The 57,408-nt window shown below is 72.6% G+C and carries 45 protein-coding genes, 1 tRNA gene and 4 pseudogenes (1 of these 50 running past the window's edge); 23 read left to right on the forward strand and 27 right to left on the reverse strand.

All coding sequences use genetic code 11. The features are described from left to right. The 3 genes from ABZ312_RS13185 to ABZ312_RS13195 form a co-directional block, all read right to left on the reverse strand. Positions 1–127 carry the 5' portion of a glycoside hydrolase family 3 protein gene (locus ABZ312_RS13185; protein WP_500437630.1) on the reverse strand. 1,667 nt of this gene lie to the left of the window's left edge, so only the first 127 of its 1,794 coding nucleotides appear in the window; it begins with the start codon at positions 125–127; the stop codon falls past the left edge of the window. 79 nt (positions 128–206) lie between these two features. Continuing rightward, positions 207–1,199, reverse strand: a complete 993-nt coding sequence (locus ABZ312_RS13190; protein WP_500322812.1) for a hypothetical protein — start codon at positions 1,197–1,199, stop codon at positions 207–209. Positions 1,200–1,260: 61 nt separating this feature from the next. Continuing rightward, on the reverse strand, positions 1,261–2,166 hold the full coding sequence (locus ABZ312_RS13195; RefSeq protein ID WP_500437632.1) for a LysR family transcriptional regulator: 906 nt from the start codon (positions 2,164–2,166) through the stop codon (positions 1,261–1,263). Positions 2,167–2,277: 111 nt separating this feature from the next. Between ABZ312_RS13195 and ABZ312_RS13200 the strand changes: the two genes are divergently transcribed. Further along, positions 2,278–3,279: an EamA family transporter gene (locus ABZ312_RS13200; protein ID WP_500322814.1), complete on the forward strand. Its 1,002-nt coding sequence runs from the start codon at positions 2,278–2,280 to the stop codon at positions 3,277–3,279. Between the two features lie 10 nt (positions 3,280–3,289). Here ABZ312_RS13200 and ABZ312_RS13205 read toward each other — a convergent pair. The 3 genes and pseudogenes from ABZ312_RS13205 to ABZ312_RS13215 form a co-directional block, all read right to left on the reverse strand. Further along, positions 3,290–3,943: pseudogene (locus tag ABZ312_RS13205) on the reverse strand (sugar phosphate isomerase/epimerase family protein); the annotation flags it as partial. A 10-nt stretch (positions 3,944–3,953) separates the two neighbouring features. Beyond that, positions 3,954–4,865, reverse strand: coding sequence for a bifunctional helix-turn-helix transcriptional regulator/GNAT family N-acetyltransferase (locus tag ABZ312_RS13210; RefSeq protein ID WP_500437634.1), 912 nt, complete (start codon positions 4,863–4,865; stop codon positions 3,954–3,956). 105 nt (positions 4,866–4,970) lie between these two features. Continuing rightward, positions 4,971–6,077, reverse strand: a complete 1,107-nt coding sequence (locus tag ABZ312_RS13215) for a LacI family DNA-binding transcriptional regulator (protein ID WP_500322816.1) — start codon at positions 6,075–6,077, stop codon at positions 4,971–4,973. A gap of 535 nt (positions 6,078–6,612) precedes the next feature. Between ABZ312_RS13215 and ABZ312_RS13220 the strand changes: the two genes are divergently transcribed. Genes ABZ312_RS13220 through ABZ312_RS13230 form a run of 3 tightly spaced genes read left to right on the forward strand, consistent with a single transcriptional unit; the run spans position 6,613 to position 9,838 of the window. After that, positions 6,613–7,770, forward strand: coding sequence for a Gfo/Idh/MocA family protein (locus ABZ312_RS13220; protein ID WP_500437635.1), 1,158 nt, complete (start codon positions 6,613–6,615; stop codon positions 7,768–7,770). A gap of 2 nt (positions 7,771–7,772) precedes the next feature. Further along, positions 7,773–8,984: a dihydrodipicolinate synthase family protein gene (locus tag ABZ312_RS13225; RefSeq protein ID WP_500437637.1), complete on the forward strand. Its 1,212-nt coding sequence runs from the start codon at positions 7,773–7,775 to the stop codon at positions 8,982–8,984. Positions 8,985–8,986: 2 nt separating this feature from the next. Next, positions 8,987–9,838, forward strand: coding sequence for a sugar phosphate isomerase/epimerase family protein (locus ABZ312_RS13230; RefSeq protein ID WP_500356914.1), 852 nt, complete (start codon positions 8,987–8,989; stop codon positions 9,836–9,838). A 243-nt stretch (positions 9,839–10,081) separates the two neighbouring features. Here ABZ312_RS13230 and ABZ312_RS13235 read toward each other — a convergent pair whose 3' ends face one another. From ABZ312_RS13235 to ABZ312_RS13265, 7 genes and pseudogenes are all read right to left on the reverse strand, one after another. Next, a complete protein-coding gene (locus ABZ312_RS13235; protein ID WP_500322823.1) occupies positions 10,082–10,525 on the reverse strand; it encodes a DUF937 domain-containing protein in 444 nt (147 codons plus the stop codon). A 64-nt stretch (positions 10,526–10,589) separates the two neighbouring features. Further along, a complete protein-coding gene (rbsD, locus tag ABZ312_RS13240) occupies positions 10,590–10,979 on the reverse strand; it encodes a D-ribose pyranase (protein ID WP_499511972.1) in 390 nt (129 codons plus the stop codon). Continuing rightward, the gene (rbsK, locus tag ABZ312_RS13245) at positions 10,976–11,878 is read right to left on the reverse strand and encodes a ribokinase (RefSeq protein WP_500356916.1); all 903 of its coding nucleotides are present in this window, start codon (positions 11,876–11,878) and stop codon (positions 10,976–10,978) included. Before rbsK ends, rbsD begins: the two co-directional genes overlap by 4 nt. A gap of 43 nt (positions 11,879–11,921) precedes the next feature. Next, positions 11,922–12,788: pseudogene (locus ABZ312_RS13250) on the reverse strand (D-ribose ABC transporter substrate-binding protein); the annotation flags it as partial. A gap of 131 nt (positions 12,789–12,919) precedes the next feature. Beyond that, positions 12,920–13,891 (reverse strand): annotated as a pseudogene (locus tag ABZ312_RS13255) (ABC transporter permease); the annotation flags it as partial. Next, positions 13,881–15,401 (reverse strand): sugar ABC transporter ATP-binding protein, encoded by a 1,521-nt coding sequence (locus ABZ312_RS13260; RefSeq protein ID WP_499516839.1) that lies wholly within the window; start codon positions 15,399–15,401, stop codon positions 13,881–13,883. The pseudogene ABZ312_RS13255 and the gene ABZ312_RS13260, both read right to left, overlap by 11 nt. Positions 15,402–15,427: 26 nt before the next feature. Beyond that, positions 15,428–16,441 (reverse strand): LacI family DNA-binding transcriptional regulator, encoded by a 1,014-nt coding sequence (locus tag ABZ312_RS13265; RefSeq protein WP_500322826.1) that lies wholly within the window; start codon positions 16,439–16,441, stop codon positions 15,428–15,430. Between the two features lie 51 nt (positions 16,442–16,492). Here ABZ312_RS13265 and recD2 point away from each other — a divergent pair, with 51 nt between their 5' ends. The 4 genes from recD2 (at position 16,493) to ABZ312_RS13285 (ending at position 22,403) form a co-directional block, all read left to right on the forward strand. After that, positions 16,493–18,853, forward strand: a complete 2,361-nt coding sequence (gene recD2 / locus ABZ312_RS13270; RefSeq protein ID WP_500322827.1) for an SF1B family DNA helicase RecD2 — start codon at positions 16,493–16,495, stop codon at positions 18,851–18,853. A gap of 131 nt (positions 18,854–18,984) precedes the next feature. Next, positions 18,985–20,274 (forward strand): citrate synthase, encoded by a 1,290-nt coding sequence (locus ABZ312_RS13275; RefSeq protein ID WP_500322828.1) that lies wholly within the window; start codon positions 18,985–18,987, stop codon positions 20,272–20,274. Between the two features lie 424 nt (positions 20,275–20,698). Next, complete coding sequence (locus ABZ312_RS13280; RefSeq protein WP_500322829.1) at positions 20,699–21,445, forward strand: SDR family NAD(P)-dependent oxidoreductase; 747 nt, start codon at positions 20,699–20,701, stop codon at positions 21,443–21,445. A 220-nt stretch (positions 21,446–21,665) separates the two neighbouring features. Next, on the forward strand, positions 21,666–22,403 hold the full coding sequence (locus ABZ312_RS13285) for a DedA family protein (RefSeq protein WP_500322830.1): 738 nt from the start codon (positions 21,666–21,668) through the stop codon (positions 22,401–22,403). Between the two features lie 40 nt (positions 22,404–22,443). Here the strand turns inward: ABZ312_RS13285 and ABZ312_RS13290 are convergent, their stop codons facing one another. Continuing rightward, on the reverse strand, positions 22,444–23,106 hold the full coding sequence (locus ABZ312_RS13290) for a TetR/AcrR family transcriptional regulator (protein ID WP_500322831.1): 663 nt from the start codon (positions 23,104–23,106) through the stop codon (positions 22,444–22,446). Between the two features lie 119 nt (positions 23,107–23,225). Here ABZ312_RS13290 and ABZ312_RS13295 point away from each other — a divergent pair, with 119 nt between their 5' ends. Next, positions 23,226–25,505: an MMPL family transporter gene (locus tag ABZ312_RS13295; RefSeq protein WP_500437639.1), complete on the forward strand. Its 2,280-nt coding sequence runs from the start codon at positions 23,226–23,228 to the stop codon at positions 25,503–25,505. Positions 25,506–25,523: 18 nt separating this feature from the next. Here ABZ312_RS13295 and ABZ312_RS13300 read toward each other — a convergent pair whose 3' ends face one another. Continuing rightward, complete coding sequence (locus ABZ312_RS13300) at positions 25,524–25,727, reverse strand: MarR family transcriptional regulator (RefSeq protein ID WP_499511963.1); 204 nt, start codon at positions 25,725–25,727, stop codon at positions 25,524–25,526. A gap of 194 nt (positions 25,728–25,921) precedes the next feature. Continuing rightward, complete coding sequence (locus ABZ312_RS13305; RefSeq protein ID WP_500437641.1) at positions 25,922–26,590, reverse strand: TetR/AcrR family transcriptional regulator; 669 nt, start codon at positions 26,588–26,590, stop codon at positions 25,922–25,924. A gap of 59 nt (positions 26,591–26,649) precedes the next feature. On the opposite strand from ABZ312_RS13305, the gene ABZ312_RS13310 reads away from it, so the two are divergent. The 5 genes and pseudogenes from ABZ312_RS13310 to ABZ312_RS13330 all read left to right on the forward strand — a co-directional run bounded on the left by ABZ312_RS13310 (position 26,650) and on the right by ABZ312_RS13330 (position 33,777). Beyond that, positions 26,650–28,671 carry a M3 family metallopeptidase gene (locus tag ABZ312_RS13310; protein WP_500322836.1) on the forward strand — a complete coding sequence of 674 codons (2,022 nt, stop codon included), beginning with the start codon at positions 26,650–26,652 and terminating at the stop codon, positions 28,669–28,671. A 314-nt stretch (positions 28,672–28,985) separates the two neighbouring features. After that, on the forward strand, positions 28,986–29,504 hold the full coding sequence (locus ABZ312_RS13315; RefSeq protein ID WP_500322837.1) for an FxLYD domain-containing protein: 519 nt from the start codon (positions 28,986–28,988) through the stop codon (positions 29,502–29,504). Positions 29,505–30,309: 805 nt separating this feature from the next. Next, positions 30,310–30,972 carry a site-specific integrase gene (locus ABZ312_RS13320; protein ID WP_500437643.1) on the forward strand — a complete coding sequence of 221 codons (663 nt, stop codon included), beginning with the start codon at positions 30,310–30,312 and terminating at the stop codon, positions 30,970–30,972. 90 nt (positions 30,973–31,062) lie between these two features. Further along, positions 31,063–31,349: pseudogene (locus ABZ312_RS13325) on the forward strand (DUF2238 domain-containing protein); the annotation flags it as partial. Positions 31,350–31,578: 229 nt separating this feature from the next. Further along, on the forward strand, positions 31,579–33,777 hold the full coding sequence (locus tag ABZ312_RS13330; protein ID WP_500437644.1) for an outer membrane protein assembly factor BamB family protein: 2,199 nt from the start codon (positions 31,579–31,581) through the stop codon (positions 33,775–33,777). 308 nt (positions 33,778–34,085) lie between these two features. Here ABZ312_RS13330 and ABZ312_RS13335 read toward each other — a convergent pair. After that, positions 34,086–34,158: transfer RNA gene (locus tag ABZ312_RS13335), tRNA-Arg, on the reverse strand. 304 nt (positions 34,159–34,462) lie between these two features. On the opposite strand from ABZ312_RS13335, the gene ABZ312_RS13340 reads away from it, so the two are divergent. The 4 genes from ABZ312_RS13340 (at position 34,463) to ABZ312_RS13355 (ending at position 39,940) form a co-directional block, all read left to right on the forward strand. Next, positions 34,463–36,130, forward strand: coding sequence for a dynamin family protein (locus tag ABZ312_RS13340; RefSeq protein ID WP_500437646.1), 1,668 nt, complete (start codon positions 34,463–34,465; stop codon positions 36,128–36,130). A 4-nt stretch (positions 36,131–36,134) separates the two neighbouring features. Further along, entirely contained in the window at positions 36,135–37,733 is a 1,599-nt protein-coding gene (locus ABZ312_RS13345; RefSeq protein ID WP_500437648.1) for a GTPase, read from the forward strand. A gap of 114 nt (positions 37,734–37,847) precedes the next feature. Beyond that, on the forward strand, positions 37,848–38,291 hold the full coding sequence (ssb, locus tag ABZ312_RS13350; RefSeq protein ID WP_500322844.1) for a single-stranded DNA-binding protein: 444 nt from the start codon (positions 37,848–37,850) through the stop codon (positions 38,289–38,291). Between the two features lie 233 nt (positions 38,292–38,524). Continuing rightward, positions 38,525–39,940 (forward strand): LAETG motif-containing sortase-dependent surface protein, encoded by a 1,416-nt coding sequence (locus tag ABZ312_RS13355; RefSeq protein ID WP_500322846.1) that lies wholly within the window; start codon positions 38,525–38,527, stop codon positions 39,938–39,940. 191 nt (positions 39,941–40,131) lie between these two features. Here ABZ312_RS13355 and ABZ312_RS13360 read toward each other — a convergent pair whose 3' ends face one another. Further along, complete coding sequence (locus tag ABZ312_RS13360; protein ID WP_499511943.1) at positions 40,132–41,148, reverse strand: DNA-directed RNA polymerase subunit alpha; 1,017 nt, start codon at positions 41,146–41,148, stop codon at positions 40,132–40,134. A 206-nt stretch (positions 41,149–41,354) separates the two neighbouring features. Between ABZ312_RS13360 and ABZ312_RS13365 the strand changes: the two genes are divergently transcribed. Then, positions 41,355–41,576 (forward strand): hypothetical protein, encoded by a 222-nt coding sequence (locus ABZ312_RS13365; protein ID WP_499511942.1) that lies wholly within the window; start codon positions 41,355–41,357, stop codon positions 41,574–41,576. Positions 41,577–41,890: 314 nt separating this feature from the next. On the opposite strand, the gene ABZ312_RS13370 is transcribed toward ABZ312_RS13365, so the two are convergent. Then, positions 41,891–42,691: an SDR family NAD(P)-dependent oxidoreductase gene (locus tag ABZ312_RS13370; RefSeq protein WP_500356927.1), complete on the reverse strand. Its 801-nt coding sequence runs from the start codon at positions 42,689–42,691 to the stop codon at positions 41,891–41,893. A gap of 210 nt (positions 42,692–42,901) precedes the next feature. Here ABZ312_RS13370 and ettA point away from each other — a divergent pair, with 210 nt between their 5' ends. The 3 genes from ettA to ABZ312_RS13385 are packed head-to-tail and all read left to right on the forward strand — an operon-like array spanning position 42,902 to position 45,715. Further along, positions 42,902–44,566 (forward strand): energy-dependent translational throttle protein EttA, encoded by a 1,665-nt coding sequence (gene ettA, locus ABZ312_RS13375; protein WP_500322862.1) that lies wholly within the window; start codon positions 42,902–42,904, stop codon positions 44,564–44,566. Between the two features lie 7 nt (positions 44,567–44,573). Beyond that, a complete protein-coding gene (locus ABZ312_RS13380; protein WP_499511938.1) occupies positions 44,574–45,026 on the forward strand; it encodes an acyl-CoA thioesterase in 453 nt (150 codons plus the stop codon). After that, positions 45,023–45,715, forward strand: a complete 693-nt coding sequence (locus ABZ312_RS13385; RefSeq protein WP_500322863.1) for a DUF8010 domain-containing protein — start codon at positions 45,023–45,025, stop codon at positions 45,713–45,715. Before ABZ312_RS13380 ends, ABZ312_RS13385 begins: the two co-directional genes overlap by 4 nt. On the opposite strand, the gene ABZ312_RS13390 is transcribed toward ABZ312_RS13385, so the two are convergent. Beyond that, on the reverse strand, positions 45,716–46,120 hold the full coding sequence (locus tag ABZ312_RS13390; RefSeq protein WP_500359270.1) for a globin: 405 nt from the start codon (positions 46,118–46,120) through the stop codon (positions 45,716–45,718). 62 nt (positions 46,121–46,182) lie between these two features. On the opposite strand from ABZ312_RS13390, the gene ABZ312_RS13395 reads away from it, so the two are divergent. After that, complete coding sequence (locus ABZ312_RS13395; RefSeq protein ID WP_500322866.1) at positions 46,183–47,334, forward strand: methyltransferase domain-containing protein; 1,152 nt, start codon at positions 46,183–46,185, stop codon at positions 47,332–47,334. Here the strand turns inward: ABZ312_RS13395 and ABZ312_RS13400 are convergent. The 7 genes from ABZ312_RS13400 to ABZ312_RS13430 all read right to left on the reverse strand — a co-directional run bounded on the left by ABZ312_RS13400 (position 47,315) and on the right by ABZ312_RS13430 (position 57,294). Continuing rightward, positions 47,315–48,223, reverse strand: a complete 909-nt coding sequence (locus ABZ312_RS13400; protein WP_500323051.1) for an FHA domain-containing protein — start codon at positions 48,221–48,223, stop codon at positions 47,315–47,317. The two genes, ABZ312_RS13395 and ABZ312_RS13400, sit on opposite strands and share 20 nt — an antisense overlap. A gap of 99 nt (positions 48,224–48,322) precedes the next feature. After that, positions 48,323–49,672: a vWA domain-containing protein gene (locus tag ABZ312_RS13405; RefSeq protein ID WP_500322868.1), complete on the reverse strand. Its 1,350-nt coding sequence runs from the start codon at positions 49,670–49,672 to the stop codon at positions 48,323–48,325. A gap of 53 nt (positions 49,673–49,725) precedes the next feature. After that, complete coding sequence (locus ABZ312_RS13410) at positions 49,726–50,913, reverse strand: protein phosphatase 2C domain-containing protein (protein ID WP_500437650.1); 1,188 nt, start codon at positions 50,911–50,913, stop codon at positions 49,726–49,728. Between the two features lie 5 nt (positions 50,914–50,918). Beyond that, a complete protein-coding gene (locus ABZ312_RS13415; protein ID WP_500437652.1) occupies positions 50,919–53,546 on the reverse strand; it encodes a serine/threonine-protein kinase in 2,628 nt (875 codons plus the stop codon). Beyond that, positions 53,543–54,829 carry a hypothetical protein gene (locus ABZ312_RS13420; protein ID WP_500322872.1) on the reverse strand — a complete coding sequence of 429 codons (1,287 nt, stop codon included), beginning with the start codon at positions 54,827–54,829 and terminating at the stop codon, positions 53,543–53,545. Before ABZ312_RS13420 ends, ABZ312_RS13415 begins: the two co-directional genes overlap by 4 nt. A gap of 39 nt (positions 54,830–54,868) precedes the next feature. Next, positions 54,869–55,888, reverse strand: a complete 1,020-nt coding sequence (locus ABZ312_RS13425) for a glutamate ABC transporter substrate-binding protein (protein ID WP_500359268.1) — start codon at positions 55,886–55,888, stop codon at positions 54,869–54,871. 17 nt (positions 55,889–55,905) lie between these two features. After that, the gene (locus ABZ312_RS13430) at positions 55,906–57,294 is read right to left on the reverse strand and encodes a GlnX family signal transduction membrane protein (protein WP_500323052.1); all 1,389 of its coding nucleotides are present in this window, start codon (positions 57,292–57,294) and stop codon (positions 55,906–55,908) included. Between the last annotated feature and the right edge of the window lie 114 nt (positions 57,295–57,408).

Genomic DNA, 57,408 nt, shown 5'->3' on the forward strand with positions numbered 1-57,408 from the left:
CACGGACGCGTCTGCGGTCCGTCGCGGCCGCGTTCGCGGTGCCCGGGACGCCGAGGGCGAGGGCGGTGGAGGCGGCCGCGGCGGCACCGAGCACCGTACGGCGGGACGGATGGGGACTGCTGTGCATGACGGACTCCTTCCGGCAGGAGGTGGGGGGCGTGCTGAAAGAAACCTTCAAGCAGACACGCTTAGCCGGAAAGTTATTGTCAGTCAATGAGTTGGGCACGCGCCGGGACGAGCCGGGACGGCACCGCGAGCACCGCCGCGTAGCGCTGGGTCTGGATGCAGCGGATGGTCTCGTCCCCGGTGGGGGACGCCGACAGCTCCCGCCGGCCGATGGTCAGGACGGCTCCGGTGGGCCGGCAGCCCGTCAGCAGGAAACCGAAGCGCCGCTCGTCACCGCGCCGCGGATGCCGTGCCAGTTGCTCGCGCAGAGCGGCGGCCCCCTTGCGGGGCAGACCGGCGAGGAAGGCCTCGAGCTGCCGGGACGAGGTGACCTCGGTGCTGCGGCGGCCGCCGGGCTCCCGGGTGTCCTCGAGACCGCCGAACGCCAGCGTGCTCCCCGGGGCGGGCGGATCGGCCCGCGGGTCCGTCTCCTGCGCGAAGCGCGGCCGCTTCGGCATCCGGTCGCGCGGTACCTCGAACACGGCCACCACCTGGTTGGCGACCAGGCACTGGCCCATCGGGGTCTGCGCGAGACCGAGCACCAGCCGGTCGCCGCTGCGGAAGAGGATCGCGTCCTTCGTGCTGTTGCAGCCGGTGGTGCGGCTCCAGGCGACCAGGACCGAGCGCGAGAAGTCGGTCCGTGCGGCGCGCTGGGCGATGGCGTCGGCGATCTGCGGCGCCGACTTCATGAAGTAGCCGGGAAACCGGCTCAGGTCGCGCTCGCCGTCGAGGACCGTGTGCACCGCGGGCACCCCGCGCGTGGTCTCGGTGAAGTACACGCGCCGGGTGGAGACCGCCCCGTTCCCAGGCGGGGACGCCGCGGTGGACGGTGCCGGGTCCGCGGGTGCGGAGGCCGCCGTGCCCGGGCCGGCGGGCACGGTGGTGATCGCGGAGGGGGCGGGGCCGCCACCGGCGCTGTCGGAGGGGGGCAGACCGGTGGCGGGCTGCTGCCGGCCGCATGCGGCCGAGAGCGTCGTCAGTGACGCAGCCAGCAGCGCGACCGACACCGCTTTGCGGAAGCTTCCCAGCAGCACGCCGGTTGGACGGGATCGGTACGGAAACGGTTCCCTGCGGGTGGATGACATCCGCCCATGGTCAGGCAACGACCCGGGGGTAGTGGACGCGCAACGCCCGAACCGTCTCCGTGATGGCCGGACGTCGCGACGCCCCGGTCCGCCACAAGGCGTACAGGCGCCGCACGGGCGCCGGCTCCAGCGGCACCACGACCACCCCGTCCGGTACCGGCCCGCGCCCCAGCCGCGGCACCAGCGCGATCCCCAGCCCGGCCGCCACCAGCGCCAGTTGCGTCTGGTACTCGGCGACCTGGAACGCCAGGTCCGGCTCGGTGCCCGCCTCCCGCAGGGTCCGCACCAGCCAGTCGTGGCACACGTGTCCGGGCGGCTGGCAGATCCACCGCTGGTCGACGACGTCCTCGCGGACCAGTGCCGCGCGGGCCGCCAGCGGATGCCCGGCGGGGACGAGCACGTCGCAGCGGTCCTCGCCGATCACCACCCGCTCCAGGCCCTCGGGCGCGGGCAGCGGGGCGATGTCCCAGTCGTGCACCACGGCCAGGTCGACGACGCCGCGGGAGACCAGGTCGACCGACAGGTGCGCACCCTCCTCCACCAGCCGCAGCTCCAGCGACGGGTGGGCGGCCGTCAGCCCGGCCAGCACGTGCGGGAGCAGACCGCGCGCGGCGGTCGGGAAGGCGGCCATGGTCAGCCGCCCGGTGGGGCGGCCGCGCCGTTCCTCCAGCGCCACCTCGGCCCGCTCCACGATCGCCATCAGCTCCTGTGCGGTCTCCGCCAGCAACTGGGCGGCCTCGGTGAGCGCCACGCCGCGGCCCTGCCGCTCCAGGAGCGTCGTGCGGGTCTCCCGCTCCAGCTTCGCGATCTGCTGGGACACCGCGGACGCGGTGTAGCCGAGGGCCGTGGCCGCCGCCCCCACCGATCCGTGCACATGCACGGCGTGCAGCGCCCGCAGCCGGGCCAGGTCCAGCATCCGTTCACCTCGTCATCCCGTGCGCCGGAGGCGCACCATTCAGCAACGCTGAAGCCGACAGTGCAGTAATGCTCGCTGGTGCTTAAGGGTACGGTGCCCGATGCTGGAGCGATGCGACCGGTACACCTCGCCCTCGCGGTCCTCGTCGCCGCGGTCTGGGGCGTCAACTTCGTGGTCATCGAGGTCGGGCTGGGCCACTTCCCGCCGCTGCTCTTCTGCGCCCTGCGCTTCCTCGTCGCCGCCGTGCCCGCGGTCTTCTTCGTCCGCCGGCCCGGCGTCGCGCTGCGCTGGATCGTGGCCGTCGGGCTCGTCCTCGGCGTCGCCAAGTTCGGCCTGCTCTTCATCGGCATGGACCAGGGCATGCCCGCCGGGCTGTCCTCCCTGGTGCTGCAGGTCCAGGCGGTCTTCACCGCCCTCCTCGCGGTCGCCCTGCTGGGCGAGCGGCCCGGCCGGCTGCGGATCGCGGGCATGGGCGTCGCGTTCGCGGGGATCGGCGTCGCCGCGTACGACGAGGGCACCTCGGGGCCGCTCGGCGCGTTCGTGCTGGTCGTCGCGGCCGCCGCCTTCTGGGGGCTGTCCAACGTCCTCACCCGGCGCGCCGCCCCGCCGGACGCGCTGAGCTGGATGGTCTGGGTCAGCCTCGTCCCGCCGCTGCCGCTGCTCGCCCTCTCCCTGGTCTTCGAGGGCCCCGCCGCGGACGCCGCCGCGCTGCGCGGCCTCGACTGGAGCGGCGCCGGCGCGATCGTCTACGTCGCCTGGGTCACCACCGTCTTCGGCTTCGGCGCCTGGGGTTTCCTGCTGCGGACGTACGACGCCTCCGCGGTGGCCCCGTTCTCCCTGCTCGTCCCGGTCTTCGGCATGACCTCGGCGGCCCTGCTGCTGGACGAGGGCGTCGGCCCGCTGCGCTGGGCGGCCGCCGTGCTGCTGGTGGGCGGCGTCGCCGTGACGTCGCTGGGCTCGCTCCGGGCGGGCGCCGGGCTCAGGCCGACTCGCCGAGCAGCTGCAGCAGGTGCGAACGCCCCCGCGACAGCAGCTCCGGCAGCGCCCGGACCTGCGGGTACCAGAGCTTCTCGTACTCCCAGCACAGCCAGCCGTCCCAGCCCGCGCGGCTGAGCACCTCCACCGTGCCGGCCAGCGGCAGCGCCCCGTGGCCGAGCGGCAGCGGGGTGGTGTCCTGCGCCGAGGAGACGTCCTTGACCTGCACGTAGCCCAGGTAGGGGGCGAGCACCGGGTAGGTGTGCTCGGGCTGTTCGCCACCCAGCCAGGGGTGCATCACGTCCCACAGCGCACCCGCGTGGTGATGACCCACCAGGCCCAGGATCCGCGCGACGTCCGCGCCGGTCCGGTGCGAGTCGTGGGTCTCCAGCAGCACCCGCACGCCCGCGTCCGCCGCCTCCGCGGCCACCGCCGCCAGCCGGCGGGCCGCCCGGGTGTCGGCGGCGTCCCCGTCGTCGTCACCGGCGCCGGGGAACACCCGTACGTAGGGGGCGCCGAGGTCGGCGGCGAGGCGTACGTGGTCGCGCAGGCCACGCAGCGCCGGAGCGTCCTCACCCGGCGCTGCCACCTGCACGTAGGAGGCGACCGCCAGCACCGCGACACCGGAGCCCCGGAACTCCCCGGCCACGTCCGCGCGCTGCCGCTCCGTCAGGCCGCTGTGCACCGGCTCCTCGTGGCCCGCCCGCAGCTCCACGCCGTGGTAACCGTGCTCCGCGGCGAGCCGGACCACATCCGGCACGGGGAGCCCCGGCACGCCGAGGGTCGAGAACGCGAGCTTCACTTTTCGGACGTTACAGCACCAGCCGCCAGTCCTGCCCGACGAGATCGCGGCCGAAACTGCGGTGCGGCTCCTCCCCGACGAGCTCGAAACCGGCCGCCTCGTAGATCCGCCGGGCGGAGACCAGCACGTCGTTCGTCCACAGCACCAGCTCGCGGCGGCCGGTCGCGCGGGCGTGCCCGACGCAGGCGTCGACCAGCCGCCGGCCGATGCCGTGGCCCCGGGCGGCCGGGTCCACCAGCAGCAGGCGCAGCCGTGCCGTGCCGGGCTCGTCGGTGCGTACGCAGAAGACGCAGCCGGCGCGCTCGCCGTCCAGTTCGGCGATCCACGCCCGCTCGTGGCCGTCCGCGACGATCCGGGCGACGAGTGTCTCGTACTCGGCGTTCCAGCCGTACTCCTCGGCGTAGACCTCGGCATTGCGCTGGACCACCCAGCCGAGGTCACCGGGCCGCGGCTCGCGCAGCCGGACCCGCGGCCCGGGAGGTGTCCCTGTCGCGGCGGTACCGCCGAGGACGTCGCGGACGGTGCGCATGGCCTCCGTCAGGCGTTCGCGGTCGCCCGGGGCGAGCCCGCCGACCATGGTCGCGACGGCTTCCCGCGACCGGTCCTCCAGGAGCCGGGCGGCCTCGCGGCCGTCGGGGGTCAGCTCCACGCGCTGCCGCCGGGCGTCCCGTGGTGACGGCGCGCGGGTCACCAGTCCCCGCTCCCCGAAGGCCGCCAGCATCCGGCTGAGCTGCCCGGCGTCCACGGACAGGGCCGTGCGCAGGTCGGCGGCGTCCAGCCCGCCGCCGGCGGCGTGGGCGAGCTCGTACAGGACGCGGGCCTCGGTGAGGGTGTACGGGGTGTGCAGATGGCGGCTGTAGTCGAGCGCGCCGATGAGGTTGGTGTAGAAGCGGTTGAACGCCCGGATCTCCTGGACGGCCACGGCGGTTCCCCTCGCGGAAATTCTTTGACTGCGTCAAAGGTATCCGTGGAGGGTGGTTCTGGACAGGCGCCGGCGCGCCGGGTGTCCCGCCCGGCCCGGGATCTTTTATGTGCCGCTTCGCGGTGCCGCGGTCGAGGCCCGCACCATCAGCTCCGTCCGTACGGTCGCGAGGCCGCCCGGAGGCGGTGCCTGGCGGCCCATGACCAGGCGGCCGGCGCGGGCGCCCGCCTCCTGCAGCGGTATGCGCACCGTCGTGAGCGCGGGCGCGGCGTCCACGCTGAAGGGCAGGTCGTCGAAGCCGGCGACCGAGACGTCCTCGGGGATGCGCAGCCCGCGCTCGCGCAGCGCCGCGCAGACGCCGAGCGCCACCGTGTCGTTGGCGGCGACGACCGCGGTCAGCCCCGGCTCGCGGCGCAGCAGTTCCAGCGCCGCGTCGTACCCGGAGGAGCGGTCGTAGTAGCCGTGCACGGTGAGGCGGTCGAGCTCGGCGGGGGAGCCCGCGAGCCCGGCCTCGGCCAGGGCGGCACGGTGGCCCTCCAGGCGGTGCCGGGTGGTGCTGCGCTCCGCGGGGCCCGCGACGTAGCCGATGGTGCGGTGGCCGAGGGCCAGCAAGTGCTCGGTGAGGCGCTGCGCGCCGCCGCGGTTGTCGAAGGCGACGGTCATCACGGCGTCCGCGGCGGGGCCGGCCAGTTCGGCGAGTTCCGGCAGGGGCGGGCGCCCGCACAGGACGATCCGGGTGCCGGAGGCGGCGAGCCGGGCGAGGCGGGCGGCGACGGCGGCGCTGTGCCCGGTGCCTTCCACGGCGCCCCCGGTGAGCACCACGCCCGCGGCACGCTGCCGCTCCAGCAGGGTCAGGTAGTTGAGCTCGGCCTCGGGGGAGCCCCCGGTGTTGCAGACCACGGCGAGTTTCCCGGCGCCCGCGGGCAGCCCGGGCGGATGCTCGGTGCCGCCGCTGATCTCGCTCTGCACGGCGCTGGCGATGAGCCCGAAGAAGGGGTCGGCGACGTCGTTGACGAGTACCCCGACCAGGTCGGAGGTGGCGGCGGCCAGTGCGCGGGCGTGCCCGTTCACGACGTAGTCGAGGTCGTCGACGGCCCGCAGGACCCGCTCGCGCGTACTGCCCGCGACCGGGTAGTTGCCGTTCAGGACACGCGACACGGTTGCGGCGGACACTCCGGCGCGCGCCGCCACGTCGGCCAGGGTCACTGCCATCTTGTCTGTTTCCTCCGGGTCGGTCCTCCCCGGGCCGTCCGCCCGTAGCCGCACATGCTCTCACCTCGGGGGCCGGTGGGGGAGCGGAGTCGCACAGCACCTTGCGCAGGGCGTTCCACCGCCCTGGGGTCACTCTAGGTGAAAGCGCTTTCTGTCGTCATTCGGGAGCCAAGAGGTGCGACCGGGGCCGGGGGCCTGCCCCGCTCGCGATCGCGGTCCCGGCTCCCCCGTCGCGCGCGATCCGGTAGCGCCGAGGGTCCCGGCCTGGGAGGCGTGCTGGCGCTCGGGAGCGGTGGCCGCGGCAGGGCGCCCGTGCGGCGCCCTGCCGGCGACCCTCGCCGAGGGCCTCCCGGGGCGAGGGTGCCCCGGACGCGGCGGCGTCCCCGCAACCGGGACGATGTCTCCACGTCAGGCGAGGGGCAAGCGCTTTCTTCCCGAAGTCCTTCCCCTTGTCGAAGGTGTTCGGCGGCGGTTAGTGTAGAGCGAGGAAAGCGCTTGCTGCCGCTCGGCGCCCCGCCGGAGAGAGGAACCTCACGTGACACGCAGGACCGTGCGGATCGCCATGAACGGCGTCACCGGCCGTATGGGCTACCGCCAGCACCTCGTCCGCTCGATCCTCGCCCTGCGCGAACAGGGCGGGCTCGACCTCGGCGACGGCACCGTGCTGTGGCCCGAGCCCGTCCTCGTCGGCCGCCGCGAGCACGCGCTGCGCGCCCTCGCCGACCGCCACGGCCTGGACCCCGCCCTGGTCTCCACCGACCTGGACGCCGTGCTCGCCGACCCCGCCACCGAGATCTACTTCGATGCCCAGGTCACCGGTGCCCGCGAGGAGGCGATCACCAAGGCGATCGCCGCCGGCAAGCACATCTACACCGAGAAGCCCACCGCGACCGGTCTGGACGGAGCGCTGCGGCTGGCCCGCCTGGCCACCGCCGCCGGCGTCCGCCACGGCGTCGTCCAGGACAAGCTCTTCCTCCCCGGCCTGCTCAAGCTCCGGCGGCTGGTCGACGGCGGCTTCTTCGGGCGGATCCTCTCCGTCCGCGGCGAGTTCGGCTACTGGGTCTTCGAGGGCGACTGGCAGTCCGCCCAGCGCCCCTCCTGGAACTACCGCGCCGAGGACGGTGGCGGCATCGTCGTCGACATGTTCCCGCACTGGGAGTACGTCCTGCACGAGCTGTTCGGCCGCGTGCTGTCCGTGCAGGCGCTCGCCACCACGCACGTGCCGCAGCGCTGGGACGAGCAGCACAAGCCCTACGACGCCACGGCCGACGACGCCGCATACGGGATCTTCGAGCTCGAGGGCGGCGTGGTCGCCCAGGTCAACTCCTCCTGGGCTGTGCGCGTCCACCGGGACGAGCTGGTGGAGTTCCAGGTTGACGGCACCGAGGGCTCGGCCGTCGCGGGGCTGCTCACCTGCCGTGCCCAGCACCGCTCCGCCACCCCCAAGCCGGTCTGGAACCCCGATCTGCCCGCCACCGAGGTCTTCCGCGACCAGTGGCAGGAGGTCCCGGACAACGGCGAGTTCGCCAACGGCTTCAAGGCCCAGTGGGAGCTGTTCCTGCGCCACGTCCACCTCGACGAGCCCTACACCTGGGACCTGCTGGCCGGTGCCCGCGGCGTACAGCTCGCGGAACTGGGCCTGAGGTCCTCCGCCGAGGGCCGCCGTCTCGACGTACCGGAGCTGACCCTGTGACCGTGACGCTCCTTCACCTCCCCACCGAGACGGGCGAGCTGTACGCCTACCGGCCGCGCACCGAGCCCGCGGCCCACGCCGGGGCCCCCGCGACGGCGGACGAGCCGGGCAGCCGCGTCGTCTATGCGGCGGCCCACGTCGTCGCCGACCCCTTCCGCACCGCGGCCGACCGGCCCGCCGCGCTGGACTGGGAGGCCACGCTGGCCTTCCGCCGTCACCTGTGGTCGCACGGACTCGGCGTCGCCGAGGCCATGGACACCGCCCAGCGCGGCATGGGCCTGGACTGGGCCGGGGCCGCCGAACTGATCCGCCGCTCCTCGGCCGAGGCCCGTGCCGAGGGCGGCCGTATCGCCTGCGGCGTGGGCACCGACCAACTGGCGTCCACCGAGTTCGGCCACCCCTACGGCCTCACGGAGATCCGGGCCGCCTACGAGGAGCAGCTCGCCGTCGTCGAGGACGCCGGCTCGCGGGCCGTCCTCATGGCCTCCCGTGCGCTGGCCGCCGTCGCCAAGGGGCCCGACGACTACCTGGAGGTCTACGGCCACCTCCTGCGCCAGGCCGCCGGGCCCGTCGTGCTGCACTGGCTGGGCCCGATGTTCGACCCCGCACTGGAGGGTTACTGGGGCGGCACGGACCTGGACGCGGCCACGAGCACCTTCCTCGAGGTGGTCGCCGCCCACCCGGGCAAGGTCGACGGCGTCAAGATCTCCCTGCTCGACGCCGGGCGCGAGGTCGAGCTACGCCGCCGCCTCCCCGACGGCGTGCGCTGCTACACCGGCGACGACTTCCACTATCCCGAGCTGATCGCCGGCGACGACCGGGGCTTCAGCCACGCCCTGCTCGGCGTCTTCGATCCGCTCGCGCCGCTCGCCGCACGGGCCGTGCGCCTGCTGGACGACGGCGACCCCGGTGGCACCGGCGACCCCGGTGGCACCGGTGGCACGGCGGGCTTCCGGGCGCTGCTCGACCCCACCGTCGAGCTGTCCCGCCACCTCTTCGGCGCCCCGACCCGCCACTACAAGACGGGTGTCGTCCTCCTCGCCTGGCTGGCCGGCCACCAGTCGCACTTCACGATGGTCGGTGGTCTCCACTCGGCACGCTCCCTCCCCCATCTGGCCCGCGCCTACGAACTGGCCGACCGGATCGGACTGTTCCCCGACCCGGCGCTCGCCGCGTCCCGTATGAGCCGGCTCCTCTCCGTGTACGGAGTGTGACATTGCGCACTGACAACCGGACCTCCGGCGACCTCGCCCGGCTCAGCATCAACCAGGAGACCGTGCGGCAACTGCCCCTCCCCGAGCTGGTCGAGGGGCTGGTGACGCTCGGTGTCCCCGGCGTCGGACTGTGGCGCGGGCCGGTGCGGGAGTACGGCGTCGAGGCGACCGCGAAGCTGGTGCGCGGAGCCGGGCTCACGGTCACCACGCTCTGCCGTGGCGGCTTCTTCACCGCCTCCGACCCGGACGAGCGCGCCGCTGCGCTCGCCGACAACCGGGCGGCCCTGGACGAGGCGGCGGCCCTGGGCACCGGCACCCTCGTCCTGGTCTCCGGCGGCCTCCCGGCCGGGGACCGCGACATCGCCGGCGCCCGTGAACGCGTCGCCGACGCGGTCGCCGAGCTCGCTCCGTACGCGCGGGAACGCGGAGTGCGCCTGGCGATCGAGCCGCTGCACCCGATGTACGCCTCCGACCGCTGTGTCGTGTCGACCCTCGGCCAGGCACTGGACATCGCCGAGCGCTTCCCCGCGGAGCAGGTCGGGGTGGTCGTGGACACCTATCACCTGTGGTGGGACGACCGGGCGGCCGGCGGCATCGCCCGGGCCGGCGCCGGCGGCCGGATCGCCTCGTTCCAGCTCGCCGACTGGGTCACCCCGCTCCCCGAGGGGGTGCTCCTGGGCCGCGGCCAGCTCGGTGACGGCTGCGTCGACCTGCGCGGGTTCCGCGAGCGGGTGGACGCCGCCGGCTACGCGGGAGCCGTCGAGGTGGAGATCTTCAACCCCGCGCTGTGGGCGCGCGACGGCGCCGAGGTGCTGGCCGAGACGGCCGACAGGTACCGCCGGCACGTGCTCTGAGAAATCCCTGGAAATTTCTTCCGGAAGCCGTGCAACCATCCCCCGGGCCGGTGTGTCTATGTAGCGTCAAGACCCAGAGGGGGGCCTCGCAAGGGTCTTGAGTGGGGGAGAGCGCGGCACCCGGAGGGGGCTCGGGGTCTCGCGCAGAGGGAGGGAACGCCAAAGGGGTCCGGCTCAGCCGGACCCCTTTCGCCATGTCCGACCACTTGCCGCCGCTCGCCCGGTCCGCCGCTCCGCCGCGGTTCAGCGTTTCTCGCGGGCCCGCCGGGCCAGCACGGACGCCATCACGGGGATCAGCGTCTCCAGCGCCGCCGTGACCGCCTCGACCGGGAGGCCGGTCCGCTTGGCCACCGCCCGCGCCGCCGGGGCGGCCACCTTGGCCAGGACGGCCGCCAGCACCCCACGGCCCGGTTCCGGTGCCGTACCGCCCTGCACCCCGGCGAAGCCGACGGCGGCCGCGGGCAGCGGCTCGGGCTCGTTCGCGGCCTGCTCCATGGCCTGGCACAGCTCCGCGGTGCCGCCGGGCGTCACCGCGTCGTCGGTCAGTACCCCCGTGATCGAGGCCACCGCGCTCCCCACGACCCGCTGCGCCTGTCCGGCGTCGGTCCCGAGCAGCTCGGTGATCTCCCGGAGCCGGTCGTCCCCCAGCTCCTCCAGCACCTCGTCCTTCAGCGGTCGGTCGCTCATGGTCGGGACGCTACGCGCGAATCGCCCGCCCGGCCCGCCGACCGCAGCCGGACGGATGTACGCGCTAGAAGGGCACGCCGCAGCGCAGGATGACGTTGGCGTACGGCCGGGACTCGCCGGTGCGGACGACCAGGCGGGCCTGCCGGGTGCGGGCCTTGAACTCCTCGTGCGGCACCAGTTCCAGGTCCGGGAAGGCACCGTCGAGCTGGGCGGTCACCTCGGGATTGTGCTCGCGGACCTCCTTGGCCGCGATCGCCCCCTCCACCACGAGCTCCTCCAGCAGGCCGTCGAGGACCTCGGAGAAGGACGGCGTGCCGGCCCGGAAGGCGAGGTCGACGACGATCGGCCCGGGAGGGATCGGGAGCCCCGCGTCGCAGACCACGACCAGGTCGGTGTGGCCCAGCACGGCGAGGGCGCCCGCGAGATGGCGGTTGAGGATTCCGGACTTCTTCACAGCTGACCCACTTCTTCGAGGGTGGGGAAGGATTCCTGCGCACCCGGCTTCGTGACGGCGGCGGCGCCCACCCGCACCGCGAACCGCACGGCGGTCACCAGGTCGTCGCCCGCGCCGAGCCGCCAGGCCAGCGCCCCCGTGAAGGAGTCGCCGGCGCCGGTGGTGTCGACGGCCACCACTCGCGGGCTCGGTATGCGCACGGTGCCGTCGGGCGTCGCGGCGAGCGCGCCCGCTCCACCGAGCGTGACGACCACCGAGCGCGGGCCGAGGGCGAGCAGCCCCGCCGCCCACGCCTCAGGGGTGTCCCCGGCGTCCGCGCCCAGCAGGACGCGGGCCTCGTGCTCGTTGACCACGAGCGGGTCGCAGCCGGCGAGCACCTCCCGGGGCAGTGCCGCGGGCGGCGAGGGGTTCAGTACGACCCGCGTCCCGGCCTCCGTGGCCGTCGCCACCGCGGCGGCCACGGACTCCAGGGGGATCTCCAGTTGCAGCGAGATCACCCGGGCGGCGGCCAGCAGCTCGCGCGCCCCGGTCACGTCCGCCGCGGTGAGCCGGGCGTTGGCGCCCGGCGACACCACGATGCTGTTGTCACCCGAGGGGTCCACGGTGATCAGCGCGACCCCCGTGGGGGTGTCGCCGCCGAGGACGCCGGTGGTGTCGACGCCGGCCGATCTCAGCGAGCCGGTGAGCAGCCGCCCGTGGGCGTCGTCGCCGACCCGCGCGAGGAGCGCCGTGCGCGCGCCCAGGCGGGCCGCGGCGACGGCCTGGTTGGCCCCCTTGCCACCGGGGTGGGTGGCGAGGTCCGAGCCGAGGACCGTCTCGCCGGCCGCCGGGCGGCGGTCGACATGGATCACCAGGTCGGCGTTGGCCGACCCTACGACCAGCAGGTCGTAGCCGTGCATCTGCGTGTTCCCTTCGGGGGTCCTGCCGTACCGGTGCGGTCTGTCAGGAGGAGAAGTCGGCGACGTTCTTCTCGGTGACGACCTTGACCGGAACCTTCACCAGGCTGCCGAGCTTCTCGCCCTTGGCGGCCTTCACCGCGTTCTGCACGGCCAGCTTGCCGAGCTCCTTCGGCTGCTGTGCCACGGAGGCGGTCAGGGTGCCGGCCTTGACCGCGGTGAGGCCGTCGGGGGTGCCGTCGAAGCCGACGACCTTGACCGACTTGCCGGCCTTGTCGCCGAGCGCCTTGATCGCGCCGAGGGCCATCTCGTCGTTCTGGGCGAAGACGCCGGTGACGTCGGAGTGGGCCTGCAGCAGGTTGGTCATGACGTCCAGGCCCTTGGTGCGGTCGAAGTCGGCGGCCTGCTGGGCCACGACCTTGATGCCCGGGTAGGCCTTGATGCCCTCGTTGAAGCCCTGGCCGCGCTCGTTGGCCGCGGAGGTGCCGGCGGTGCCCTGGAGGACCACGACGGTGCCCTTGCCGCCCAGCGAATCGGCCAGGGTCTTGGCGGCGAGCCGGCCGCCCTCGACGTTGTCGGAGGCGACGGTGGTGGCGAGCTCGGCCTTGTTGACGCCGCGGTCGGCCGCGACGACGGGGATGCCGGCCTTGTTGGCGGCCTTCACCGAGGGACCGGCCGCGTCGGAGTCCACCGGGTTGACGATGATCGACTTCACGTTCTGGCTGGTGAAGTTCTGCAGCTGGTTGGCCTGCTGCGACGCGTCGTTCTGCGCGTCGGTGACGGTCAGGTCGACGCCCTCCTTCTTCGCCTCGGCCTGCGCGCCCTCCTTCAGCTGCACGAAGAACGGGTTGTTGAGGGTGGAGACCGACAGGCCCACCTTCACGTCGGAGGACGAGCCGGAGCCGGAGTTGCAGGCGGTCGCGGTGAGCGCCAGGGCGGCGACGGCGACGGTGGTGGCGGAGATGAGCTTGGTGCGCATGGTGGTTCCTTGCTGGTGCGGTGCGGAGAAGAGGAGGGGGGTCTGTGGTGCGCGCGGCACGGTCAGGCGCGGCGGCGCAGGGTGTCGAGCAGGACGGCCAGCGCGATGACCGCGCCGATGACGACCTGCTGCCAGAAGGCGGAGACCGACAGCAGGTTGAGGCCGTTGCGGAGGACGGCGAGGATCAGCGCGCCGATCAGGGTGCCGGACGCCTTGCCGACGCCGCCGGAGAGGCTGGCGCCGCCGATGACGACCGCCGCGATGGCGTCCAGCTCGTAGCCGTAGGCGGCCTGCGGCTGCGCCGAGGCGAGACGGGAGGCGAGCACGATGCCCGCGACCGCCGCGAAGAGGCCGGACAGCGCGTAGATGATGATCTTCTGGCGCTTGACGCGGATGCCGGAGAGGCGGGCCGCCTCCTCGTTGCCGCCGATCGCGTACATGGCGCGGCCTATGTAGGTGCGGCCGAGGATGATCGCCGTGGCGGCGCCCGCGACGATCATCACCAGGACCGGGACGGGCAGCCAGCCGCCGATGGTGTCGCCCAGGTGGGAGACGGAGTCGGGGAAGGCGATGGGGCTGCCCTGGGAGATGACCAGGGTGAGGCCGCGGCCGATCGACAGCATGGCGAGGGTCGCGATGAACGGCGGCAGCTTGCCGAAGGAGATCAGCAGGCCGCTCAGCAGACCGCTGGCCACACCCGTGGCGACGGACAGCACGACCGCCAGCCACACCGGCAGGCCCGCCGAACTCGCGCTCCAGGCCAGCACCGTCGCGGAGAGCGCCGCGACCGAGCCCACCGACAGGTCGATGCCGGCCGCCACGATCACGAAGGTGGAGCCGAAGGCGAGGATGGCGACGACGGCCGCCTGGACGCCGACGTTGAGCAGGTTCTGCGTGGACAGGAAGTCGCCCGACAGGAACGACAGTGCCACCAGCAGGACCACCAAGGCGCTGAGCGCGCCGTTGTTGAGGAGCACACGGCGCGCCGCGGCGACGCCGCCCGTGTCCGTACTGCTTTTGATCGTGTCAGTGGCCACGGGAGCCCTCCACATCCTTCGTTGCTGTTGTGTTGCCGCCCTCGGCGGGCGCTGTGCCGACGGCCAGGGCCATGACGGAGTCCTGGGTGGCCTCGTGCGCGGGGAGTTCACCGGCGATCCGGCCCTGGGACATCACCAGGACGCGGTCGCTCATGCCCAGCACCTCGGGGAGGTCGCTGGAGATCATCAGCACCGCGTGGCCGGAGGCCGTGAGCTGGTTGACGAGTTGGTAGATCTCGACCTTGGCGCCGACGTCGATGCCCCGGGTCGGCTCGTCGAGGATGAGCACCTTGGTGTCGGCCAGCAGCCATTTGCCGATGACGATCTTCTGCTGGTTGCCGCCCGACAGGGTGCGCACGTGCTGGTGGAGCCCGGCCATGCGGACCTTGAGCTGCCCCGAGATCCGGTCGGCCGCCTTGCGCTGCCCGGCCCGGTCGACGAACCCGGCGCGGGTGGACCGGCCGAGCGTGACCAGACCCAGGTTCTCCTGGATGGTGGCGTCCAGCACCAGGCCCTGGCCCTTGCGGTCCTCCGGCACCAGGCCGATGCCCGCGTCCATGGCGGCGTTGACGTCGTGGCGGCGCAGCCGCTTGCCCAGCACCTCGACCGTCCCGGAGTCGTACGGGTCGGCACCGAAGACCGCGCGGACGACCTCGGTGCGCCCGGCGCCGACGAGCCCGGCCAGGCCGACGACCTCGCCGGCCCGCACCTCGAAGCTCACGTCGTGGAAGACGCCGCCCCGGGTGAGGCCCTCGACCCGCAGCAGGGGCGCGCCCGCTTCGGCGCGCTCGCGCGGGTACTGCTGCTCGATACTGCGGCCTACCATCAGCCGGACCAGCTCGTCCTCGGGGGTGCTCGCGGGCACCTGGGAGACGCTGCGGCCGTCGCGCAGGACGGTCACGCGGTCGCCGAGCGCGGCGATCTCCTCCAGGTGGTGGGTGATGAAGACGATGCCGACGCCGTCCTCGCGCAGCTTGCGCACGATCCGGAAGAGCTTGTCGACCTCCTCGCTGGTGAGCACCGCGGTCGGCTCGTCCATGATCAGGACGCGCGTCTCCAGGCTGAGCGCCTTGGCGATCTCCACCATCTGCAGGCGGGCGATGCCCAGTTCGGAGACCGGGGTGCGCGGGTCGACGTCGACGCCGACCCGGGCCAGCAGGGCGGCGGCGTCCGCGTTCATCTGCTTGCGGTTCACCAGGCCGAGTCGGCGCGGCTGGCGGCCCAGGAAGATGTTCTCGGCGACGCTCAGCGCCGGGACGAGGTTGAACTCCTGGTAGATGGTCGCGATGCCCAGCTTCTCGGCGTCCTGCGCACCATGGATGCGCACCTCCGCGCCGTCGACGAGGATCCGGCCCCCGTCGGGGCGGTTGGCGCCGGAGAGCATCTTGATCAGGGTGCTCTTGCCCGCGCCGTTCTCGCCGAGCAGGACGTGCACCTCGCCTCCGCGCAGGTCGAAGTCGACGCCGTCGAGGGCCACCACACCGGGGAAGACCTTACGGACGCCCTCCATGCGGAGGAGCTCGGGGCTGCTCGTGCTCAACGGGAACTCCCTTCGGACGCGCCGCAGGAGCGGCGGACAACGAGACGGGCGGACACGGTGACCGACGGCGCCGGCCTGCCCTCCACCCGGTCGATCAGCGAGCGCACGGCCGCCCGGCCGAGCTCGCCGGTGGGCTGGGCGATGGCGGTGATCGGCGGATCGGTGTGGAGGAACCACGGGATGTCGTCGAAGGCGGCGAGCGCGATGTCGTCGGGCACGCGCAGGCCGCGGGCGCGGATCTCGTCCATGGCGCCGAGCGCCATCAGGTTGTCCGCGGCGAAGACCACGTCGGGCGGGACCGGCAGGTCCAGGAAGCGGGCGGTGGCCCTGCGGCCGCTGTCCGCCTGGAAGTCGCCCTGGCCTATGTACTCGTCGGGCAGCTCCAGACCGAAGGCGGCAAGCGCCTCACGGAAGGCCCGCACCCGCTCGCGGCCCGTGGTGGTCGCGGCGGGGCCCGCGATGATCGCCAGCCGGCGGTGGCCCAGGCCGTGGAGGTGGGCCACCAGGTCGCGCACCGCGTCGCAGCCGTCGGTGCGGATCACCGGGACGTCGTTGCCGACGCCGGGGATCCAGCGGTCGACGAAGACCATCGGGGTGCCGGAGAGCACCGCGTCCAGGATCAGCGGGGAACCGCCGTCGGTGGGGCTGACCAGCAGCCCGTCGATGCGGCGGTCCAGCAGCGTGCGGATGTGGTGGTCCTGCTGCTCCGGCCGCTCGTCGGCGTTGCCGATGATCACGCTGTAGCCCAGTGCCCTGGCCTCGTCCTCCACCGAGCGGGCGAGCTCGGTGAAGAAGGGGTTCAGCACGTCGCTGATGACCAGGCCGAGGGTCCGGGTCTGGTCGGTGCGCAGCGAGCGCGCCACCGCGTTGGGCCGGTAGCCGAGCTCGGCCACGGCCTCCAGCACCCGGCTGCGGGTGCCCGGGCGGACCGCCGGGTGGTCGTTGAGCACGCGGGAGACCGTCGCGACGGAGACACCCGCGCGTGATGCCACGTCCTTGATGCTCGCCACCCGTCCCACCTCCTCGTGGAATCGATTACAAAGAGGATTGGAATCGATTACATGCTCCAGGGCAAGAGCACGAAACCGGATCGTTACATTCCGGGACCCCGTCGGGCGGAGTTGTCCACAGCCCTCGGCGGCCTGTCGGGGCCGGGCGGTACCGTCGGATCACATCGCAGATCCGGGGAGGTGGCCCGCGCCGTGGGGGAGTTGAGACTGGCCGTCGTCGAGGGCGTCCTCGAACGGATCACGTACGCCAACGAGGAGAACGGGTACACGGTCGCCCGGGTCGACACCGGCCGCGGTGCCGGCGATCTGCTGACCGTGGTCGGCTCGCTGCTCGGCGCCCAGCCGGGCGAGTCGCTGCGCATGGAGGGCCGTTGGGGCTCCCATCCGCAGTACGGCAAGCAGTTCACCGTGGAGAACTACACCACCGTCCTCCCGGCCACGATCCAGGGCATACGGCGCTACCTCGGCTCCGGGCTGATCAAGGGCATCGGCCCGCGGATCGCCGAGCGGATCGTCGAGCACTTCGGCACCGACACCCTGGAGGTCATCGAGCGGGAGCCCGCGCGGCTGGTGGAGGTCCCGGGCCTGGGCCCCAAGCGCACCAAGCTGATCGGCGCCGCCTGGGAGGAGCAGAAGGCGATCAAGGAGGTCATGGTCTTCCTCCAGGGCGTCGGCGTGTCCACCTCGATCGCGGTGCGGATCTACAAGGAGTACGGGGACTCCTCGATCTCCGTGGTGAAGAACCAGCCCTACCGGCTGGCGGCCGACGTCTGGGGCATCGGCTTCCTCACCGCCGACCGCATCGCGCGGGCCGTCGGCATCCCGCACGACAGCCCCGAGCGCGTCAAGGCCGGTCTCCAGTACGCCCTGTCGCAGGCGACCGACAGCGGCAACTGCTTCCTGCCCGAGGAGCAACTGCTGTCGGACGCCGTGAAGCTGCTCCAGGTGGACACCGGTCTGGTCATCGACTGCCTCGCGGAGCTGGCCGGCGAGGAGGGCGTGGTCATCGAGCCCGTGCCCGCCCCCGACGGCGGTGGCGACCCCGTGCGCGCGGTCTACCTGGTGCCCTTCCACCGGGCGGAGATCTCCCTGGCCGGCTCGCTGCTGCGGCTGCTGCGCGGCACGGAGGACCGGATGCCCGGCTTCCGTGACGTGGACTGGGACAAGGCGCTGACCTGGCTCGCCGAGCGGACGGGCGCGGACCTCGCCCCCGAGCAGCAGCTGGCGGTGCGGCTGGCGCTCACCGAGAAGGTCGCCGTGCTGACCGGCGGCCCGGGCTGCGGCAAGTCCTTCACCGTCAAGTCCGTGGTTGCCCTGGCGCGGGCGAAGAAGGCCAAGGTCGTACTGGCCGCGCCCACCGGCAGGGCGGCCAAGCGGCTGGCCGAGCTCACCGGGGCCGAGGCCTCGACGGTCCACCGGCTGCTGGAGCTCAAGCCGGGCGGAGACGCCGCGTACGACCGGGAGCGGCCCCTGGACGCCGACCTGGTCGTCGTCGACGAGGCCTCGATGCTCGACCTGCTGCTGGCGAACAAGCTGGTCAAGGCCGTGCCTCCGGGGGCCCACCTGCTCTTCGTCGGTGACGTCGACCAGCTGCCCAGCGTCGGTGCCGGCGAGGTGCTGCGCGATCTGCTGGCCGAGGGCGGCCCGGTCCCGTCGGTCCGGCTGACCCGCATCTTCCGGCAGGCCCAGGAGTCCGGCGTGGTGACCAACGCGCACCGGATCAACTCCGGAGCGCACCCGGTCACCCAGGGGCTGGACGACTTCTTCCTCTTCGTGGAGGAGGACGGCGAGGAGACGGCCCGGCTCACGGTGGACGTGGCGGCCCGCCGCATCCCGCGCCGGTTCGGCCTCGACCCGCGCCGTGACGTCCAGGTGCTCGCCCCCATGCACCGCGGTCCCGCGGGCGCCGGCGTGCTGAACGGCCTGCTGCAGCAGGCCGTCACCCCGGCCCGCCCCGACCTGCCGGAGCGGCGCTTCGGTGGCCGCACCTTCCGTGTGGGCGACAAGGTGACGCAGATCAGGAACAACTATGAAAAAGGCGCCAACGGAGTCTTCAATGGAACGGTGGGGGTCGTCACCTCCCTGGACGCCGTGGAGCAGCGGCTCACCGTACTGACCGACGAGGACGAGGAGATTCCTTACGACTTCGACGAGCTGGACGAGCTGGCGCACGCCTACGCGGTGACGATCCACCGGTCACAGGGCAGCGAGTATCCCGCCGTGGTGATCCCTGTCACCACCGGGGCGTGGATGATGCTCCAGCGGAACCTGCTGTATACCGCCGTTACCCGGGCAAAGCGATTGGTCGTGCTCGTGGGTTCGCGCAAGGCGATCGGCCAGGCGGTGCGCACCGTCTCCGCAGGCAGACGCTTCACGGCACTCGACCACCGGCTGGCGCGGGCGGCAAAATAGGCACTGGGTGCCATCATTCGGCTCCCCGACCGACCCCGAGTGCACGTGGCCACGCCAAATGGGGGACAGTAGGGGTAGTCAGGGCACCTACCAACCTCGAAGAAGAGGCACGACGTCGGTGAGGGAATGACGTGAGCGACAACTCTGTAGTACTGCGGTACGGGGACAGCGAGTACAGCTACCCGGTGATCGAGGGCACCGTTGGGGACAACGGCTTCGACATCGGCAAGCTGCGCGCCAACACCGGCCTGGTCACCCTGGACAGCGGCTACGGCAACACCGCGGCCTACAAGTCCGCGATCACCTACCTCGACGGCGAGCAGGGAATCCTCCGCTACCGCGGCTACCCCATCGAGCAGATCGCCGAGCGCGGCACCTTCCTGGAGACCGCGTACCTTCTCATCAACGGTGAGCTCCCCACCGTCGACGAGCTCGCCGCCTTCCGCGGCGACATCACGCAGCACACGCTCCTCCACGAGGACGTCAAACGGTTCTTCCAGGGCTTCCCGCGGGACGCCCACCCGATGGCGATGCTGTCCTCCGTGGTCAGCGCGCTGTCGACCTTCTACCAGGACAGCCACAACCCGTTCGACGAGAAGCAGCGCTACCTCTCGACGATCCGGCTCATCGCCAAGCTGCCGACGATCGCCGCGTACGCCTTCAAGAAGTCGGTCGGCCACCCCTTCGTCTACCCGCGCAACGACCTCGGCTACGTCGAGAACTTCCTGCGGATGACCTTCGCCGTGCCCGCCGAGGAGTACGAGCTCAACCCGGTCGTCGTCGACGCCCTGGACAAGCTCCTCATCCTCCACGCGGACCACGAGCAGAACTGCTCCACCTCCACCGTCCGCCTGGTCGGCTCCTCGCAGGCCAACCTGTTCGCGTCGATCTCCGCGGGCATCAACGCCCTGTGGGGCCCGCTGCACGGCGGCGCCAACCAGAGCGTGCTGGAGATGCTGGAGGCCATCCAGGCCGACGGCGGCGACGTGGACGCCTTCATCCGCAAGGTGAAGAACAAGGAGGACGGCGTCCGCCTGATGGGCTTCGGCCATCGGGTCTACAAGAGCTTCGATCCCCGGGCGAAGATCATCAAGGCCGCCGCCCACGACGTGCTCTCCGCCCTCGGCAAGTCCGACGAGCTGCTGGACATCGCGCTGAAGCTCGAGGAGCACGCCCTCAGCGACGACTACTTCGTCTCGCGCAACCTGTACCCGAACGTCGACTTCTACACCGGCCTGATCTACCGGGCCATGGGCTTCCCGACCACGATGTTCACGGTGCTCTTCGCGCTCGGCCGGCTCCCCGGCTGGATCGCCCAGTGGCACGAGATGATCACCGAGCCGGGTTCCCGGATCGGCCGTCCGCGCCAGGTCTACACGGGCATCGTCGAGCGGGACTACGTCCCGGTCGAGGCCCGCTGACGCGAGCGCCCCGCACACAGAGAAACGCCCCGCGCCGAATCCCCCCACGGGTTCGGCACGGGGCGCTCCTGTTTCCCGGAGCGGATCCCCCCACGGGTCCGTACCGGGCGTTCTTTGGGTGCGCTCGCCCAGCCGGGACCAAGCACCCGGGAGGGCCGCTCAAAGCTCTCCGGGCAGTTCGCCCCGGCATGGCGACCGGGCTGTCCCCCAAAGACAACCCGCTCATCATCTCACCGAGTCCGCCGGGAGCCCGGTGTCTTCGCCGGGTTAGACCCCCTCGTAAACCAAAAGGTTACGTTCCAGCCAGTGTGATCTCGGTCTCGGCTACGCATCTCCTACGCCATCCGCATCATGGCAGACCCCCGTGCCGGTCGCGAAGCCCCCGTCCCGTAACGTGCTGTTCCTCCTCGAGGAGCGGAGCGTGATGTCGCAGAACGCAAGTGTGGGCCGGCACGTCGTGGTGACCGGCGGGGGAACGGGAATCGGCCGGTCGGTGGCCACCCTCTTCGCCGAGGCCGGCGACCATGTGACCATCGTCGGCCGGCGCCGCGAGGTGCTGCGCGCCACCGCCGACGAGCTGCGCTCCCAGCACGGTTACGACGTCACCCCGGTCGTCTGCGACCTCGCCGACCCCGACGACGTGGAGGCGACCCTCGACCGGCTGCCCCGGCGCATCGACGTCCTGGTCAACAACGCGGGCAGCCGGGAACTCGCGATCGGGGCGGGCCCGCACGGGGTGCTGGCCCGCTGGCGCGGCGACTTCGAACGCAACGTCCTCACCGCCGTCCTGGTGACCGAATCCGTACGTGACCGGCTCCCCGAGGGCGGCCGGGTCATCACCGTCACCTCGGTGGCCGCGCTGCGCGGCGGGGGCTCCTACGGGGCCTCCAAGGCCGCCCTGCACGCCTGGAACCACTCCCTGGCGGCCCAGCTCGGCCCGCGCGGCGTGACCTGCAACATCGTCGCCCCGGGCACCGTGGCGGGCACCGAGTTCTTCGGCGCCCGGCTGGACGCCGCCGAGCTGACCCGCAGGGCCGGCCGGACCCTGGTCGGCCGGGTCGGGACGCCCGAGGACGTCGCCTCCGCGGTGGTCTTCCTCGCCTCCCCCGAGGCGGGTTTCATCACCGGGGAGATCCTGCAGTGCAACGGCGGCGAACTGCTCGGCCGCTGAGCTGGCGCACGTGCGTCCCGCGGGGAGTACGCCGGGCGTACTCCCCGCGCCACAGCCGGTCGCTGCGGCCCCGTACCTGAGGATGAGGCGCCCCCGGGAAAACCCTGGGAATGCCCCGATCCCGGCGAAATCGCCTTGCCCCCTCCATCGCGGCCCTGCCAGCGTTGAGGCCTGGGACGGGAGACGGGGGACGGGCCGGGGCGGGAAGAGAGGCGGCCGGATGGACGTTGCACGGATCGTGTCGGCCCTGGACTTCACCGCGGGCCTCGAGGGGTACCTGCGGGACGGCCACGTCATCTGGGCGTACGCGGTGCTCGCTGCCACCACCGCGCCGCCGCTGGTGCCCAACGCGGCGCTCCTGGTCACCGGGGGCGTGCTGGCCGCCCAGGGACGGCTGGACATCGCCCTGGTCCTGCTGGTCGTCGCCGGCAGCGCCCTCCTGGGCGACCTGCTGATCCACCGCACCGGCCGCGCCGTCAGCGGCCGGGTCCTGACCCGGCTCTACCGGCGGCCGCGGCGCCGTGCGCTGCTGGAGTGGGCCAGCGTCCGGATACAGCGGCACGGGATCCCGTTCGTCATCGGCGTCCGGTTCCTGCCCAGCGGGCGGGTCGTCGGCGGCCTCTCGGCGGGCATCGTGCGCTACCCGGCCCGCCGTTACCTGATCGGCGCGGGCGTGGCGGAGGCGGTCTGGGCGACGTACTCGGTGGGCCTGGGTTACTTCGGCGGCCTCGCCATGTCCAACTCGCTGTACGCCGTCGCGCTGGGCCTCGGGGTCTCCCTGGCCGTGGCCGGAATCGGCAGCGTGGCGCAGATGCTCTCCGGGCGCCGTTCGGCCCCGGCGGGTGCGACGTCCCCCGGACGCGTGGTGGCCTCGGGCGGCGCCGCGTCCCCCGGGACGGAAGAGCCGGAGGGGGACGCCCCGCAGGGGAAGCCGGCGGACCGGGCGCTGCGGGGCTGAGGCGCGCCGCCGGGGGAGCGGGGCCGTGCCGGTCCCGGTCTCAGGGGGTCGCGGCGGGGGTGCCGACGGCTTCCGTGATGGCGACGGCACCGGTGCCGACGTGCGGGGCGAGGTAGCCGTACAGCGCGGCCTTGACCTCGCCGATGTACGCGTCCCGCTCGGCGCCCTCGTGCGCCAGGACCAGGGCCAGGCCCGCCTTGAACAGGCCGAAGGCCATCGCGGCCACCCGCGCCCGCTCGGCGGCCGAAAGGGTGGGCGCGCGCAGGCCGAGCAGGGTCTCCACGCGCTCCAGCAGGGAGGTGTGCAGGGTGTCGTGCTCCATGACGACCGTGCCGGGGATGTCGCTGTCGTGGACCAGGGCGAGGAAGGCGGGGTTCTGGCAGTTGAACTCGATCATGGGGGCGACGATGACCTCGAGCATCTCGCGCAGCGGCAGCGAGGCGTTCTCGGGGGTGAACAGCTCCCCGTGCCCCTCGCGCATCCGCTGGTTGAGGATGCCGCCCAGCTCGATGGCGATGGCCTCCTTGTTCGGGAAGAACTGGTACAGCGTGCCAGGGGACACGCCCGCCTCGCGGGCGATCGCGTTCGTGGTGGCCGCGGTGTAGCCCACCTTGCAGAACACGTCGGCCGCGGCCTCCAGCAGCTGCGCCACGCGCCGTTCGCCGCGGGCCTGCCGGCGTCGAGGCTTCTGCTCCTCAGGCACGTGTAATCCCCAATCATGTTTGACAAACGCGAGTGGTCGCTCACATTCTGAAGAAACGCGAGTGATCGCTCGTGTTCGCCATTTTACGGCGGTTCCTCAGGGGAGGGGACACCTCTGTCATGTCGGATGTCAACCGTGAGCGCCCGCCGGGGGGCTGGACCCGGGCGATGACCGCCCGTCCTCGCCTCACCCTGCTGCTGGCGCTGCTGTTCACCGCCCTCGCCGTGGTCGCGGGCAGCGGCGTCGCGGACCGGCTGCGCAGCGGCGGATGGGAAGCCCCCGGCTCGGAGTCGGCCTACGCGGCGGACGCGCTGGAGAGGTACTTCCCGGACTCGCAGCCCAATCTGATCCTCCTCGTCGACGGCCGTGGCGCCGGTGTGGACTCCCCGGAGGTGGCGGCCGAGGGACGGGAGCTCGGTCGCCGGCTCGCGGCGGACGAGGACATCGCCGGCGTCACCTCGTACTGGACGACCCGGGCCTCCGCGCTGCGCGCCGAGGACAGCCGCGAGGCCATGATCGTCGCGCGGATCGGCGGCGACGACGACGCCGTCGCCGCGGCCGTCGAGCGCATCGCCCCCGAATACCGGGGACGGCACGGCGCGGTGGAGGTCAAGGTCGGCGGCATGGCCGCGTTCCGGCACGACCTGCAGACCACGATCCAGGAGGACCTGGCCCGCGCCGAGCTCATCGCGCTGCCGATCACCCTCCTGCTGCTCATCATGGTGTTCGGCAGCGCCGTCGCGGCGGTACTGCCGCTGGGCGTCGGCGTCGTGGCGATCCTGGGCACCAACGCCGTGCTGCGGGGCATCACGACGTTCACGGACGTCTCGATCTTCGCGCAGAACCTCACGACGGCCCTCGGTCTCGGACTCGCCATCGACTACGCCCTGTTCATCGTGCGGCGCTTCCGGGAGGAGCTGGACACCGGGGCCGACCCGCTGACCGCCGTGGGCGCCACGCTGCGCACGGCCGGGCGCACGGTGCTCTTCTCGGCCCTCACCGTGGCCGCCGCGCTCTCCGCGATGTTCCTGTTCCCGCAGTACTTCCTGCGCTCGTTCGCGTACGCGGGCATCGCCGTGGTGCTGCTGGCGGCCGCCGCCGCGCTGGTGATCCTGCCCGCCGCGCTGGTGGTGCTCGGCCACCGGGTCAACTCCCTCGACCTGCGCCGTCTCCTGTCGCGCCGGCGGAGCGGGAAGGCCGGACGGGAGCCGGGCGCGGGCTACGCGCGGCTCGCCCGCCTGGTGATGCGCCGTGCCCCGCTGTTCGCGATCGGCACGGTCGCCGGGCTGGTCCTGCTCGGGCTGCCCTTCCTGCAGGTGCAGTTCGGCACCGCCGACGACCGCCAGCTGCCCGCGACGGCCGAGGCGCACGTCGTGCAGCAGCACATACGCGACGGGTTCCCCGGCAACCCCGGCGGAGAGATCACCGTGCTCGCCGAGGGCCGTCCCACCGAGGCCCAGCTCGGCGACTACAGCGGCAGGCTCTCCGCGTTGCCCGGAGTGGTGGTCGTCGACGGCCCGGCCGGCCAGTACGCGCAGGGCCGGCGGACCGCCGAGCCCGGCCCGGCCGAGGCGGCCAGGGCCACCGACGGCGCGGCGTACCTCACCGTGCTGCCCGAGGCGGAGTCGGTGGACGAGGCGAGCCAGGACCTCGTCGGCAGGATCCGGGCGGTCGACGCCCCCTTCAAGGTCTCCGCCACCGGCACCGCGGCCCAGCTGGTCGACACCAAGGACGTCATAGCCGACCGCCTGCCGTGGGCGGCCGCCCTGATCGCCGCGGTGACCTTGGTGCTGGTCTTCCTCCTCACCGGCAGCGCGGTCATCCCGCTGCAGGCCGTGCTGCTCAACGCGCTGAGCCTCACCGCCATGTTCGGGGCGGTGGTGTGGGTGTTCCAGGACGGTCACCTGTCCGGTCTGCTCGACTTCACCGCGACGGGCAGCATCGAGACCACACTGCCGGTGCTGATGTTCTGCGTCGCCTTCGGACTCTCGATGGACTACGGCGTCTTCCTCCTGTCGCGCATCAAGGAGGAGCACGACCGGACCGGTGACCACCGTGCGGCGGTCGTCTTCGGGGTGCGCCGCACCGGCGGGCTCATCACGGCGGCCGCGGTCATCCTGGCGGTGGTGATGGTGGCCATCGGCACCTCGCGGATCGCCAACACCAAGATGCTGGGCCTCGGGATCGCACTCGCCGTCCTCATGGACGCGATGGTGGTGCGCACCCTGCTCGTGCCCGCCGTGATGCGGCTGAGCGGACGGGCCACCTGGTGGGCGCCGCGGCCGCTGAGGGCGCTGCACGACCGGTTCGGGCTGAGCGAGGGCGAGGGCCCCGGCCGGGCCCCTGTACGGGAGGAGCCCGTACCGGACCCGGAGCCGGAGCCGGCCCGCTCGGGCTGAGCGGCGGCCGGGCCGACGTCAGCCGAACTCCTGGCGTCCGCGGTTCCCGGGGCGCCGGGAGCTCCACAGGCGGATGGTGTCCGCGTACCAGAACGGCTTGCCGCCCTCCACGATGTCGGGGGGCGGCAAGTGCCCGTGCTTGCGGTACGAGCGCACGGTGTCGACCTGCACCCGGATGTGAGCGGCGATCTCGGCGTACGACCAGAGGGTCCGGTCCGTCATCTCCCACGCACCTCCCATGCGCCGGCCTCGGGGGGGTGGCCGGCCTCGCCGGGACAACGACATGCGATCAAGGGCGGAAGGGGCTGTTGATCATCTGTGACGCGAAGCCCGCGTAACGGTGACAAACGTGGCGGATGCATGACCGGCCTCCCCGATTGTCGGAGGAACCGTCCGGGTGCGGGAAGCCGCGCCCCTCAGCCCTCGAACCGGGCAGGCAGCGGGGGGACTTCCCCCTCGGCCGCGTCCGCGTCGGCCACCGCCCTCAGACGGTTGAGGATGGCGGTGCCCGCCCGGGTGTAGGCCGCGACGTCGTCGAAGAGCACCGACTGCAGGTTGCCGGTGTCCAGCAGCGCGATCAGCTCGAAGGACAGCAACGGGATGTCGGCGTCGGCGCACAGCTGTCCCGTCCGCCGGGCCTTCTCGAGGGTGATCTCGACGTAGGTCGTCCACTCCAGCCGGGCCTGGGCGACCACGTCGTGCACCGGCCCGCTGCGCGCGTCGTACTCCGCCGACACCGCCAGCAGGAAGCAGCCGCCCGGGAACACCCGCCGCCGCGAGTAGTCCAGCCACGACTCGCACAGCCGCCACACCCGGGCCAGCCCCGCCGGCAGCTCCCGCGACGGCTCCACCACCTGCCGGATGTACACCTCGCGGGCCGCCCGCACGGTGGCGAGCTGCAGCTCCTCCTTCGACCCGAACAGGGCGAACACCCCGCTCTTGCTGAGCCCGAGTTCGGTCGCCAGCCGGCCCAGCGACAGACCTTCCAGACCCTCGACCGAGGCGATCGCCATGGTGCGGTCCAGCACCAGCCGGCGGGTCTGGTTGCCGCGCTCCACCCGGCCGTCCGTACGCGTAGCTGCCATCCGGGCATCCTAGGGAAGGCCACGTCCGGGCGGCAGGCACCGGGCGTAAGGTCGGTGGCGTGACCTCGACGAATCCCTTCCTCAGCCCGAGCACCCTCCCGTACGAGCTGCCGCCCTTCGCCGACATCCGCGAGGAGCACTACCTCCCCGCCTTCGAGCAGGGGATGGCCGAGCAGCTCGCCGAGACCGAGGCCGTCGCCGCGAACCCCGAACCACCGGGCTTCGAGAACACGATCGTCGCCCTGGAGCGCTCCGGAGACCTGCTGGACCGCGTGTCGAAGGTCTTCTTCAACCGCGCGAGCGCCGACACCGGTCCTGGCATCCAGGAGATCGAGGCGAGGATCAACCCCGCCCTCGCCGCCCACGCCGACGCCATCCACCTCGACCCCGTCCTCTACGGCCGCGTCAAGGCGCTGTACGAGAGCCGCCGAGAACTCGGCCTGGACGCCGAGGCGCTGCGGCTGCTGGAGCGCTACCACACCCGTTTCGTCCGCGCGGGCGCCGAACTCACCGAGGAGGGCCGCGAGCGCCTGAGGGCGCTCAACGCGGAGATCGCGGAAGCCTCCACCGCGTTCGAGCAGAACCTGTTCGCCGACACCAAGGCCGCCGCCCTCGTCCTCGACGGCGCCGACGAACTGGCCGGGCTCTCCGCCGACGCCGTCGCCGCCGCGGCCGCCAACGCCACGGCCCTCGGCCACGACGGCCGGTACGTCCTCAGCCTGAAGAACTTCTCCAACCAGTCCGAACTGGCCTCGCTCGACGACCGTGCCCTGCGCCGCCGTCTGCTGGAGGCCTCGCTCGGCCGCGGCCTGACCTCCAACCGCGAACTCACCGCCCGCATCGCCCGGCTGCGCGCCGAGCGCGCCGCCCTGCTCGGCTACGAGAACCACGCCGCGTACGTCGTCGCCGACCAGACCGCCGGCACCCCCGAGGCCGTGACCTCGCTGCTCGCCCGTCTGGTCCCGCCCGCCGTCGCCAACGCCGAGCGCGAGGCCGCCGCCCTGACCGCCGCCTCCGGGCTGGAGGACTTCTCCGCCTGGGACTGGACGTACTGGTCGGAGAAGGTCCGCAAGGCGGAGTACGACATCGACACCGCCGCCATGCGCCCCTACTTCGAGCTGGACCGGGTCCTCAAGGACGGCGTCTTCTTCGCCGCCGGCCAGGTCTACGGTCTGAGCTTCACCGAGCGCGCCGACCTCGCCGGCTACCACCCCGACGTCCGGGTCTTCGAGGTCTTCAACGCCGACGGCTCGCCCCTCGGCCTCTACCTGGGCGACTACTTCGCCCGCGCCTCCAAGCGCGGCGGCGCCTGGATGAACAGCCTGGTCGACCAGTCCGCGCTCTACGGCCGCAAGCCCGTCGTGGTCAACAACCTCAACGTCGCCAAGCCCGCCGCCGGCGAGCCCGCGCTGCTCACCTACGACGAGGTCAACACCCTCTTCCACGAGTTCGGCCACGCCCTGCACGGCCTGTTCTCCGACGTCCGGCACCCCTTCTTCTCCGGCACGGCCGTCCCGCGCGACTTCGTCGAGTACCCCTCCCAGGTCAACGAGATGTGGGTGACCTGGCCGCAGGTGCTGGCCCACTACGCCCGCCACCACGAGACCGGCGAGCCCATGCCCGCCGAACTCGTGGCCCGGATGGAGGCCGCGGAGCGGTTCGGGCAGGGCTTCCGCACGGTGGAGTACCTGGCGGCCGCCGTCCTCGACTGGGCCTGGCACACCATCCCGGCCGGCCACGACCCCGGCGACGCTGAGGAGTTCGAGGCCGCCGCCCTGAAGGAGGCCGGGCTCGCGCTGCCCGCGATCCCGCCGCGCTACCGCAGCACCTACTTCGCGCACATCTTCGCCCACGGCTACAGCGCCGGGTACTACTCGTACATCTGGAGCGAGGTGCTCGACGCGGACACCGTGGAGTGGTTCAAGGAGAACGGCGGCCTGCGGCGCGAGAACGGCGACACCTTCCGCCGCGAGCTGCTCTCCCGCGGGGGCAGCGTCGACCCGATGGCCGCGTTCGAGGGCTTCCGGGGCCGTGCGCCGCGCATCGAGCCGCTGTTGACGCGCCGCGGTCTGACCGGCTGACCGGCTGACCTCTCCGGGGTCCTTCCCCGGCCGAAGGACGGCGACGGCGTCCGTTCCGTCGTCCCGCCGCTTCCCACCGAGCCGGTGGCCGGCGAGGCCCAACGCCTCGTCGGCCAACCGGCGGTGGGGCCCGGCCGGGCGGGACCGCGGACCCCCGAGGTGCTCCGGGCCGCCCGATCGGACCCTTGGCGCAGACCTATCAGGAATGATCTATACCGGATGGGTCACGGCAACATTACAGACAGCTTTTGTCTCTGCGCGCATGGTGAAGCTCTGTCACGGTGTCTTCACAACCGAGCCTCAGGGGGTTCACCATGTCTCAGTCGTCGCACGCATCGCCACCGGGCCACTACCCGCCGCCCCAGGAGCCGGACTGGAGCCGGCCGCCGAAGAAGACGGGGGCGGGGAAGATTATCGGTTTCGGGATCGTCGCCATCGTCATCGTCGTGGGGGGCAGCGTCGCCTTCGCCCTCAAGACCGGGGACGACAAGGGCGGTTCGGGGGGTGACTCCTCCGCGGTCAGCGCGTCCCCGGTCGAGGGCGGCGGCGGGAAGCCGGCCCCGGGTGACGCGAAGGTCACCTCGTGCGGCCTCGCCGACTTCAGCAAGTTGCCCACTGCCGAGGTGACCCTCACCAACCACAGCTCGCAGACCTCCGACTACGAGGTGCGCATCGAGTTCGTGGACGGCGGCGGACGGCGCATCGCCCAGGCCGTCGCGACCGCGACCGGCCTGACCGCGGGGGACGAGGCGCAGACGAGCGCGCAGGGGAGCGATCCGGCCTCCGGTGAGATCGACTGCAAGGTCACCGAGGTCCTGCGCAAGGCGAGTTGACCGCTGGCCCGCCCTGCCGCCGAGGGTGAGCGCGTGGCACGCTCCGCCTTCCCCTCCGGCGACCGTGACTCCGTTTCGCCTTCCGGACCCCGCGGCATGTGACCGCGGGGTCCGTCCGGCGGGACGGCGCGCAGTGCACGCGGGCGCCCGGCCGGGACCGGTGGTGGCAGGGACGGGTCTGCCCGCCAACCCGGCGAACGACGGTGCACCCGGGAGCGCTTCGCGCCGAGGCCGTCGCCGTGCGGGCAGGAGTCGGATTCCGTGAGGTTCCGCATACACCCCCGACACCCGCCAGGTAGCGGCGAAATGGCGGAAAAGCGTCACGTACGTGCGGTGACCCCGGGTGGGTCCCTTCATCTGACGGACCGTCCCGGTCGCCCTGGGCGGTTGCGCGGGGGCGTTCCGTGTCGGACCGCCCGCCTGGCGCCCTCTTTCCGGTGCGGAGCGTCACCGATGCCCTGATCCCGATTACCTCGCGTGGACCTGCACGTTTCGTTCATCTTCTCTCCGTTCGGCCTTCACTCTTCCGTGAGCGCAGCCCCCTCATGGGCCGCGACTGTCAGTGCCGCCTGAGGACGTCTTTCGGCCTGGGGCACAACAGCGCGAAGGGGAGGGAGGTCGGCCGCCATGGTCCGGCCACGCGTTCTGTACATGTCGGCTCATGTTGGTGGCAGGTACCTGCCACAGGCCTCATCGCCTGCGGGACCGGGGAGCCCGGAGGACCCCGGGCCCTCCTCGGAGGGCTCGTCGCGTACGGCGAGACCCGACAGGGGAGCCGGACCCGACGGCCAGGACCGCCGCGGTCGTGACGACCGCGGTGACCGGCACGACCGGCACGACCGGGCCGGGGCGCCGGTCGCCGCGGTCGGCTGGCGGCTGGTCGGCGCCAACAACCGCGAACTGGCTGGTGGCGATGCATGTCGGGGATGCGATCCTGCCGGTCGAGGACGCCGCAGATCAGTGGGGAGAACTGGTCTTCCACACCGCGACCCCAGAGGTAGGGAGGCACTGGACCGACTCGGGGAAGATCCACGACGAACGACATCTCAAGGGCCGGGCGCAGGGAGACACCCGCAACGTTCCTTGCCACCCTGCGCTCACTGCGATCCTGCGTGAACACATCGCGGTCAAGGGGCTGAAGCCCAGTGACCTGCTGTTCCAGGGACAGTACGGCGGCAAGCTGGCGGGGTGGGTCTTCCGGCGCGCGTGGGGCAAAGCCCGCATGGCGGTCCTGACCAAGTACGAGCAGACGTCCCCGCTTGGCAAACGCGTCTATGACCTGCGGCATACCTGCCTCACCACCTGGCTGAACAACGGCGTGCCACCCGCACAGGTCGCCGAATGGGCAGGCAACAGCGTGCCGGTCCTCCTGGCCATCTACGCCCGGTGCATCACCGGACAGCTCAAGGACCTCCAAATGCGACTGGAAGGCGCGCAGGACCTCACAGGGCAGGACGACCAAGTGTGATCTGGCGGCGCTGTCGGCCACCCGCGCTGCCCCGACTGTCCGGCTCCGGGGCGGCGCGGGTCGACCGTGAGTGGCCGGGGTGCCCGCCGTGTGGTCCGGGAGCTGCTGATCCGCACGTCTTCGCTGCGCGGCAGCCAGTGGCTCGCGCCGCTCACCGTCTGCGCTTGCCTGGCGTTCAGCGCGTTCTTCGAACGGCTGGGGTGGTGGGCCGCACTGATCGGTGGGCACTCCGCGGACGCGTTCCTCGCCACGCGGGGGACGTCTGGGACAGCCAGTGAGACATGTTCTGCGCCCTGATCGGGGCCATGCTCTCCCCGCTGCTCAGCCGGGTGCACGACCGGCAGCTGGCGGCGCTCACACAGCGCACCGGGCGGTAGCGGGGCGCCCGGGCCGGCGCCTTGCCGAGCGGACGAGCCTAGCGTCGCGTCGCGTCGCGTCGCGTCGTCCCGCGCAAAGCGCTCAAATCGACCACTCGTGCTCCGAAACTCCTTTCTGTGCAACAGAGTTGCTACAAAGCGATGCCGCCCCGCCCGTTTCTGACGACGTGTCGCGGGCCGTCGGGGATCATGATGCGTTCACAAAGGCGTGGCACCGCGGAGGTTGTTGATGCTGGCGCTAACGGCAGCAGACCCGCAGTGGGTGGGTCCGTACCGGGTCGTGGCACGACTCGGCGCAGGCGGGATGGGGATCGTCTACCTGGGGGTCTCCCGTGGCGGACGGCAGGTCGCTGTGAAGGTCCTCCGTCCCGAGTCGGCCGAGGACTGGGAATTCAGGCGTCGCTTCGCCCGCGAGGTGACCTCGGCCCGTGCGGTGAGCGGAGCCTTCACCGCTGCCGTGGTCGACGCCGACCCGGAGGGGTCTCCGCCCTGGCTCGCCACCGCCTACGTGCAGGGCGTCTCGTTGCGGGACGCCCTCGCCGAGCACGGCCCGCTGCCCGAGGCATCGGCCTATCCCATGGCCGCCGGTCTTGCGGAGGCGCTGGAATCGATACACACGGCCGGTGTGATCCATCGCGACCTCAAGCCGTCGAATGTGCTCCTTGCCGAGGACGGGCCACGGCTGATCGACTTCGGGATCTCCACGGTCAGCGGATCGAGCGTGCTGACTCAGGACGGTCAGGTCTTCGGGACGCCGGGGTTCATGTCGCCGGAGCAACTGAAGGGCGATCCGGTGGGCACACCGAGCGACGTGTTCTCCCTCGGCGCCGTGCTGGTGTTCGCGGTGACCGGCGATGGGCCGTTCGGGACGGGGTCGATGCCCCAAGTCGGCTACCGCGCCGTGTACGAGGAACCGGACCTGGATGCCGTGCCGTCCCGGCTTCGCCCCGTACTGGCCTGGTGCCTGGCGAAAGAACCCGGTGAACGCCCCTCGGTGTCGTCGCTGTTGCGCGAACTGACTGAACTCAACGGAAGCGGCCCTGAGGCCACCGAAGTGTTCACCGACATCGGCTGGCTGCCCATGGCGATCGCCCACACCGTGCAGTCCCGCGCGGCCGCCCAGTCGGTGAGCGGTGCACCGGACGGCCACGGCGCCGCTGGCCCGGACGCGCGCGAGCGAGCGCTGCCCCGAAGTGCCCCCTCGGGCATGTCCCGGCGGCGGGTCATTCTCGGGCTCGCGGGCGCCGCGGTGGCGAGCGCGGCTGTTGCCGGCTGGTCCGTGTTCAGGGAGGACAGCGGACAAGGCCACGAGCGTTGGAGGTTCGCGACCGGCGGTGCCGTGATCGGGACGCCGGCCGCGGCCAAGGGGCTGGTGTACGCCGTCAGCAAGGACAACCACCTGTACGCGGTGGACGCCGGCACCGGTCAACAGCGATGGAAGGTCACCACACGCGCGGACACGTACCCGGCCCCGACCGTGGCCGATGGAATCTTGTACCTGAGCGAGGAGGACTCGCAGGGCAGCACCAAAGCCCTGGACGCGGCCACGGGGGAGCCACTCTGGGAATCTCCCAGTATCTGGCCGCGGCCGATCGTCAGGAACGGCGTCGCGTATCTCGTCACCAGGAGCACGATCGCGGGCGGAAGGTCGCACATCACCCTGGAGGCCAAGGACGCGGCCGACGGCCGTCGGCTTTGGACATTCGAGACCGACACGCCCCGTCCTGCGGTAGCGGTCGGCCACGGCGCGGTTTTCGTAGCCGGCATGCGGAATCTCCAGGCCTTGGACGCGGCGACCGGTGAGCCGAAGTGGACGGCTGAGCCCGACATGTTCCCCGACCCGGCACTGCTTGTCGTCGGCAGGTGGGTGTTGACGCAGAGCTTGCGCGGGCTGCACGCCCTGGACGCGGCCACAGGGCGAGTGGGCTGGAAGTTCACCGGAAGCGAGATGGTGGGGCAGCCCGGCAGCAGCGGAAGCGGCAGGGTCTGTGCCTTCAGCAAGGAGACGGACGACGCCGTCGCGCTTCACGCTTTCGATGCCTCCAACGGTCGGCACGAGTGGAAGTACACCATCAATGACGACACGGGTAGCGACCTCAATCCTCCGATCGTCACCAAGGACATGGTCTACGTGTCCGCGGCGGAGGAGCACCGCGACAAGGACAGCACCTTCCGCGCCCTGGACACGCGTACCGGCCGGGAGAGATGGCTGTTCACGCACCACGACATCATGACGCTCCAGCCGGTGGTGGCCAGCGGTGTCGTCTACCTGGGCAGTGGTGACAAGCACCTGTACGCCATGGACGGCCGCACCGGACGTCAGGTGTGGAAATTCGTGACTGGGGGGCGCGTGTACCCTCCGGTCGTAGCAGACGGAGTGGCGTACGCGGGCAGCGAGGACGGGCATGTCTACGCGGTGTCGCTGTAACGGCGCTCCCTGTCCTTGCGCACGGCAGATGTCGGCGGTTCGAAGCCGTCCGCGCAGCGGCGCTGGCCCGGCGGTGGCCGCGGGCTGTCAGACCGCGGCACGCCTCTCTGGCCGCCTGGCTGAACAACAGGGTGCCGCCCACACAGGACGTGTCCGCGCATTGTCCGCAGCCACCCGCAGAAACCCGGAGACAGCCGGACAGCGTCGTACCCTTCCCAAGATCTCCAAGGAGGGTCAGTGTCGACTCGGGCGCGATCACGGGGGCCCTGACCAGCAAAAAGCCCCTCCATGTGGAGGGGCGCAGTGGGTGCCCCCGGCAGGACTCGAACCTGCGGCCAAGCGCTTAGAAGGCGCCTGCTCTATCCACTGAGCTACGGGGGCCGGACGTTGGCCGCGACCGAACCCGCCCCTTGTGTCGACGGTTCCGTGACCTTGCCGGGGACAAGGATAGGGCGCGGCTGATGTGCGGCCGGTTGCTTCGCCTTCATGACACGTTGTGTAGGTTCGGTGAAGCGGTCTGATAATCGCAGGCAGGTGCGAATGTCGCACCAGTTTTGGCGCCTCAGTCGACGGCTGTTGTGCACTCGTTATGCCGGTGTCTCTTCCGGCCCTTCTGTCCCGTTCCGGTCTTCTTGCGGGCCGAAAGATGTGAACTAGGCGGAATACGCTTCAAAAACCCACCAAAATGGGGCATTCTGCCACTGTGGCGATCTTGGATGTACGGCCCGAACTCCTCGACGCGCTGTCGGCGCTGCGCGACCGCGTCGCGGACGCGCGCTTTCCCCTCCCCCTTCCCGGAGCCGAGCGGGCCCGCCGCACACGTCAAGAGCTGCTGGCGCAGCTCGACGACTATCTGGTGCCCCGGCTGAAGGCGCCCGAAGCGCCGCTGCTGGCCGTGGTGGGCGGTTCGACGGGAGCGGGGAAGTCCACGCTCGTGAACTCGCTGATCGGGCGGCGGGTGAGTGACGCGGGCGTGCTGCGCCCCACGACGCGCACACCGGTGCTGGTGTGCCACCCCCAGGACCGCGCGTGGTTCGCCGATCCGCGGGTGCTGCCGGGCCTGGCCCGGGCCTGGGCACCGCGACCCAGGACCGCGGCCGACGCCGACGGGGGGGAGAGGCCGGACGGGAACGACGAGGAGCGCGAGGCGGAGGAGACCAGGCTGTGGCTGCGCCTGGAGACCGACGACACGCTGCCGCGCGGGCTCGCCCTGCTGGACGCGCCCGACATCGACTCCCTCGTCTCCCGCAACCGCGAGCTCGCCGCCGAACTGCTCTGCGCGGCCGACATCTGGATCCTGGTGACCACCGCGTCGCGCTACGCCGACGCCGTGCCGTGGCACCTGCTGCGTACGGCCAAGGAGTACGACGTCACCCTGGCCACCGTCCTGGACCGGGTGCCGCACCAGATCGCCGAGGACGTCTCGCAGCACTACGCGGCCCTGCTGACCCGGGCCGGGCTCGGGGACGTGCCGCGGTTCACCGTCCCGGAACTGCCCGAGTCCGCGGGGGCCGGCGGGCTGCTGCCGCACACGGCGGTGGCGGCGCTCGGCAGCTGGCTCGCGCACTGCGCCGAGGACCCGGCCGCGCGGCACCAGGCGGCACGGCGCACCGTGACCGGGGTGCTGGGCTCGCTCGGCAACCGGCTCCCGGAACTGGCCGGCGCCTCGGCCGCGCAGCACGCCGCCGCGGTACGTCTGACCCGCCACGTGGACAACGCCTACGACGAGGCCGAGTCGCGCGTGCAGGAGGCCGTCGGCGCCGGGGCGCTGCTCGCCGGGGACGCCCTGGCCAGCTGGCGCGGCTACCCCGACTGCGGCCCCGCGGCCCTGCTGTGCGCCCTCGCCGAGAGCCTGGCGGTCCAGCTGCGCACCGAGGTCGCGGCGGCGGACGAGCGGACCCTCGACGCCTGGCGCGGCGACCGCGCGGGCGCCGTCCTGACGGAGGACGCCGACCCGGAGGCGGCCGCCGACGACGCCGCCGAGCGGATTGAGGACGCCGTCGACACCTGGGGGTTCACGGTGAACCGCCTCGCGCACCAGTCGGTGCGCGGCAGTGCGGAGGGCGTCGACCCGCAGCACGCGGCGGCACTGATCGCGGTCGCCGTGCTCGGCGGCCGCAAGGGCACGGTCGCGGGCGAGCAGCTCGCCTCCCTCGTCGGCGCGCAGGCGGCGCTGCGGGCGGGCGACCGGGCGCGCGAGGAGCTGGACCGGCTCGTCGGCAAGGTGCTCGACGCGGAGCGGGAACTGCGGGTGCTCCCGGTGGACGCGCTGGATGTGACGGCGGCCCAGCAGGCGTCGCTGATCGCGGAGCTTTCGGTCGTGCAGAAGTCGTACGGACTCCAGGAGAGGTGATCAGGTGCTCACAGAGCGGGTGGACGCCCTGTCGGAACTGCTCGGGCTGTCGCGCACCCGCGTGAGCCACGAGGCGCTCGACGGGGCCGGGGAACTGCTGGAACGGGTCGGCGACCGGCGCCGGCTCTCCGCGGACCACACGGTGGTGGCGCTGGCGGGGGCGACGGGCAGCGGGAAGTCGTCCCTGTTCAACGCGCTGACCGGTCTGGAACTGTCGCGGATCGGCGTCCGCCGGCCCACCACCTCGGCGCCGGTCGCCTGTGCCTGGGACCCCCGGGGCGCCTCCGGGCTGCTGGACCGGCTCGGCATCGGGCCCAAGGGGCGGTTCGCCCGGCACAGCGTCCTGGACGAGGGGGCGGAACGGACGGACGACGGGCCCGCCGGCCTGGTCCTGCTCGACCTGCCGGACCACGACTCGGCGGCGACCGCCCACCGCGACCAGGTGGACCGGGTGCTGAAGCTCGTCGACGTGATCGTGTGGGTGCTCGACCCGGAGAAGTACGCGGACGCGGCGCTGCACGAGCGCTACCTGCGGCCGCTGGCCGGGCACGCCGACGTGACCGTCGTCGTCCTCAACCAGATCGACCGGCTCCCGGAGGAGGCCGTCGAGCAGGTCCTGGACGACCTGCGGCGTCTGCTCGACGACGACGGGCTCGCCGTCGGCGAGCACGGCGAGGACGGCGCCATGGTGCTGGCCACCTCGGCGCTGAACGGTGACGGCGTGCCGGAGCTGCGGGCGGCCATCGGCCAGGTCGTGGCGGAGCGCGCGGCCGCGAGCCGGCGGCTGTCCGCGGACGTGGACGGGCTCGCCGAGCGGCTGCGCCCGCTGTACGTCGCCGAGGGGATGACGGGGCTCACCGACCGGTCCCGCGAGGACTTCACGGCGAGCCTCGCCCACGCCGTGGGCGCCGCGGCGGCGGGCCGGGCGGCGGAGCGCGCCTGGGCCAGGGCCGCCGAGGAGGCGTGCGGCACCCCGTGGCGGCGGCTGCGCCGCGGACGCGGCGCCGGTCTGCGCGACGGCATCCTCGACGGCCGCCGTCCGGCGCTGTCGGCGTCCCGCGCGTCGGTCGACGAGGCGGTGCGCGCGGTCGCGGCGGAGGCCGTCGAGGGGTTGCCCGCTCCCTGGGCGCAGGCGGTACGGGAAGCCGCGCGCCGCGGTGGCCGCACGCTCCCGGAGGCGCTGGACGCGACGGTGGAGCGGGTGGCGCCGGACGAGCCGCTGCGTCCCCGGTGGTGGACGGTGGTCGGTACGGCGCAGTGGCTGCTGGCGCTGCTCGCGACGGTGGCGCTGGCGTCGGGGGTCGTGACGGCGGCGGGCGCGTTGCGGCTGCCGTGGTGGCTGCCGCCCGCGCTGCTGGCCGTGGGCGCGTTGGGCGGTCCGCTGCTCACCCGGGTGAGCCGGTTCGCGGCCCGCGGCCCGGCCCGGCGGCACGGCCAGGCCGCGGAGCGGCGGATGGCCGACGCGGCGGCCGACTGCGGGCGGGCGCGGGTGCTGGAGCCGCTGGCGGCGGAATTGCTGCGTTACCGGGAAGTGCGGGAGCAGTACGGGGTGCTCTCGGGAAACCACTTCCGGGTGACGGAGTTGTCCACAACAGGCCAGTAATCCACAGGTTGAATCCCATTTCTCCACGGGGGGCGCGGCGGGCGCACCATGGAGCCATCGCGGGGCCGGCGGCAGGGGGCCGCCGGCCGGCGACGGCAACGGGGAGCATCGGCAATGAACGAGACACTGGTCACCGTCGTGGGGAATGTCGCGACCAGGCCGGAATTCCGGAAGACGCCCACGGGCGTGCCGGTCGCCAGGTTCCGGCTGGCGACGACCGCGCGCCGCTGGGACCGGGAGCGCGGCGGCTGGTCCGACGGGCACACCAGCTTCTACACGGTGTGGGCCTGGCGGCAGCTGGGGGAGAACGTGGTGGCGTCGGTCGGGGTCGGCGAACCGCTGCTCGTCCAAGGACGCCTGAGGGTGCGTGAGGAGGAGCGCGACGGCCAGCGCTGGATCTCCGCCGACGTCGACGCGATCGCCTGCGGCCACGATCTGACGCGCGGCACCTCGGCGTTCCGGCGGGCGTCCGTGGGCCGCCCGGAACTGATGGTTCCGAATTCCGCCGCGGGCGCTGGGGAGCCACTCGCCGATCCACTGGCCGCCCTGTCCGGATAAGCCGGACAGCTGCACATTCGCCCCGCGGTAAAACGTCGATGATTTATCGACAATTTCACGTCTATGCCTACGCACGGGTAACGATTGCGATTCGAATTCCCGGGCGGCCGTGAATCCTGGTGGCTTTGGTGCGGTTGGTTCCTAGGATTCTGCGGAACCCCGGCTTTCCGCGGGGATCCACAGCTGTCGGCGAGGCGTGCCCCCACGACCAGCCTCGCCCGGAGGGGAAATCCATGTTCACTGTACGGAGGCGGGGAGCTGCCCGTCTTGCCGTAGCGATGGTGGCCTCAGGCCTCCTCGCCGCGGGTTCCATAGCCGTTGCCGGGTCCGCCATCGCGGACGACGCGACCCCCACCGCGCCCGGTGCGACGGCGACGCTCGGCGGCCTGAAGACTGCCGACAGGGCCGTCATCACGGAGAAGGGCAACAAGGAGGAGGTCGGCGCCGGCCTCTTCGAGATGTCCGTCGATGGCGGTGGCACGATCCAGACGTACTGCATCGACATCAAGAACCCCACGCAGAGCAGCGCGAAGTACAAGGAAGTCTCCTGGGACCAGTCGAGCCTGCACAACAACGTTGACGCGGGGAAGATCAACTGGATCCTGCAGAACTCGTACCCCCAGATCGACGACCTCGCCGCTCTGCAGAAGAAGGCCGGCATCAAGAAGGGCGCCCTGACTCCGGGGCTTGCCGCCGCCGGTACCCAGGTGGCCATCTGGCGCTTCTCCGACAAGGCCAATGTGACCGCGGTCAACCCGCTCGCCGAGCAACTCGCGGACTGGCTGCAGAAGAGCGCCAAGAACCTCGAGGAGCCCGCGGCGTCGCTGACCCTCGACCCGCCGGCGGTCTCCGGCAAGGCCGGTGACCTGCTCGGTCCGATCAAGGTCCACACCAACGCCTCCACCGTCCAGGTGAGCCCCGCGCCCAGCAACCCCTCCGGCGTCAAGGTCACCGACAAGAACGGCACCGCGGTCACCTCCGCCAAGGACGGCGACGAGGTCTACTTCGACGTCGAGGCCGGCACCCCCGACGGCACGACCTCGCTGACCGCCACCGCGAACACCAAGCTCCCGGTCGGCCGCGCGTTCACGGGCGTCAACAGCACCACGCAGGTCCAGATCCTCGCCGGCTCCAGCGACAGCTCCGTCTCCGCGACGACCACCGGCACCTGGGCCGCCAAGGGGCCGATCCCGGCGGTCTCCGCCGAGGTCAACTGCGCCAAGAACGGCCTGGACGTGACGGCCGCCAACGAGGGTGACAAGCCGTTCACCTTCACGCTGGCCGACAAGGAGTACACGGTCGAGGCCGGAAAGTCCGAGACCATCACCGTGCCGGTGGCCGAGGACCAGCACTACAAGGTCACCATCACCGGCCCCGAGGGCTTCGAGAAGACCTTCGAGGGCGTCCTCGACTGCGAGACCGCCGGCAACGGCGGCGACACACCGTCCTCCTCGCCCAGCCCGGCCTCGGCCGGCGGCTCCTCCGAGGGCACCGGTGACACCGGCTCCACCACCGGCGGCGACCTCGCCGAGACCGGTTCGAGCAGCGCCACCCCGGTGATCGCCGGCATCGCGATCGTCCTGGTCGTCCTCGGTGGCGGCGCGGTCTTCTTCCTGCGCAAGAAGAAGGCGGCCCCGTCCGCCGAGTGAGCTGACACCACTGGCCGCTCCTGAGCGAAGGGGGCGGAGGTCGAAAGACCTCCGCCCCCTTCGCCGTTCCGCGGCACGCACGGACGCCCGCAACAGGTCTGCGGGTCCGCCCCTACCGCGGACAGCGGCTTGGCGGCGCCACGACGTTCCCCTCGGGGTGATCTCCGAGGGGAACGCCACATGGCACGGGCTCAGTACTGTTCGGTCTCCACGAAACCGGCGTCCGCGCCGTCGTCCGCGCCGAAGGCGGCGGCGGTCGGGTCGAATCCGGGCGGGCTGTCCTTCAGGGCCAGGCCCAGGCCGGCCAGCTTCGCCTTGACCTCGTCGATCGACTTCGCACCGAAGTTGCGGATGTCGAGCAGGTCGGCCTCGGAGCGTGCCAGCAGCTCACCCACCGAGTGAACGCCCTCACGCTTGAGGCAGTTGTAGGAACGGACGGTGAGCTCGAGCTCCTCGATCGGCAGCGCCATGTCGGCGGCGAGCGCGGCGTCCGTGGGGGACGGGCCCATGTCGATGCCCTCGGCGTCGACGTTGAGCTCGCGGGCGAGCCCGAACAGCTCGACCAGGGTCTTGCCGGCCGAGGCCATCGCGTCGCGGGGACGCATGGCCTGCTTGGTCTCGACGTCGACGATCAGCTTGTCGAAGTCGGTGCGCTGCTCGACACGGGTCGCCTCGACCTTGTAGGTGACCTTGAGCACCGGGCTGTAGATGGAGTCGACCGGGATGCGGCCGATCTCCTGGCCCTGCTGCTTGTTCTGGACGGCCGAGACGTAGCCGCGACCGCGCTCGACGGTCAGCTCCACCTCCAGCTTGCCCTTGCCGTTCAGCGTGGCCAGGACGAGGTCGGGGTTGTGCACCTCGACACCGGCCGGGGGCGCGATGTCGGCGGCGGTGACGACGCCGGGGCCCTGCTTGCGCAGGTACATCACGACGGGCTCGTCGTGCTCCGAGGAGACGACGAGCTGCTTGATGTTGAGGATGAGGTCGGTGACGTCCTCCTTGACGCCCGGCACGGTGGTGAACTCGTGCAGGACGCCGTCGACCCGGATCGAGGTGACGGCGGCGCCGGGGATCGACGACAGGAGGGTGCGGCGGAGCGAGTTGCCGAGGGTGTAGCCGAAGCCCGGCTCCAGCGGTTCGATCACGAACCGGGAACGGAACTCGTCGACGACCTCTTCGGTCAGTGAGGGACGCTGAGCAATCAGCACGGGGTATTGCCTCCAGTGTTTGGCGCCCGCTATGTGACGCCGTAGACACCATGAAGGGTACGGGTGGGACGGCCCCCCGCGTGGCTGACCCGCCCGTCCGCCGGCCGGCCGGCGGCCCGGAGCCTGCCGGAGCGAGTACAACGATCAGCTATCCGTGCCCCCGAGAGTCAGCCACCGAGGCATTTCGTGGGTGCATACTGGGGGCAATGACTAAGCCTGCTGCACCGAAGCGTCATTTGCCCACCAGCCCCTTCAAGGCCCCGGTCGCGCCCGCTCCCAAGCACTTCGCGGTGGGCGACCAGGTCACGCACGACATCCACGGTCTCGGGCGGGTAGTCGACGTCGACGAGGGAACCGCGGTCGTCGTGGATTTCGGCTCGGCGCAAATGCGGATCTTGAGCCCGTACAGCAAGATGACCAAGCTGTAGGACCGCTGTGCCGGGTCACGGCACGCCAGGGCCCTTCAGGGGGTCCTGTTACGAAAGGGAAACCTCTCATCGATGTGACGTCGCTGTTCTCCGCCCCGGAAGGGCAACCCCGCGGTACCACCGCAGCGTCGCCGTCTCCGACGACGAACCCCTTCCAGGCCCCGGACTTCGGGGAGGACGAGACCTTCGTTCCCGAGGACGTACAGGAGCCCGCCTCGGGCATGCGCGCCCCGCGGCCCAAGCGCACGTAGCCCCCACGGGTGCCGGCGGTTCCGCCGGCACGCAGAGGGACCACCACGGAACCAGGCCCGTACTCAGCCGCTGACGGATCCGCAGCTGAGGTTGACCACGGTCCCCGTGATGGCGCCCGCCCGGTCGGACGCCATGAAAGCTGCCGTCTCCGCCACTTCGGCCAGTTTCGGCAGCCGGCGCAGCGCGGTGCCGCGTTCCATGTAGGCCTTCACCGTGGGGCTGTCCTCGGGATCGGGCTCGGCGTCGTCGATCATGCCCCAGGACACCCAGGCTTCCGGGATGCCGTCCGGGCGCAGGCAGACGACGCGTACGCCGCGCGGTCCGACCTCACCGGCCAGGTGCCGGGAGAGCAGTTCCACGGCGCCGCAGGCGACGCCGAAGCCCCCGGTCGCATGGAAGCCCTGGTCCCGGCCGGAGAGGTGCGCTGCCGCCGTGGAGAAGGTCACGATCACCCCCGAGCCCTGTTCGGCCATGTACCGGGCCGCGGTCGTCGCGGTGACGAAGTTGGCGGTGGCCGCGGTGGTGATCGGCGTCAGGAAGTCGTCCACGGACATACCGGTCAGCGGCGTGCCCTGCAGGTCACCGCGGATGCTGACCGCGTTCACGGAGACGTCGAGCCGGCCCGTCGTCCGGACCACCTCGGCGGCGTGCCGCTCGACCGCCTCCCGGTCGAGCGCGTCGACCTGGGCGACGTCGGCCCGGCCGCCGGCGGACTCGATCTCCCCGGCCAGCTCCTCCAGCCCGGCGAGCCTGCGACCGGTGAGGAAGACCCGTGCCCCCTCCCGGCCGAAGGTTCGGGCCACGGTCCGCCCGACCGCACCGCCCGCGCCGTAGACGACCGCGGTCTTGTTCTCCAGCAGCATGTCCGGTCCCCCTGATCAGAATCAGTGTCGATCGTGCGGGCACACTAGACGCCGGTACCGACAGACGGACTCCCGTGTGCCGTTCCGGCGCGCCTGCGGAGCCGGCCGGAAGCGTGAGGGACATCGCCCGGGTACTCGTTTCCGCCCAGGGGTGGACGGCTGGCAAGATGGGGTGTATCTGCCCACACATCGAACGCCGGACGGTTTCTCTTGGCTGAGTTCATCTACACCATGCGCAAGACGCGCAAGGCGCACGGCGACAAGGTGATCCTGGACGACGTCACCCTGAGCTTCCTGCCCGGCGCGAAGATCGGTGTCGTGGGGCCCAACGGCGCCGGCAAGTCCACCGTGCTCAAGATCATGGCGGGACTGGAGCAGCCGTCCAACGGCGACGCGTTCCTCTCGCCCGGCTACTCGGTCGGCATCCTGCTGCAGGAGCCGCCGCTGGACGAGTCCAAGACCGTGCTGGAGAACGTCCAGGACGGCGTGGGCCCGGTCAAGGCCAAGCTGGACCGGTTCAACGAGATCGCCGAGCTGATGGCGACCGACTACTCCGACGCGCTGCTCGACGAGATGGGCAAGCTGCAGGAGGACCTGGACCACGCCAACGCCTGGGACCTGGACGCCCAGCTGGAGCAGGCGATGGACGCCCTCGGCTGCCCGCCCGGCGACTGGCCGGTGGTCAACCTCTCCGGTGGTGAGAAGCGCCGCGTCGCGCTCTGCAAGCTGCTGCTGGAGGCCCCCGACCTGCTGCTGCTCGACGAGCCCACCAACCACCTGGACGCCGAGTCCGTGCAGTGGCTGGAGCAGCACCTGGCCAAGTACGCGGGCACCGTCGTGGCGATCACCCACGACCGGTACTTCCTGGACAACGTCGCCGAGTGGATCCTCGAGCTCGACCGCGGCCGCGCCTACCCGTACGAGGGCAACTACTCCACGTACCTGGAGACCAAGCAGTCCCGTCTCAAGGTCGAGGGCCAGAAGGACGCCAAGCGCGCCAAGCGGCTCAAGGAAGAGCTGGAGTGGGTCCGCTCCAACGCCAAGGGCCGCCAGGCCAAGTCCAAGGCCCGCCTCGCCCGGTACGAGGAGATGGCCGCCGAAGCCGAGAAGATGCGCAAGCTCGACTTCGAGGAGATCCAGATCCCGCCGGGCCCGCGTCTGGGCAGCATCGTGGTCGAGGTCAACAACCTCTCCAAGGCGTTCGGCGACAAGGTCCTCATCGACGACCTGTCCTTCACGCTGCCGCGCAACGGCATCGTGGGCATCATCGGCCCCAACGGCGCCGGCAAGACCACGCTGTTCAAGATGATCCAGGGCCTGGAGGCCCCGGACGCCGGCACGATCAAGGTCGGCGAGACGGTCAAGATCTCCTACGTCGACCAGACCCGCGCCAACATCGACCCCAAGAAGACCCTCTGGGCGGTCGTGTCGGACGAGCTGGACTACATCAACGTCGGCCAGGTCGAGATGCCGTCCCGCGCGTACGTCAGCGCCTTCGGCTTCAAGGGCCCGGACCAGCAGAAGCCGGCCGGCATCCTGTCCGGCGGTGAGCGCAACCGCCTCAACCTGGCGCTCACCCTCAAGCAGGGCGGCAACCTGCTGCTCCTCGACGAGCCGACCAACGACCTCGACGTCGAGACCCTGTCCTCGCTGGAGAACGCGCTGCTGGACTTCCCCGGCTGCGCCGTGGTCGTCTCCCACGACCGCTGGTTCCTGGACCGGGTGGCCACCCACATCCTCGCCTACGAGGGCGACTCCAAGTGGTTCTGGTTCGAGGGCAACTTCGAGTCGTACGAGAAGAACAAGGTCGAGCGCCTCGGCCCGGACGCGGCCCGGCCGCACCGCGCCACCTACAAGAAGCTCACCCGGGGCTGAGCGGGAGATGGCCCGGCACATCTACCGCTGCCCGCTGCGCTGGTCGGACATGGACGCCTTCGGGCACGTCAACAACGTGGTCTTCCTCCGCTACCTGGAGGAGGCCCGGATCGACTTCATGTTCCGGCTGGCGCCCGGGGAGGGCAGCGAGTCGTTCACGGGCGGGTCGGTCGTCGCCCGCCACGAGATCGACTACCTGCGCCCGCTGGTGCACCGGCACGAGCCGGTGACGGTGGAGACGTGGGTGACCAAGGTGGGGGCCGCCTCACTGACCGTCGCGTACGAGGTCAAGGACGCGGAGGCGGTCTACGTGCGCGCCTCCACGATCGTGGTGCCGTACGACCTCGAGAAGGGCCGGCCGCGCCGGATCACGGCGGAGGAGCGGTCCTTCCTCGAGGGGTACTTCGACGACAGCGCGGGCTCGCCCGGTGACGCCGGCAAGGGGGCCGTCGCCGCATGACGGCACCCCTGCGACTCGCCGATGCCAGGGAGGCGGACGGTTTCGCCGCCTTCCTGGCCCGGCTGCTGCGCTGGGACAAGGCCGCCGTCGTCCGGCTGCGCGCCTCGGGCACGGTGCTCGCCGTGTTCGGGCAGCCGCCGTTCGGCGGCGGGGTCCTGGCCGTCCGCACGGCCGAGCTGGACGGGGCCGCCGGCGATCTGGACTCGACCGTCTCGGCCGGGCAGTTGCTCGACGGCATCGACGAGGTGACGGGCACGTTCGCCGTGCCCGCGGCCGTCACCGGGCCGGCCTGGGCAGGACTGCTCCCGCCGCGCGGCGGCTGGGAGCGGGTGCGGGGCCTGCCGTCCGAGGAGGACGTGCGCGCCGTGGCCGCCGCCGCGGTGACCGAGTTCCGCGACCGCAGTGAGGCACTGCGGCCGGAAAGCCGCACCCGCGCGGAGCTGGACGCCATCGCCGACGACATCTGGTCCCGGCAGCTCGGCGTCACCGGCCTGCCGCTGCGGGTGGTCCACGCCGCCCACGCGCTGGGCTTCCTCCGCCCGGTGCGCACCCCCGTCCCGGCACCGCGTGCGGGCGGCCGGCCGGCGGTGGAGCTGCTCACGGTGGGGCCGTGGCTGCGGCTGCGCACGCCGTACGGCTCGGTCGCGGTCCGGCGCGGGGCGCCGGGGCTGTCGGTCAGTCCGGTGTGATCATCCCGCGGTGTTCACCATCGACGCCGCCGCGTAGACCAGGTAGTCCCACAGCTGCCGCTCGTGGTCGGGCTCCAGTTCCAGCTCGTCCACCGCGGTCCGCATGCGCCGCAGCCAGGCGTCGTGGGCGGCCTGGTCGACCCGGAAGGGCGCGTGGCGCATCCGCAGCCGGGGGTGTCCGCGGTTCTCGCTGTACGTGCGGGGACCGCCCCAGTACTGCATGAGGAAGAGCCTCATGCGCTCCTCTGCGGGCCCGAGGTCCTCCTCCGGGTACATGGGGCGCAGGACCGGGTCCTCGGCGACACCTTCGTAGAAGCGGCGGACGAGCCGCCGGAAGGTCGGCTCGCCGCCGACCGACTCGAAGAACGTCTGCTGCTCGACGGTGCCCCGCGGGATCTCATTCACGCCTCCCATGCTCTCAGACGGCCCGCGTTGTCCGGAGGGGGTCACCGTCGCAGAGTGGTCGTATGACGGATGGCGACCGGTACGCCGCGGCGGCGGTGCCGTTGCGGGCCCGGCTGGTGCGCCGGATCGCCGCGGCCGGGGGGCTGGCGGACCCGCGGTGGCGGGCCGCGTTCGAGGAGGTGCCGCGCCATCTGTTCGTCCCCGTCTACCACCGGCCCCGCTCCGGCGGAGGGTTCACCCGGCTGTCGGCGGACGACGCCGACCCGCGCGGCCGGTCCCGCTGGCTGTCCGGCGCCTACGCGGACGTACCGCTGATCACCCTGGTCCGGGACGGGGAACTGGTCTCCTCCAGCAGCCAGCCTTCGCTGATGGCCGCCATGCTTGGGGCGCTGCGGGTCGAGGACGGGCACCGGGTGCTGGAGATCGGCGCCGGGACCGGGTACAACGCCGCGCTGCTCGCGCACCGCCTCGGCACCGGGGCGGTGACCAGCGTGGACCTCGACGCGGAGATCACCGAGGCCGCCCGCGCGCACCTGGCCGCGGCGGGGCGCCGGGCGACGGTGGTCACCGGGGACGGGGCGCTGGGCTGCCCGGACCGCGCGCCGTACGACCGGATCGTCGCCACCTGCGAGCTCCCGTCGGTGCCGGAGGCGTGGCCCCGGCAGTGCCGGCCCGGCGGGCTGATCCTCGCGCCCTTCGCGGGCGGGCTGATCGCGCTGCGCGTGACGGGCCCGGAGCGGGCCGAGGGGCGCTTCCTGCACACCCCCGCGTACTTCGTCTCGTTGCGGGGCGCCGGCGCGGCCCCGCGCCGGGCGGCCGCCGGCACCGACGGCACCCCCGGGCGCAGCCGTGCCAGCGACACCCCGCCGCGGGTCCTGGAGGACGAGCTGTTCCGCTTCCTGCTCGGCCTGTACGCCGGGGACGCCGAGGTCCACTGGACCCCGGGCGGCCCCACCGTCACGGCCGCCGACGGCTCCGCCGCGCACGCCGCCCGGGACGGCACGGTCCGGCTCACCGGGCCGCGGGACCTGTGGGCCGCTGTCGAGGAGGCGTACGCCCTGTGGCGCGGCCAGGGGCGGCCGCCCCGGGACCGCTTCGGCATGAGCGTGGCGGAGGGCCGCCAGTGGACCTGGCTGGACCGCCCGGACGGGCCGCACCGCTGGGAGCTGCGGCCCGCGCCGGGAACGGCCGGGGTCAGTCGCGGACGATCGTGATCGTCGTCCAGGCGCCGACGTGGACGCGGTCGCCGTCCGTCAGCGGGACGGGCACGAAGGGGTCGATGGGGTCCTCGCCGCCGTTGACGGTGGTCCCGTTGGTGGAGCCCTGGTCCACCACTGACCAGCTGCCGTCGGGCTGCTCCACCAGCACGGCGTGCTTGTGGGAGACGCCCGGGTCCTCGGGCGCCCGGGACAGGTCGATGTCGGGGGCCACGCCCGTGCTGTGCCGGCGCCGGCCGACGGTGACCTGGGGGCCCGCCAGCGGCATCCGCTGCTCGGGGGAGTAGGAGGGGAAGTACAGGCCGCGTGCCTCGGGGCCGCTGCGGGCCATCATGTCGGTGAAGTAGTCCCGGTCGGCGGCGATCACGGCGGTCCAGGTGCGCGGGCCCGCCTGCGGGGGCCCGGGGTCCGGCGGGCTCGGCGGGGTGAGCAGGAAGTCGCCCGAGCCGGAGGTCACCGACTCCGGGGCCAGCGGCTCGGCAGGGCGGTTGATCTGCGACGGGCGGGACCGCTGCGACTCGTAGCGCTGGTACGGCGGCCCGTCCGGCGGATAGCCCGGGGAGGAGGGCGGCGCCTGCGGGACGAAGGTCGTCCCGGCCTGGGTGACGAAGTTGTAGCGGCACTCCTCGCAGAACTGGGCGTATCCCTCGCGCGGGGTGCCGCAGTTGGGGCAGGGCTCTGCGGCGGCGGTGGCGTCCGGGTCGTAGCCGAACCCGCCCTGGCCGTACCCGGGGTCGTACGCCGGTTCATGGGCGGGCTCGTAACCGGGCGCGTGGCCCGGGGAGTAGCCGCCGGAGTACGGGGGCGCCGGCGGCGGCGCCGCGTACGTGGGCGGCGCGGACGACGGGCCGGGGACGGAGGGGGACGGTGGCGCGGACATGCGCATCCCGCACACCTCGCACCAGTCGTCCGTCGTGGACTGGTGACCGTTCGGACAAGTCGACATGTCGCGCTCTCCCCCTCTGCCCCGCCCTGTCCCGCTGCTCTATTTCTTCACGCGGACGGTCTTCGTCGAACGTGTCTCGAGGGTCATCTCGTCCGCGTCGGCGACCCGGGCCTTCAGCCGCACAGTACCCGTCGCCGCGTCCACCACGTCCACGACCTTGGCCAGCAGCTTGGCGGTGTCCTCGTTGCCGGAGTCGCTGGCCAGCTGCACCGCCCGGCCGAGCTTGGCGGTCGCGGAGTCGAGGTCGCCCTGCTTGCGGGCCTCCAGGCCCTGCTGGATGACCTGGGCCAGCTCCGCCTGCCCGGTGTAGTGGGCGACCTGCGGGTTGATCCGCGTGGAGGCCGCCATGTCGTCCGTCCACACCGCACGCACCAGCCCCTGGCCGAGCACGCGCGCGGTGCCGTCCGGCTGGGGCAGGACGAGGGAGATCCGGGCCGCCAGCATCTCCTGGCCGACGCCGGCCGCCGGCACCACCACGTTGACGTGGTAGTCGCGCGACTCGTCGCCCCAGGAGCCCGTCGGGTAGTCGCCCGCGCGCGGACCGGCCTCGGTGCGGCGGGCGGTGAGGTCCTCCACCGTCGGCGCGACCTGCTTGACGTACCGGATCTCCGCGCCCTGCGGGGTCCACAGGCGCAGGGCCACGTCCGCGACCTCCTTGCCCATCGCGGTCTCCATCATCTGCCGGAAGTCCGCCTCGAGCCCGGACGGGTCGGCGACGATGTCCACCGTGCCGAGCAGCGCGGAGGCGATCCCGGTCAGCTCCTTGACCTCCCAGTCGGTGCCGACGCCACGCGCGTCGCAGGTGAAGCGGCCCGCGCAGGCGTCAAGCGCGGCGCGCAGTACCTCCGGCTTCTCGTGCTCGTTGCGGCCGTCGGTGAGCAGGATGCCGTGCCGTATCGACACGTCGGAGGTGGCCAGCAGCCGGTCGGCCAGCCGCAGCCAGGTGCCGATCGCGGTGCCGCCGCCCGAACTGAGGCGGCGCAGCGCATCCTTGGCCTGGTGCCGGGTGGCCGGGTCGGCGACGGCCAGACCGCCGTTCGCCGGGTAGACCTCCTTGGCCTGGTGGGTGCCGGCGACCACGGCGAAGGCGACGCCGTCGCGGATGGTGTCGATGGCGGCGGCGGTCGCGTCGCGGGCGCTGCGCATCTTGGTCGGCGGGTAGTCCATGGAGCCCGAGCAGTCCACCATGATCACCACGGCCGCACCGGGCGCGGAGCCCGGCACGTCGCCGGGCGCGTGGGTGGCCAGCGGCAGCCCGCCGGTGGTGCCGCCGCCGGTCGAGGTCACGGTGACGATCGCGTTGACCTCGCGCCCGCCCTCCGGAAGGAACTCGTTCTGGTAGATGTCGACGGAGAACTGCGGCACGTTCGACTTGGAGAAGTTGGCCATCGGGTGCGCTCCTTGCGCTTGTTCAACCTTCGGAAGAGAGCATCAGGGAGAGGTCACGCGGCCGGGAACGGCAGCACGGCGACGGTGATGTTGTCGTGGCCGCCACCGTCGATGGCGACCCCGACGAGCGTGCGGGCGCACGTCAGCGGCCGGGCGCGGGCGTCCTCGGGCACCACGGAGGCCAGCTCCGCGGCCGACTCCGCGTAGTTCCACAGTCCGTCGGTGCACACCACCACTACACCCGGTTCGTCCGGTTCGAAGGAAGCGGTGTGCGGGTCCAGTTCCACGGCGTCCGCGCCGAGCCAGCCGGTGATGGCGTGGGCCCGCTCGTCCGCGTACGCCTCGGCCTGGGTCATCAGGCCCATCGCCACCATGCGTTCGGCCCACGAGTCGTCCTCGGTGAGCCGGGAGGCGGGGGTGGAGCGGTCGTCGGGGATCCAGTAGGCACGGCTGTCCCCGATCCAGCCCACGGTGAAGGTCTTGCCGGAGGTGATCGTACTGACGCAGGTGCACGCGGGCGCGTTGTGGTGGCGCCGGGCCTCCTCCTCGGGGGTCTCGGCCGCCAGGTCGGTCACCGCCTGGGCGGCGACGAGCAGCGCGTCGCGCATCGCCTCCTCGGGGTGGGCGCCGCGGGCGAGGGACCGCACGAGGGAGGTGCTCGCGGTGCCCGCGGCCGTCTCCGAAGCGTCGTCGGGACGGTACGCGGAGGACACCCCGTCGCACACCACGGCGACGACGGCGGGCGTGCCGTCGGGCAGCGCGGTCGTCGCCAGCGCGAAGGCGTCCTCGTTGCGGTGGTGCCGCAGGCCCCGGTCGGTCACGGCGGCCACGCCGTCGCACTCCTGCTCCTGGTGGTCCCGGGGCCGGGGCTGTGCGTGCCCGCAGTGCTCGCAGTAGCCGTCCCCGTCGACGTCGCCCATGCCGCAGGCGACGCACCGCGGCGAGGCCGCGGACGTCCCGCCCGGGGACGGGTCCAGCCGCGGATCGGTGATCCGCGCCCGGGGCAGGTCGGCGGTGCCCAGGCCGAAGGCGAGCGTGTCGGTGTCCCTCCCCGGCGGGGCCAGCTCGTACGAATCCGGCTCACCGCCCGGCGGTCCGGGGGCGGCGGCGGGGTCGGGCGGCGCCAGTTCGTACGCGTCCGGTTGCCGGGGCGCGGACAGGTCGGCGCCGCAGACGCCGCAGAACTTGTCGTCGGATTCCAGAGGCTCGCTGCACTCCGGGCAAACGGTCTCGTGCGGCATGGCGGTTACACCCACGTCCGGGGGCGGAGGCGGTTGGCCCGCTCCACCAGATCGATCCTTGTGCGGCCCTGGTCGGCGAGCCGGGCCAGTACCCGGTACGAGTGTTCCAGGCCGAAGCGCAGCCCCCGTTCGTCCAGGTCCCGGCCCAGGAGCCCGGGCGTGGCGGATCCGGCGGAGGGGGCGCCGGCCGCGCCCTGCTGCCCGGCCAGCACCCAGTCCAGCGCGCTGCCCAGCACCTCGGTGGTCAGCTGCTCGCGCAACCGCGTGTCCAGCCCCAGCCGTTGCAGGTCCTCGACCTGCCGGGCCGCGGCACGCAGGTCGTCCAGGAGCGGCTCCTGCGGGGCGCGTCCACGCAGCCGCGCGCGGACGGCCGCCACCCGCGCGGCCGTGTAGTGGATCGAGGACTCGGGGACCGACTCCAGGGCGGCCACCGCCCCCGCCCGGTCGCCCGCGGCGAGCCGGACGCGGGCCAGGCCGAAGGCCGCGCTCACGTAGCTCTGGTCGGTGGTCCACACCAGCCGGTAGTACTCGGCGGCGTTGTCCAGCTGGCCCAGCACCTCGGCGCAGACGCCGAGCGCCAGCTTCGGGGCGGGCTCGCCGGGGAAGGCGTCGTAGACCGCGTCGAAGGACAGCGCGGCGGTGCCGTCGTCACGGGTGACGAGCGCGGCCAGACCGCGGTGCCACACCACGCGCCAGTCGTCGGGATGCTCCTCCTGCAGTCTCCGCAACTCCTCGACGGCCGTGGGCGCGTCGTCGTTGTCGAGCCGGGCGCGCACGGTGCGCAGCCGCAGCTCCGGGGACCGCACCGGCGCCGCCTGCAGCGCGGCCACCAGCTCGGACGGCGCGGCGGCCGCGAGTCCGGCCAGGAAACCGGCGTTGGGGTCGGCGGGGTCGACGTGCGGCACGGGCAGCGAGAGCGCCGCGGCCCGTACGTCGAGCGGCGAGACGGCGGGCCCGGCCGCCAGGGCCGGCGGGGCGGTCCGCTGGGCGGGCACGGTGAACGGGGTGCCCGGCACGGTCGCGGCGTACCCGCCGGGGCCGGGCACCGGTGCCGGCGACGGGGGCAGGGCAGGAGCGGCGGCCGTCGCGGCGGGCAGGGCGGGCGCGGCGCCCCTGCGGTCGCCGTTCGTACCGTTCGCGCCGCGGTCGCCCAGGGTGGAGGCGTCCTCGGCGGCCGCCAGCAACTCGGTGTCGACTACCCGCAGTTCCGGGCCGAACAGGGTGGAAAGCGCGGGCCGCGGCTTGCCGGTGCCGAGCGCGACGACCTCGCGCAGCACGCCCAGCAGCTGCTCGCTCATCTCCTCCGCCGAGCCGAAGCGCCGGCCCGGGTCGGGGTCGGTGGCACGGACCAGCAGCCGGTAGAAGGACTCGTAGCGGGAGAAGACCTCGATGCCGTCCGGGTCCGGCAGGCTGTCCGCGAACACGTTCGTGTAGCCCTGGAAGTCGAAGGTGAGCACGGCCAGCGTCCGCGCCACCGTGTACAGGTCCGAGGCGACGGACGGGCCGACCTCGGGCACCTCGGGCGCCTGGTAGCCGACCGTCCCGTAGATCGGGCTGTCCTGGTCGTCCATCCTGCGGACGGCGCCCATGTCGATGAGTTCCAGCCGGTCCTCGGTCTGGATGGCGTTGTCGACCTTGAAGTCGCAGTAGAGCAGGTTGCGGCTGTGCAGGTGGCCGAGGGCGTCCAGCGCCTCGATCGCGTAGGCGATGGCCTGGTCGACGGGGAGCGGCTCGCGTCTTCCGTCGGCGCTGCGGCGCTCGTTGGCGATCTCCTTGAGGGACTTGCCGCCGACGTACTCCATGACGATGTAGCCGTCGAGGGTGCCGCCCCGCGGGTCGAGGTGCTCGACGAAGTTGTAGATCCGCACGATGTTGGGGTGCTCGATCTCGGCGAGGAAGCGGCGCTCGGAGACCGCCGCGGCCAGCGCGTCCTCGTCACCGGTGTCGAGCAGGCCCTTGAGCACGACCCAGCGGTCGCTGACTGCCCGGTCCACGGCCAGGTAGATCCAGCCCAGGCCGCCGTGCGCCAGGCAGCCCACCACCTCGTACTGCCCGTGCACCACGTCGCCCGCCCGCAGCTTGGGCGTGAACGAGTACCGCTGGCCGCACTTGGTGCAGAAGCCCTCGGTGCGCCCGGGACGGTCCCCGCGGCTGCGTCCGACCGGCGCCCCGCAGTCGCCCTTGCTGCAGAACCGCTTCCGCTCGGGGACCTGCGGGTCGTGCAGCACCGCGGCGGCCGGGTCCGGCCGGGGGATGGGCGGTACGGTCACCAGGCCGGCGCCCAGTTTGCCCCGGGTCGGGCCGCTGGAGCCGGAGCGCGAACTGCGCACGGAGACGGAGGCGGCGCCGCTCGTGCTGCCGCTGAGCGAACGGGACAGCCGCCCCGACACCGAACGGCGCGAGGAGCGGGACGAGCCCGAGGTCCGCGACGAGCGCGAGGAGGCTGCGGAACCCGGTCCGGTCCCCGCGGTCCGCGACGGCTGCGACGGCTTCGACGAGCCCCCGCCCCCGCCCGGGCCGGCGGCCGCACCCGCCGCCGCGGCGAGCGGCGCCAGCCCGCACGTGTCGCAGAACAGCTCACCGCCGCCGACGTCCTCGATCGTCCCGTCGCAGCCCGGACGCTGGCAGTTCATCGTGCATCCCCCCTGTGGTCGGCAGGTCCCGCCTGCCCCGGCACCAGCAGCTCGGCAACGGCCTGCTGATAGCGCAGCACCGCGTGCTCCGCGGCGCGCAGGTCGCACGGCGCGCTCCACAGGAGACGCCGTGCGTGGTCGTACCGCTCCATCAGGAGCGGGTCCTCCGCCATCCCGTGACGCGCCACCTTCGCCCGGTACGCGTCGAGCCGGCCGCGCAGCTCGGCGCGGACGGCCAGCGGCGCGGTGACCGCGGTCAGCGACTCGCGGGCGCGCAGCAGTTCGTCGTCCGCGCGCTGTTCGAGGCCGTCCAGCAACGGGGAGAGACGGTGCCACTGGCCGGTCCTGCGGAAGTCGACCGCGGCGGAGAGCTGATCGTGCAGCGCGACCGGCGCCCCGCTCACCGCGGGCACCTCCGAGGCCGCGATCTTGGCGAGCACCTCGACCCGGGCGCTGCGCGCCTCGGTGAGGGTGCGGTCGGCGCGCGACAGGACGTCCCGCAGCCGCATCAGCCGGTGGTCGGCGTCGTCGCGGACGTGCAGCACGGCCTCGACCTCACGCCGTATGTCCTCCAGGGTCCGCCCGGCCCGGTCGTAGCGCCCGGTGTCGGGCCGGCCGCCGGACCAGAAGGCGAGCGGGTCGGAGACCACCTCGGCGCGCAGCGCCGCCAGCGAGTCCAGCATCCCCGCCAGGTCGTCGCCCGAGGGGTGGGTGCCGGGGCGCACCCCGACGGACTCGGCGAGCGAACGGACCCGCTGCGCCTCCGCGATCAGCAGGTCGATGCGCGCGGGCAGTGCCGACCACACCGCGTCGGCTGCGGACACCACGTCCATCACCTGCGCGTACCACTCGTTCATCCGCGCCAGCAGCTGCTCCAGGCTGACCCGTTCGCTCAGCCGGGCCGGACCCGTCAGGCCCCGTGCCGCTTCCGGCACGGCGCCGCCGGAGACGGTCACGCCGGAGCCGCGCAGCAGCTCGGTCAGTTCCCGCAGTTCGCTCTGGGTGGGCCAGCGGCGCCGGCCGCGCAGGGCCCGGGCGGTGACGAGGGCCTCCGTGTACGTGTCGAAGTGCGCCCACAGCAGGGCGACGGCCTGCTCGGCCGCGGCCCAGCGCTCCTTGGTGGCACCGCTCAGCGCCGCGCCCTCCAGCAGTCTGCGGCCGGAGTGGTCCTGCAGCGCGAGCAGGGACGCCTCGATCGCGTCCCGCTCGTCACCGAGCCGTGCCAGGGCACGGTCGGCGTCCTCACGGCTCATCGCCGGTCCGGATGGTCCCGCGACCGCCATCGCACCTTCCTTCTCTCCCGCCGGTCCCCGTGCTTGGCGTCAGTCCTTGTAGAGCGGTTCCGGTGGCCCCTCGATGCCCGGAAGGTCCGCCTCCAGCCAGGTACGGTACGCCTGCATCCACGGACTGTCCGCGCCACCGCTGCGGTAGTCCTCCAGCACCCTGTTGACCCGGCGCACCAGGTCGGTGTCCTTCTCGTTCATCGCCACGCCGTAGTACTCGGTGGTGACCGGGGTGCCCACCAGCCGCACCGCCGGGTCCTGGGCGGCCTGGCCGGCGGCCAGCGCGTTGTCGGTGAAGACGGCGTCCGCCTCGCCGAGTTGCAGCATCACCAGGCAGTCCAGCTGGTTCGCCACGAGCAGGACGCGGGGCTGCAGCCGCTCCTTCTCCTTCTCCAGCTCGGCCTGCCCGGTGCTCCCCTGGGCGACGCAGATCCGTTTCCCCTCCACGGAGGAGTCGAACCCCTTGATGGTGGACCCCTGGCGGGGGACCAGCAGTTGCTGCCCCGCCTCGAAGTAGGCGGTGGAGAAGGCGATGTGCTTCTCCTTGATCCGTTCGCAGGTGATGCTCACGGTGCGCACCAGCAGGTCCACGTCACGGTTGTTGACGGCGTCGAAGCGCTTGGCGGTCGGCACGGTCTTGTAGAGGATCGCGTCCTCGCTGCCGAGGATGTCCTTGGCGATGGCCTTGGCCAGGTCGATGTCGAAGCCGACGATCTTCCGGGAGACCGGGTCGCGGTAGCTCCAGCGGTAGCCGTTCTGGTCGACCCCGATGACCAGTTTGCCGCGCTTCTTGATCCGTTCGATCGCCGGTCCGCTCGCGGAGGACGGCCGCAGACTCGCCTCCGGGTGGCCGCCGCAGTCGTCGTCGGCCGTGGCCTTCCCCGGCGCGGCGGCCGGCGTCCCGGTGGCCGCCGCCCGTGCCTCGGGCCGGTCCCGGTCCCCGGACGTGCCGTCCTGCAGCGGCAGCGCGGCGCCGGCGGCCGCTGCCGCGCACAACGCGGCCGCCGAGACCACGGCCGCCCAGCCCCGCACGCGCCATCCACGCTCCTGGCGTCCCATCAGCCGCCTCCCCCCGCTCACCGGTACTCCGACAGCCGGCGCCCGATGCCGAGCACGGCGCCCGCGGCGCCGAGCACCGCCAGCAGCGCGGCACCCGCCACCAGCCCGTCCAGCGCGCCGCGCCCGTCGGCGGCCGCCCGTTCGAACTCCTGCTGCTCGTGGTCGACGGCGTCGGCGAGGTTGTTGTCGACCTCGTCGAAGCAGAAGCCGGTGAACTGCTCGGGCCGTTGCCCGTTCTCGTACGTGCCGCCGATCGTCTGGGCCACGGCGTCCAGGTAGTTGCCCGCGTCGTCCTTCTCGCGGGCCTCGCCGTGCAGTCCCCACCAGGCCTTCGCGGCCTCCATCGCGGACGTGATGCTCTTGCGGCCCTGGTCGTCGTCGGCGAGGTCGAGCGCCCGCGCCAGCAGGCCCGTCCGCCCGTCGGCGTCCGTGCCCGCCAGGCCCTGCAGTTGCTTGTCGTACGCCGTGCTGTAGGCGTCCCCGCCGCCGCGGGCCACGAGCGTCAGGTTCTCGTTGCCCCGGGCCTGCAGGGTCTGGATCCGGGCCTCGTTGAGGACCTGCAGCGACCGCGCGCCGTGCGCGTAGGAGTCGTCCAGCCGGGCACGGGCGACGCCGTGCCCGGCGACCAGCCACAGCAGCACCACGGCGGTGGCCACCGTGCCGGCGAGCATGCCCGGGTTGAACACCCGGTGGGTCCGCCGGTACGAGCGCCGCTGCGCCCACACCAGTGCGACCAGCGCGACGAGGCCGAGGCCCCAGGCGGCCAGCGGCAGGGCCTTGGCGTCCTGGTAGTCCTCGCCCAGCCGTGCGGTCTCGATCGTCCACAGCTGCTTGGCGTCCGGGAGGATCTCCTCGCTCATCATCTTGTTGGCGCGCCGCAGGTACGCCCCGCCGACCGGGAAGCCCTGGCGGTTGTTGGCGCGGGCCCGTTCGACCAGGCCGGTGTAGACCGACAGCCGCTGGTTCAGTCGCTCCAGGCGGGCCTGCGCCTGGGCGGAGTCCTCGGAACTGGCCGCGGCGTCGGCGATGTTCCGCGAGGCGATCTCGATGTCCCGGGTGTACCGCTCGCGGTCCTGCGCGGGGTCGTCGCCGCCGGCGAGGAAGCCGCCGGCGGCGGTGGCGTCCGCGTCGGCGAGCGAGCGGTAGATGTCCGCGGCCCGGGCGCTCAGCGGCTCGCTGTGGTGGATCACGTCGTCGGCCGCGGCGGCGCGATCGGTGATCTGCCACGCCGTCACCGCGCCGAAGGCGACGACGAGCAGGGCCAGCAGCGCCCCGATGATCCGCAGCCGTCCCGGTTCCGTGGTGGCCGCGGCGCGCCACACCCGTAGTTGCTCCACCCATGCCCGTGGCCGCCTGCCGCCGGGTGCGGGCGTGTCCGCCCGCACGGTCGGCGACTGCGTCTCCATCGGCGTCCGTGTCACCTGCCGGCCCTCCCCCCGACCCGTTCCCCCGCGCGTACGCGCGACGAGCCCATGACCAGCAGTATGGCCGTCGTCACCGGCATCCACCCAGGGATTGCG

Origin of the sequence: Streptomyces sp. NPDC006207, from assembly GCF_040613835.1 — a bacterium.
Classification (GTDB): domain Bacteria; phylum Actinomycetota; class Actinomycetes; order Streptomycetales; family Streptomycetaceae; genus Actinacidiphila.

Bases quoted from the DNA above. Each gene is read 5' to 3' on its own strand.
- ABZ312_RS13195 (WP_500437632.1), bottom strand. From the start codon at position 2,166: ATGCTGGACCTGGCCCGGCTGCGGGCGCTGCACGCCGTGCATGTGCAC.
- ABZ312_RS13200 (WP_500322814.1), top strand. From the start codon at position 2,278: ATGCGACCGGTACACCTCGCCCTCGCGGTCCTCGTCGCCGCGGTCTGG.
- ABZ312_RS13215 (WP_500322816.1), bottom strand. From the start codon at position 6,077: ATGGCAGTGACCCTGGCCGACGTGGCGGCGCGCGCCGGAGTGTCCGCC.
- ABZ312_RS13235 (WP_500322823.1), bottom strand. From the start codon at position 10,525: ATGAGCGACCGACCGCTGAAGGACGAGGTGCTGGAGGAGCTGGGGGAC.
- rbsK (WP_500356916.1), bottom strand. From the start codon at position 11,878: ATGCACGGCTACGACCTGCTGGTCGTAGGGTCGGCCAACGCCGACCTG.
- ABZ312_RS13260 (WP_499516839.1), bottom strand. From the start codon at position 15,401: ATGGAGGGCGTCCGTAAGGTCTTCCCCGGTGTGGTGGCCCTCGACGGC.
- recD2 (WP_500322827.1), top strand. From the start codon at position 16,493: ATGCTCCAGGGCAAGAGCACGAAACCGGATCGTTACATTCCGGGACCC.
- ABZ312_RS13280 (WP_500322829.1), top strand. From the start codon at position 20,699: ATGTCGCAGAACGCAAGTGTGGGCCGGCACGTCGTGGTGACCGGCGGG.
- ABZ312_RS13285 (WP_500322830.1), top strand. From the start codon at position 21,666: ATGGACGTTGCACGGATCGTGTCGGCCCTGGACTTCACCGCGGGCCTC.
- ABZ312_RS13295 (WP_500437639.1), top strand. From the start codon at position 23,226: ATGTCGGATGTCAACCGTGAGCGCCCGCCGGGGGGCTGGACCCGGGCG.
- ABZ312_RS13300 (WP_499511963.1), bottom strand. From the start codon at position 25,727: ATGACGGACCGGACCCTCTGGTCGTACGCCGAGATCGCCGCTCACATC.
- ABZ312_RS13305 (WP_500437641.1), bottom strand. From the start codon at position 26,590: ATGGCAGCTACGCGTACGGACGGCCGGGTGGAGCGCGGCAACCAGACC.
- ABZ312_RS13315 (WP_500322837.1), top strand. From the start codon at position 28,986: ATGTCTCAGTCGTCGCACGCATCGCCACCGGGCCACTACCCGCCGCCC.
- ABZ312_RS13330 (WP_500437644.1), top strand. From the start codon at position 31,579: ATGCTGGCGCTAACGGCAGCAGACCCGCAGTGGGTGGGTCCGTACCGG.
- ABZ312_RS13340 (WP_500437646.1), top strand. From the start codon at position 34,463: ATGGGGCATTCTGCCACTGTGGCGATCTTGGATGTACGGCCCGAACTC.
- ssb (WP_500322844.1), top strand. From the start codon at position 37,848: ATGAACGAGACACTGGTCACCGTCGTGGGGAATGTCGCGACCAGGCCG.
- ABZ312_RS13355 (WP_500322846.1), top strand. From the start codon at position 38,525: ATGTTCACTGTACGGAGGCGGGGAGCTGCCCGTCTTGCCGTAGCGATG.
- ABZ312_RS13365 (WP_499511942.1), top strand. From the start codon at position 41,355: ATGACTAAGCCTGCTGCACCGAAGCGTCATTTGCCCACCAGCCCCTTC.
- ABZ312_RS13370 (WP_500356927.1), bottom strand. From the start codon at position 42,691: ATGCTGCTGGAGAACAAGACCGCGGTCGTCTACGGCGCGGGCGGTGCG.
- ABZ312_RS13380 (WP_499511938.1), top strand. From the start codon at position 44,574: ATGGCCCGGCACATCTACCGCTGCCCGCTGCGCTGGTCGGACATGGAC.
- ABZ312_RS13385 (WP_500322863.1), top strand. From the start codon at position 45,023: ATGACGGCACCCCTGCGACTCGCCGATGCCAGGGAGGCGGACGGTTTC.
- ABZ312_RS13395 (WP_500322866.1), top strand. From the start codon at position 46,183: ATGACGGATGGCGACCGGTACGCCGCGGCGGCGGTGCCGTTGCGGGCC.
- ABZ312_RS13400 (WP_500323051.1), bottom strand. From the start codon at position 48,223: ATGCGCATGTCCGCGCCACCGTCCCCCTCCGTCCCCGGCCCGTCGTCC.
- ABZ312_RS13405 (WP_500322868.1), bottom strand. From the start codon at position 49,672: ATGGCCAACTTCTCCAAGTCGAACGTGCCGCAGTTCTCCGTCGACATC.
- ABZ312_RS13410 (WP_500437650.1), bottom strand. From the start codon at position 50,913: ATGCCGCACGAGACCGTTTGCCCGGAGTGCAGCGAGCCTCTGGAATCC.
- ABZ312_RS13415 (WP_500437652.1), bottom strand. From the start codon at position 53,546: ATGAACTGCCAGCGTCCGGGCTGCGACGGGACGATCGAGGACGTCGGC.
- ABZ312_RS13420 (WP_500322872.1), bottom strand. From the start codon at position 54,829: ATGGCGGTCGCGGGACCATCCGGACCGGCGATGAGCCGTGAGGACGCC.
- ABZ312_RS13425 (WP_500359268.1), bottom strand. From the start codon at position 55,888: ATGGGACGCCAGGAGCGTGGATGGCGCGTGCGGGGCTGGGCGGCCGTG.
- ABZ312_RS13430 (WP_500323052.1), bottom strand. From the start codon at position 57,294: ATGGAGACGCAGTCGCCGACCGTGCGGGCGGACACGCCCGCACCCGGC.